Source organism: Agathobaculum massiliense (assembly GCF_900291975.1).
Classification (GTDB): Bacteria; Bacillota; Clostridia; order Oscillospirales; family Butyricicoccaceae; genus Agathobaculum; species Agathobaculum ammoniilyticum.
The window spans coordinates 3,159,203-3,212,687 of sequence record NZ_OMPN01000001.1; the positions used below are offsets into that span (position 1 = coordinate 3,159,203).

General features: G+C 53.0%; 54 protein-coding genes and 3 pseudogenes (1 of these 57 only partly in view). 38 read left to right on the forward strand and 19 right to left on the reverse strand.

Features of this window, described 5'->3' with window-relative positions:
* The 13 genes from ytfJ to gatB form a co-directional block, all read left to right on the forward strand.
* Positions 1–144, forward strand: partial view of a GerW family sporulation protein gene (gene ytfJ / locus DBQ51_RS16045; protein ID WP_107632069.1) — the final stretch only. 288 nt of this gene lie to the left of the window's left edge; 144 of the gene's 432 nt are visible here — the last part of the coding sequence; its start codon lies beyond the left edge, outside the window; the stop codon is at positions 142–144.
* A 72-nt stretch (positions 145–216) separates the two neighbouring features.
* Entirely contained in the window at positions 217–1,308 is a 1,092-nt protein-coding gene (locus tag DBQ51_RS16050) for a D-alanyl-D-alanine carboxypeptidase family protein (RefSeq protein WP_107632070.1), read from the forward strand.
* A gap of 18 nt (positions 1,309–1,326) precedes the next feature.
* Positions 1,327–2,052, forward strand: a complete 726-nt coding sequence (locus DBQ51_RS16055; RefSeq protein ID WP_107632071.1) for a pseudouridine synthase — start codon at positions 1,327–1,329, stop codon at positions 2,050–2,052.
* A gap of 80 nt (positions 2,053–2,132) precedes the next feature.
* A complete protein-coding gene (locus tag DBQ51_RS16060) occupies positions 2,133–3,002 on the forward strand; it encodes a MurR/RpiR family transcriptional regulator (protein WP_054327653.1) in 870 nt (289 codons plus the stop codon).
* Positions 2,999–4,219, forward strand: coding sequence for a BaiN/RdsA family NAD(P)/FAD-dependent oxidoreductase (locus DBQ51_RS16065; protein WP_082397230.1), 1,221 nt, complete (start codon positions 2,999–3,001; stop codon positions 4,217–4,219). Before DBQ51_RS16060 ends, DBQ51_RS16065 begins: the two co-directional genes overlap by 4 nt.
* A 9-nt stretch (positions 4,220–4,228) precedes the next feature.
* The gene (cmk, locus tag DBQ51_RS16070; RefSeq protein WP_107632072.1) at positions 4,229–4,903 is read left to right on the forward strand and encodes a (d)CMP kinase; all 675 of its coding nucleotides are present in this window, start codon (positions 4,229–4,231) and stop codon (positions 4,901–4,903) included.
* A 3-nt stretch (positions 4,904–4,906) separates the two neighbouring features.
* Positions 4,907–5,491 (forward strand): lysophospholipid acyltransferase family protein, encoded by a 585-nt coding sequence (locus DBQ51_RS16075; protein WP_054327652.1) that lies wholly within the window; start codon positions 4,907–4,909, stop codon positions 5,489–5,491.
* Positions 5,488–7,425, forward strand: coding sequence for a bifunctional 4-hydroxy-3-methylbut-2-enyl diphosphate reductase/30S ribosomal protein S1 (locus DBQ51_RS16080; protein WP_107632073.1), 1,938 nt, complete (start codon positions 5,488–5,490; stop codon positions 7,423–7,425). The genes DBQ51_RS16075 and DBQ51_RS16080 overlap by 4 nt, the downstream gene beginning before the upstream one ends.
* An 85-nt stretch (positions 7,426–7,510) precedes the next feature.
* Complete coding sequence (yunB, locus tag DBQ51_RS16085) at positions 7,511–8,242, forward strand: sporulation protein YunB (RefSeq protein ID WP_159068216.1); 732 nt, start codon at positions 7,511–7,513, stop codon at positions 8,240–8,242.
* A 65-nt stretch (positions 8,243–8,307) separates the two neighbouring features.
* Entirely contained in the window at positions 8,308–10,314 is a 2,007-nt protein-coding gene (gene ligA / locus DBQ51_RS16090) for an NAD-dependent DNA ligase LigA (RefSeq protein ID WP_054327650.1), read from the forward strand.
* A 1-nt stretch (position 10,315) separates the two neighbouring features.
* Positions 10,316–10,603: an Asp-tRNA(Asn)/Glu-tRNA(Gln) amidotransferase subunit GatC gene (gene gatC, locus DBQ51_RS16095; RefSeq protein WP_054327649.1), complete on the forward strand. Its 288-nt coding sequence runs from the start codon at positions 10,316–10,318 to the stop codon at positions 10,601–10,603.
* A gap of 18 nt (positions 10,604–10,621) precedes the next feature.
* On the forward strand, positions 10,622–12,091 hold the full coding sequence (gene gatA, locus DBQ51_RS16100) for an Asp-tRNA(Asn)/Glu-tRNA(Gln) amidotransferase subunit GatA (RefSeq protein WP_107632075.1): 1,470 nt from the start codon (positions 10,622–10,624) through the stop codon (positions 12,089–12,091).
* A gap of 15 nt (positions 12,092–12,106) precedes the next feature.
* A complete protein-coding gene (gene gatB, locus DBQ51_RS16105) occupies positions 12,107–13,531 on the forward strand; it encodes an Asp-tRNA(Asn)/Glu-tRNA(Gln) amidotransferase subunit GatB (protein WP_054327647.1) in 1,425 nt (474 codons plus the stop codon).
* Positions 13,532–13,962: 431 nt separating this feature from the next.
* Here gatB and DBQ51_RS16110 read toward each other — a convergent pair whose 3' ends face one another.
* Positions 13,963–14,091: a hypothetical protein gene (locus DBQ51_RS16110; RefSeq protein WP_407923273.1), complete on the reverse strand. Its 129-nt coding sequence runs from the start codon at positions 14,089–14,091 to the stop codon at positions 13,963–13,965.
* A 164-nt stretch (positions 14,092–14,255) separates the two neighbouring features.
* Here DBQ51_RS16110 and DBQ51_RS16115 point away from each other — a divergent pair, with 164 nt between their 5' ends.
* The 6 genes from DBQ51_RS16115 (at position 14,256) to DBQ51_RS16140 (ending at position 19,447) form a co-directional block, all read left to right on the forward strand.
* Positions 14,256–15,290 (forward strand): M42 family metallopeptidase, encoded by a 1,035-nt coding sequence (locus tag DBQ51_RS16115; RefSeq protein ID WP_054327646.1) that lies wholly within the window; start codon positions 14,256–14,258, stop codon positions 15,288–15,290.
* Entirely contained in the window at positions 15,287–16,309 is a 1,023-nt protein-coding gene (locus tag DBQ51_RS16120; RefSeq protein WP_107632077.1) for a M42 family metallopeptidase, read from the forward strand. Before DBQ51_RS16115 ends, DBQ51_RS16120 begins: the two co-directional genes overlap by 4 nt.
* A complete protein-coding gene (locus tag DBQ51_RS16125; protein ID WP_107632078.1) occupies positions 16,306–17,307 on the forward strand; it encodes a M42 family metallopeptidase in 1,002 nt (333 codons plus the stop codon). The genes DBQ51_RS16120 and DBQ51_RS16125 overlap by 4 nt, the downstream gene beginning before the upstream one ends.
* A gap of 209 nt (positions 17,308–17,516) precedes the next feature.
* Positions 17,517–18,356 carry a sigma-E processing peptidase SpoIIGA gene (locus DBQ51_RS16130; protein ID WP_054327643.1) on the forward strand — a complete coding sequence of 280 codons (840 nt, stop codon included), beginning with the start codon at positions 17,517–17,519 and terminating at the stop codon, positions 18,354–18,356.
* A 13-nt stretch (positions 18,357–18,369) separates the two neighbouring features.
* The gene (gene sigE / locus DBQ51_RS16135; RefSeq protein ID WP_107632079.1) at positions 18,370–19,068 is read left to right on the forward strand and encodes an RNA polymerase sporulation sigma factor SigE; all 699 of its coding nucleotides are present in this window, start codon (positions 18,370–18,372) and stop codon (positions 19,066–19,068) included.
* A gap of 115 nt (positions 19,069–19,183) precedes the next feature.
* Positions 19,184–19,447: a phage holin family protein gene (locus tag DBQ51_RS16140; protein ID WP_054327641.1), complete on the forward strand. Its 264-nt coding sequence runs from the start codon at positions 19,184–19,186 to the stop codon at positions 19,445–19,447.
* A gap of 48 nt (positions 19,448–19,495) precedes the next feature.
* Here the strand turns inward: DBQ51_RS16140 and DBQ51_RS16145 are convergent, their stop codons facing one another.
* Entirely contained in the window at positions 19,496–20,068 is a 573-nt protein-coding gene (locus DBQ51_RS16145) for an N-acetylmuramoyl-L-alanine amidase family protein (RefSeq protein WP_107632080.1), read from the reverse strand.
* A 232-nt stretch (positions 20,069–20,300) separates the two neighbouring features.
* Between DBQ51_RS16145 and DBQ51_RS16150 the strand changes: the two genes are divergently transcribed.
* From DBQ51_RS16150 to DBQ51_RS16170, 5 genes are all read left to right on the forward strand, one after another.
* A complete protein-coding gene (locus DBQ51_RS16150) occupies positions 20,301–21,170 on the forward strand; it encodes an NAD(P)H-hydrate dehydratase (RefSeq protein ID WP_159068217.1) in 870 nt (289 codons plus the stop codon).
* 82 nt (positions 21,171–21,252) lie between these two features.
* Positions 21,253–21,750 carry a hypothetical protein gene (locus DBQ51_RS16155; RefSeq protein WP_054325833.1) on the forward strand — a complete coding sequence of 166 codons (498 nt, stop codon included), beginning with the start codon at positions 21,253–21,255 and terminating at the stop codon, positions 21,748–21,750.
* Between the two features lie 19 nt (positions 21,751–21,769).
* On the forward strand, positions 21,770–22,891 hold the full coding sequence (gene alr, locus DBQ51_RS16160) for an alanine racemase (RefSeq protein ID WP_054325834.1): 1,122 nt from the start codon (positions 21,770–21,772) through the stop codon (positions 22,889–22,891).
* A gap of 151 nt (positions 22,892–23,042) precedes the next feature.
* A complete protein-coding gene (locus DBQ51_RS16165) occupies positions 23,043–23,405 on the forward strand; it encodes a type II toxin-antitoxin system PemK/MazF family toxin (protein ID WP_054325835.1) in 363 nt (120 codons plus the stop codon).
* A gap of 75 nt (positions 23,406–23,480) precedes the next feature.
* Positions 23,481–24,065, forward strand: coding sequence for a hypothetical protein (locus DBQ51_RS16170; protein ID WP_054325836.1), 585 nt, complete (start codon positions 23,481–23,483; stop codon positions 24,063–24,065).
* On the opposite strand, the gene DBQ51_RS16175 is transcribed toward DBQ51_RS16170, so the two are convergent.
* Positions 24,058–25,368 (reverse strand): DUF1015 domain-containing protein, encoded by a 1,311-nt coding sequence (locus tag DBQ51_RS16175; RefSeq protein WP_107632081.1) that lies wholly within the window; start codon positions 25,366–25,368, stop codon positions 24,058–24,060. The two genes, DBQ51_RS16170 and DBQ51_RS16175, sit on opposite strands and share 8 nt — an antisense overlap.
* A 323-nt stretch (positions 25,369–25,691) precedes the next feature.
* Here DBQ51_RS16175 and DBQ51_RS16180 point away from each other — a divergent pair, with 323 nt between their 5' ends.
* The gene (locus DBQ51_RS16180; protein ID WP_054325837.1) at positions 25,692–26,069 is read left to right on the forward strand and encodes a hypothetical protein; all 378 of its coding nucleotides are present in this window, start codon (positions 25,692–25,694) and stop codon (positions 26,067–26,069) included.
* Between the two features lie 164 nt (positions 26,070–26,233).
* A complete protein-coding gene (gene ptsP / locus DBQ51_RS16185; RefSeq protein WP_054325838.1) occupies positions 26,234–27,946 on the forward strand; it encodes a phosphoenolpyruvate--protein phosphotransferase in 1,713 nt (570 codons plus the stop codon).
* A gap of 64 nt (positions 27,947–28,010) precedes the next feature.
* Here the strand turns inward: ptsP and DBQ51_RS16190 are convergent.
* The 8 genes and pseudogenes from DBQ51_RS16190 to DBQ51_RS16720 form a co-directional block, all read right to left on the reverse strand.
* Positions 28,011–28,142, reverse strand: a pseudogene (locus tag DBQ51_RS16190) (alpha/beta-type small acid-soluble spore protein); the annotation flags it as partial.
* A 45-nt stretch (positions 28,143–28,187) separates the two neighbouring features.
* A complete protein-coding gene (locus DBQ51_RS16195) occupies positions 28,188–29,864 on the reverse strand; it encodes a recombinase family protein (protein WP_107632082.1) in 1,677 nt (558 codons plus the stop codon).
* A 35-nt stretch (positions 29,865–29,899) separates the two neighbouring features.
* Positions 29,900–30,217 carry a hypothetical protein gene (locus DBQ51_RS16200; RefSeq protein WP_107632083.1) on the reverse strand — a complete coding sequence of 106 codons (318 nt, stop codon included), beginning with the start codon at positions 30,215–30,217 and terminating at the stop codon, positions 29,900–29,902.
* The gene (locus tag DBQ51_RS16205) at positions 30,218–31,558 is read right to left on the reverse strand and encodes an FtsK/SpoIIIE domain-containing protein (RefSeq protein WP_107632084.1); all 1,341 of its coding nucleotides are present in this window, start codon (positions 31,556–31,558) and stop codon (positions 30,218–30,220) included.
* Positions 31,551–32,519, reverse strand: coding sequence for a viral replication protein (locus DBQ51_RS16210; RefSeq protein WP_107632085.1), 969 nt, complete (start codon positions 32,517–32,519; stop codon positions 31,551–31,553). Before DBQ51_RS16210 ends, DBQ51_RS16205 begins: the two co-directional genes overlap by 8 nt.
* A 153-nt stretch (positions 32,520–32,672) precedes the next feature.
* The gene (locus DBQ51_RS16215) at positions 32,673–32,993 is read right to left on the reverse strand and encodes a hypothetical protein (RefSeq protein WP_107632086.1); all 321 of its coding nucleotides are present in this window, start codon (positions 32,991–32,993) and stop codon (positions 32,673–32,675) included.
* A 295-nt stretch (positions 32,994–33,288) separates the two neighbouring features.
* Entirely contained in the window at positions 33,289–33,639 is a 351-nt protein-coding gene (locus tag DBQ51_RS16220; RefSeq protein WP_159068218.1) for a hypothetical protein, read from the reverse strand.
* 1,044 nt (positions 33,640–34,683) lie between these two features.
* Positions 34,684–34,851: a hypothetical protein gene (locus DBQ51_RS16720; RefSeq protein WP_159068219.1), complete on the reverse strand. Its 168-nt coding sequence runs from the start codon at positions 34,849–34,851 to the stop codon at positions 34,684–34,686.
* Between the two features lie 573 nt (positions 34,852–35,424).
* On the opposite strand from DBQ51_RS16720, the gene DBQ51_RS16230 reads away from it, so the two are divergent.
* Positions 35,425–36,699 (forward strand): restriction endonuclease subunit S, encoded by a 1,275-nt coding sequence (locus DBQ51_RS16230; protein ID WP_159068220.1) that lies wholly within the window; start codon positions 35,425–35,427, stop codon positions 36,697–36,699.
* Here DBQ51_RS16230 and DBQ51_RS16235 read toward each other — a convergent pair.
* A complete protein-coding gene (locus DBQ51_RS16235; RefSeq protein ID WP_107632090.1) occupies positions 36,692–37,291 on the reverse strand; it encodes a restriction endonuclease subunit S in 600 nt (199 codons plus the stop codon). The genes DBQ51_RS16230 and DBQ51_RS16235 overlap by 8 nt on opposite strands.
* A 62-nt stretch (positions 37,292–37,353) precedes the next feature.
* On the opposite strand from DBQ51_RS16235, the gene DBQ51_RS16240 reads away from it, so the two are divergent.
* The gene (locus DBQ51_RS16240) at positions 37,354–38,163 is read left to right on the forward strand and encodes a tyrosine-type recombinase/integrase (RefSeq protein ID WP_107632091.1); all 810 of its coding nucleotides are present in this window, start codon (positions 37,354–37,356) and stop codon (positions 38,161–38,163) included.
* A gap of 37 nt (positions 38,164–38,200) precedes the next feature.
* On the opposite strand, the gene DBQ51_RS16245 is transcribed toward DBQ51_RS16240, so the two are convergent.
* The 6 genes from DBQ51_RS16245 to DBQ51_RS16260 all read right to left on the reverse strand — a co-directional run bounded on the left by DBQ51_RS16245 (position 38,201) and on the right by DBQ51_RS16260 (position 45,432).
* Positions 38,201–39,787, reverse strand: a complete 1,587-nt coding sequence (locus DBQ51_RS16245; protein ID WP_107632092.1) for a restriction endonuclease subunit S — start codon at positions 39,785–39,787, stop codon at positions 38,201–38,203.
* The gene (locus tag DBQ51_RS16250; RefSeq protein WP_107632093.1) at positions 39,787–41,214 is read right to left on the reverse strand and encodes a class I SAM-dependent DNA methyltransferase; all 1,428 of its coding nucleotides are present in this window, start codon (positions 41,212–41,214) and stop codon (positions 39,787–39,789) included. Before DBQ51_RS16250 ends, DBQ51_RS16245 begins: the two co-directional genes overlap by 1 nt.
* Positions 41,211–44,471 (reverse strand): type I restriction-modification system endonuclease, encoded by a 3,261-nt coding sequence (hsdR, locus tag DBQ51_RS16255; protein ID WP_107632094.1) that lies wholly within the window; start codon positions 44,469–44,471, stop codon positions 41,211–41,213. The genes DBQ51_RS16250 and hsdR overlap by 4 nt, the downstream gene beginning before the upstream one ends.
* 263 nt (positions 44,472–44,734) lie before the next feature.
* Positions 44,735–44,803, reverse strand: a complete 69-nt coding sequence (locus tag DBQ51_RS17650) for a hypothetical protein (protein WP_407923283.1) — start codon at positions 44,801–44,803, stop codon at positions 44,735–44,737.
* A gap of 89 nt (positions 44,804–44,892) precedes the next feature.
* Positions 44,893–45,066, reverse strand: coding sequence for a hypothetical protein (locus tag DBQ51_RS16910; protein ID WP_199855203.1), 174 nt, complete (start codon positions 45,064–45,066; stop codon positions 44,893–44,895).
* Positions 45,067–45,189: 123 nt separating this feature from the next.
* Positions 45,190–45,432 carry a helix-turn-helix domain-containing protein gene (locus DBQ51_RS16260; protein WP_107632095.1) on the reverse strand — a complete coding sequence of 81 codons (243 nt, stop codon included), beginning with the start codon at positions 45,430–45,432 and terminating at the stop codon, positions 45,190–45,192.
* A 111-nt stretch (positions 45,433–45,543) separates the two neighbouring features.
* On the opposite strand from DBQ51_RS16260, the gene DBQ51_RS16265 reads away from it, so the two are divergent.
* Entirely contained in the window at positions 45,544–46,746 is a 1,203-nt protein-coding gene (locus DBQ51_RS16265; RefSeq protein ID WP_159068221.1) for a hypothetical protein, read from the forward strand.
* Positions 46,743–47,366: a hypothetical protein gene (locus DBQ51_RS16270; RefSeq protein WP_107632097.1), complete on the forward strand. Its 624-nt coding sequence runs from the start codon at positions 46,743–46,745 to the stop codon at positions 47,364–47,366. The genes DBQ51_RS16265 and DBQ51_RS16270 overlap by 4 nt, the downstream gene beginning before the upstream one ends.
* Before the next feature lie 456 nt (positions 47,367–47,822).
* Here the strand turns inward: DBQ51_RS16270 and DBQ51_RS16275 are convergent, their stop codons facing one another.
* Positions 47,823–47,936: a small, acid-soluble spore protein, alpha/beta type gene (locus tag DBQ51_RS16275; RefSeq protein ID WP_107632098.1), complete on the reverse strand. Its 114-nt coding sequence runs from the start codon at positions 47,934–47,936 to the stop codon at positions 47,823–47,825.
* 524 nt (positions 47,937–48,460) lie between these two features.
* On the opposite strand from DBQ51_RS16275, the gene DBQ51_RS16280 reads away from it, so the two are divergent.
* The 8 genes and pseudogenes from DBQ51_RS16280 to DBQ51_RS16915 form a co-directional block, all read left to right on the forward strand.
* Positions 48,461–49,420, forward strand: a complete 960-nt coding sequence (locus DBQ51_RS16280) for a DUF6017 domain-containing protein (protein WP_107632099.1) — start codon at positions 48,461–48,463, stop codon at positions 49,418–49,420.
* 24 nt (positions 49,421–49,444) lie between these two features.
* Positions 49,445–49,663 carry a DUF5348 domain-containing protein gene (locus DBQ51_RS16285; RefSeq protein WP_004611927.1) on the forward strand — a complete coding sequence of 73 codons (219 nt, stop codon included), beginning with the start codon at positions 49,445–49,447 and terminating at the stop codon, positions 49,661–49,663.
* A gap of 93 nt (positions 49,664–49,756) precedes the next feature.
* Positions 49,757–50,239 (forward strand): PcfB family protein, encoded by a 483-nt coding sequence (locus DBQ51_RS16290; RefSeq protein WP_044477106.1) that lies wholly within the window; start codon positions 49,757–49,759, stop codon positions 50,237–50,239.
* Positions 50,236–50,535: pseudogene (locus DBQ51_RS16295) on the forward strand (conjugal transfer protein TraG); the annotation flags it as partial. The gene DBQ51_RS16290 and the pseudogene DBQ51_RS16295, both read left to right, overlap by 4 nt.
* A 55-nt stretch (positions 50,536–50,590) precedes the next feature.
* Complete coding sequence (locus tag DBQ51_RS16300) at positions 50,591–52,441, forward strand: recombinase family protein (protein ID WP_199855204.1); 1,851 nt, start codon at positions 50,591–50,593, stop codon at positions 52,439–52,441.
* A gap of 79 nt (positions 52,442–52,520) precedes the next feature.
* Complete coding sequence (locus DBQ51_RS16305; protein WP_107632102.1) at positions 52,521–52,736, forward strand: transposon-encoded TnpW family protein; 216 nt, start codon at positions 52,521–52,523, stop codon at positions 52,734–52,736.
* A gap of 134 nt (positions 52,737–52,870) precedes the next feature.
* The gene (locus DBQ51_RS16310; RefSeq protein WP_107632103.1) at positions 52,871–53,167 is read left to right on the forward strand and encodes a hypothetical protein; all 297 of its coding nucleotides are present in this window, start codon (positions 52,871–52,873) and stop codon (positions 53,165–53,167) included.
* 130 nt (positions 53,168–53,297) lie between these two features.
* Positions 53,298–53,485: pseudogene (locus DBQ51_RS16915) on the forward strand (hypothetical protein); the annotation flags it as partial.

Here is a 53,485-nt window from a genome sequence, read left to right on the forward strand (position 1 = left end):
GGCGTGAACGCGCAGGCCTCGACAACGGTCGACCGCCTGGTCGAAATGATCCCGGGTGCGATTAACAAGGTTTCCAGCTTTGTGGAGGGCTACAAAGGAAAGGCAGGGCCAAATATGGACCGAACGGCCGAAGCTGACGAATAATGCCGCATTTCCCGCAAAACCTACTCACACGAATGCTGAGTAGGTTTTGTTTTGCAGGGGAGATGTGCGAACATGAAGAAACTGTGGTGCGGGATACTGCTCTGTTTGCTGCTGCTGCCCGATTCGCGGGCGCTCAGCGCGCAGAGCGCGGTTGTGATGGACGCGGATACCGGCGAGGTGCTGCTGGAACAGAATGGCGACGCACGCCTGCCAATGGCGTCCACAACAAAGATCATGACCGCCCTTGTCGCATTGGGCGAGGGCAATCTGGATCGGGAATACACGGTGAAAAAGGAATATACCCGAGTCGAAGGCTCGTCTATGTACCTGCAGGAAGGGGAAAAGCTGACCCTGCGGGATACGCTGTACGGGCTGATGCTGGAATCCGGCAATGACGCGGCGGTGGCAATCGCTGGCGAATGCGGCGGATTTGATGTGTTTATAGAAAAAATGAATGCAAAGGCGGCCGAGCTTGGCTTGACGGATACGCATTTCGACAATCCCAACGGCCTTTCCAGCGAAACGCATTATACAACCGCCCATGAGCTGGCACAGATCACGGCCGCCGCCCTGCGCGATCCTGTGTTCCGCCAGATCGTATCGACCCAGAGCTATACGGTGGGACAGCGCACGCTGAGCAACCATAACCGCCTGCTCAGCATGTATGAAGGCGCGATCGGCGTCAAAACAGGCTACACCAAGGCGGCGGGGCGCTGTCTGGTGTCCGCGGCGGAGCGCAACGGACGCACCCTGATCGCGGTTACCCTGAATGACCCAAACGACTGGAACGATCATATGGAGCTGCTCGACGCAGGCTTTGCCCAATATGAGGAGATCACGCTCCATGAGGCGGGGGAGGAGGTCGCGGTGCAGCGCGTTTTTGGCGGGGATGCGGATACGGTTCCGCTCGTTGCGCAGCATACGCTGACAGCCCATGTCACGTCGGAGGAAAAGGACCGGATTGAAACCGTGCGGTACGGTGATAAAATCTGCTATGCGCCGGTGGTCAAAAGCGCGGCGGCGGGACAGATAGAATACCGGATCGGCGACAAGGTGCTGGCAAAGGATACGCTGCTGTACGGCAGCGCCTCTATACTGGCGCCGGAGGAAAAGAGCCTGACCGAACGGATACTCGACCGGATATTCGGTGAAAAGGATCAATGACAGCATAGGAGGACAACTGTGGAGGAGAGACTGCAGAAAATTTTGGCGCAGGCCGGACTTTGCTCGCGCCGCGAAGCGGAAACATGGATACTGGACGGACGGGTGACGGTAAACGGCCGTGCGGCGTCGCTGGGCGATCGGGCGGATATCCGGCGCGACCGGATCCAGGCGGATGGCAAGCCGGTCGGCCTTTCGGAGGAGAAAAAATACCTGATGCTGTACAAGCCGCGCGGCTATGTAACAACGCTCAAGGACGAGCGGGGCCGCAGGACCGTGGCCGATCTGACCCAGGGCTGCGGCGTGCGCGTGGTACCGGTCGGCCGGCTGGATTACAATTCGGAGGGGCTGCTGCTGCTCACCAACGACGGGACGCTGGTCAACGCGCTGACGCATCCGCGGCACGAGATCGAAAAGCACTACGAGGTGCGCGTGCGCGGCCGGCTGGATAACATCCCGCGCCTGGAAGAGCCGATGGAGATAGACGGGTATGCAATCCGGCCCGCGCGGGTCGTCATTCTGGAGCAAGACAGCGAAAGCGCGAAGCTGCGGCTTACGATCCATGAGGGGCGCAACCGCCAGATCCGGAAAATGTGCGAGCAGTGCGGTCTGGAGGTGCGCAGGCTGAAACGGGTAGCGGTGGGCGAGCTGCCGCTCGATCCGGCGCTCAAGGCAGGGGCGTGGCGTGAACTGACGCCGGAGGAGGTCGCCTATTTGCGGGGGGTGGGTGCGATTTTGCAGGATTGATGCAAAATATCTTGCATTTCTGCGGCAAACCGCTTACAATAATAACGGCAAAAGCAGGCGATAATGCAGGAGTGAATGTCATGAACGATCTGATCAACAAGATTCAAAATGAATTACCGGATTTTTCCAAGGGGCAGAAGCAGATCGCGCGCTTCATCCTGGAGCACTATGACAAGGCCGCCTTTATGACAGCTAGCCGGCTCGGCGCTACCGTCGGTGTGAGCGAGTCCACCGTGGTGCGCTTCGCGACTGAGCTGGGATACGACGGCTATCCGCATCTGCAGCGCGCGCTACAGGAGATGATACGCAACAAGCTGACCTCGGTGCAGCGCATGGAGGTTTCCAGCGACCGCATGGGCGGCCGCGACGTGCTACAGACCGTTCTTCACGCGGATATGGATATGATTCGCATGACGCTGGACGAGATCGACCGCGATGCGTTCCAAGGGGCGGTCGACGCGCTGACCGGCGCGAAACGGATCTACATTTTAGGCGTGCGCTCCGCGAGCGCGCTTGCTAATTTTGTTGGGTTTTACTTTAACCTGCTGTTTGAAAATGTCACGCTGGTCCATACCAACAGCGTCAGCGAAATATTTGAGCAGATCCTGCGGGTCGGCCCGGGGGATGTGCTGCTGGGCATCAGCTTTCCGCGCTATTCCAAGCGCACGCTCAGCGCCATGCGGTACGCGGGCGACCGCGGCGCGCGGGTGGTCGCGCTGACGGACTCGCACCTGTCGCCGCTGGCGCGGGTGGCGGATCATGTGCTGCTGGCGCGCAGCGATATGGCAAGTTTTGTCGATTCCCTAGTCGCGCCGCTGTCGGTCATCAACGCGCTGATCGTCGCGGTCGGCATGAGCCGGCGGGGGGAGATCGAGCAGACGTTCAACAGGCTGGAACGCATCTGGGAAGAATACGACGTATATGAAAAGCCGGAGGACGACGCGAATTGAACATATTGGTAATCGGCGGCGGTGCGGCGGGTCTGATGGCAGCGGGTACGGCGGCTGAAAACGGCGCGCGGGTGACGCTGCTGGAAACAAATGAAAAGGTCGGCCGCAAGCTGTTCATCACGGGAAAGGGACGCTGCAATGTCTGCAATAACTGCGATATCCAGACGGTTTTGCAGAACGTTCCGGTCAACCCGCGCTTCCTGTATTCCGCGCTCGGCGGCTTTTCGCCAGAGGATGCGATGGCGTTTTTCACCTCCCACGGCGTGCCGCTCAAGACCGAACGAGGAAACCGCGTTTTTCCGGTGTCGGACAAGGCTGCGGATATTATTGACGCACTTTTTACATGGATTAAACGTGTGGGAGTTATAATAAAGCATACGGCCGCGGAGCGGCTTGTCATTGAGGGGGTCAGGCTCGCAGGCGTGCAGGCGGGCGGCGCGCTTTATCCGGCCGACCGTGTGATTGTCGCGACCGGAGGGGTATCCTATCCGCAGACCGGTTCGACCGGGGACGGTTACCGCTTTGCAAAGCAGGCAGGGCATACGGTCGTGCCGCCCAATCCCTCGCTGGTGCCGCTGGTGACGCCGGGCGGCTGTGAGGAGCTGATGGGGCTCAGCCTGCGCAATGTGCAGGTGACAGTGTTTGAGGACAGCAGAAGGATCTGGTCGGAATTCGGGGAGATGCTGTTTACACATTTCGGCCTGTCCGGCCCGCTGATCCTTTCCGCTTCCGCGCATATGCGGCACTTTGGCAGCAAGGGTTACCATATCGAGATCGACCTCAAGCCGGCGCTGGATGAAAAGACACTGGATAAGCGCCTGCTGTCCGATTTCGGGACACATAAAAACAGCGATTTCATCAACGCACTGGGCGGGCTGCTACCCCGCAAGCTGATTCCGGCGGTCGTGCGGCTGTCCCAGATCGACCCGCATGCCAAGGTAAACGGTATCACCAGGCAGCAGCGCGCTGCACTGCTGCATACATTGAAGCATTTTCTGGTTGTGGTGTCCGGCAAGCGGCCGGTCGCGGAGGCAATCGTGACCTCGGGCGGCGTCTCGGTCCGTGAGGTAGACCCCAAAACCATGGAATCCAAAAAGCTGCCCGGGCTGTATTTCGCGGGAGAGGTACTCGATGTGGACGCTTATACGGGCGGCTTCAATTTACAGATCGCGTGGTCGACCGGACGGCTGGCCGGCCTGTCGGCGGCGCGGCAGTAGGAGGGACATATGGAATACATTTCGGTTGCGATAGACGGGCCATCCGGCGCGGGGAAATCCACGGTCGCGCGGGCTGTGGCGGCGCGGATGGGATATGTCTATGTGGATACCGGCGCGATGTACCGTGCGATCGGCCTGGCCGTGTACCGCAGGGGAATCACGGGTGAGGATACGGCGGGGATCATCGCGTCCCTGCCGACGGTGGATATTTCGCTGGCTTATCAGGACGGTATGCAGCATGTGCTGCTCAACGGAGAGGACGTATCCGAAGCGATCCGCACGCCGGAAATCGCGCAATATGCGTCAAAGGTCTCGGCCGTGCCGGAGGTGCGGCGTTTTTTGCTGGATGTACAGCGGGATATGGCAAAAAACAGCAATATCCTGATGGACGGACGCGATATCGGCACGGTGATCCTGCCGGACGCACCAGTGAAAATATTCCTGACCGCCTCCGCGAAAACGCGGGCGGAGCGCCGCTACCGCGAGTTGAAGGAAAAAGGGCAGCAGGTGACGCTCGAGGGCGTACTGGCGGACATACAGGCGCGCGACCGGCAGGATACGACGCGCGCGGTCGCCCCGCTTCGTCAGGCGGACGACGCGGTCCTGCTCGACACGAGCGCGCTTGATTTGGAGCAGAGCATTGCCGCGGTTCTGCGGATAATTCGGGAAAAGACGGAGAGATAATACATGAAACAGAAATATCACCGCTGGTTCCAATGGTTCGCGGTTCCCTTTGTGGCGCTGGCGTTCCATATTTATTTCGGCTTTAAGGTCATCGGGCGGGAAAACATTCCGGAGGGCGGTTGTGTCGTCTGCCCGAACCATGTGCAGCTTTCCGACCCGCCATTCGCGGCGGTGGCCCTGGGGCATAGGATACCGCTGCGACTGATGGCGAAAAAGGAGCTGTTCCGCAAGCCGCTTTTTGCTTGGCTGATTGCGGCGCTCGGCGCTTTCCCGATCGACCGCGGCGGCGTAGATATCGATTCGATCAAGACCGCGCTCGGCTCGGTCCGCGCAGGGCAGAAGCTGATCATCTTCCCACAGGGTACGCGCGGCGCGTCAGAGGGAGACGCCAAAAAGGGCGCGGCAATGCTGGCGGTCAAAACGCGCGCGCCGATCCTGCCCATGTATATCTCGGAAAACAAAGGCTTCCGCTGCCGGGCAACGGTCATAATCGGCAAGCCGTTCCTGCCGGACGGAAAGGAAAAGGATTACGGCGCGATTGCGGACGATATCCTGCACCGTATCTATGCCCTGAAAAAGCAGATATGAGCATTACAGTAGCAAAAACAGCCGGGTTCTGCTTCGGCGTGCGGCGCGCGGTCGAGCTGGCCGAGCGGCAGGCGCAGGCAAACGGCGTTATTTACGCGTATGGCGAAATCATCCACAATATGCATGAGATCGCGCGGCTGGAGCGCCAGGGGGTACGCACCGCCCACACGCTGCAGGAAATACCGGATGGGGCAAAGGTCCTGATCCGCGCGCATGGTGTGCCGCGGTGGGTATATCAAATGCTGCAGGAGAAAAACTGCGAGGTGTTTGACGCGACCTGTCCGTTCGTGCAGAAAATACACCGTATTGTGGACGAACAGAGCCGCGAGGGACGTCATATCCTCATCCTAGGAAGCGCAGGCCATCCCGAGGTTGTTGGCATCCAGGGATGGTGCGGCGGCTCGGACGTACTCGAGAACGAAGCACAGGTGAGAGCCTATTTGGATCGGCCGGATTCGACGGAAAGAACGCTGGCTGTTGTCGCGCAAACGACCGTCAATCGGAATCTTTGGAATATTTCAGTCGGTTTGATAAAAAAAAGGTGTACAAACCTCAAAATTTTTGATACAATATGTAAAGCGACGGATGAGCGTCAGTCGGAGGCTCGTCTGCTTGCCGGTGCGTCGGATCAGATGATCGTGATCGGCGATAAAAAAAGTTCCAACACAAAGCGGCTGTACGAGATCAGCCGCACGCTGTGCAACAATGTGCTTTATATCGAGGATGCCGCGGAGCTTACAACGCAGGGGCTCCGAAGGAATGGGCGCGTCGGGATCACGGCTGGGGCATCGACACCGGCATGGATAATTAAGGAGGTCAGTAACATGATGAGCGAAGAAACGAAAATCGAAAATGGTGAGGACTTTGCGGCAATGCTCGAAGAGTCCTTCAAAACCTTGAATACAGGAGAGAAAGTCACCGGTACCGTAGTCGCTGTATCCTCGACCGACGTACAGGTCGACCTTGGCGTAAAGCATACTGCGTATATCCCGCTGAGCGAGCTGTCGGACGACCCGAACTACGACGCGGCCGCAAACATCCATCCCGGCGATGAGATCGAGGCGGTGGTCGTGCGCGTCAACGACGGCGAAGGCACCGTGACCCTGTCCAAGAAGCGCGTTGACCAGCTTAAGGGCTGGGAGACCGTGGAAAAGGCGTATGAAGAGCATTCGGTCGTTGAGGGCATCATCGTTGAGGAGAACCGCGGCGGCGTGGTTGCGACCGCTTACGGCGTGCGTGTGTTCATTCCGGCCAGCCAGACCGGCATCCCGAAGGATCAGCCGATGAGCCAGTTGGTGAAGACCAAGCAGTCTTTCTATATCACGGAGATCAACCGCCAGCGCAAGCGCGTGGTCGGCTCGATCCGCCAGATCCAGCAGGAAGCCCGCAAGGCGGCGGCCGAGCAGATCTGGAGTACCATCGAGGTCGGCAACGAGTATGAGGGTACGGTCAAGAGCCTGACCTCTTACGGCGCGTTTGTCGATATCGGGGGCGTGGACGGTATGGTTCATATTTCCGAGCTGTCCTGGGGCCGCATCAAGCACCCGTCCGAGGTAGTCAATGTGGGCGATAAGGTCAAGGTGTTCGTGATCGGCTTGGACAAGGACAACAAGAAGATCTCTCTCGGCTACAAGCGCGAAGAGGATAATCCGTGGAATGTATTCAAGTCCAAGTACGGTGTGGGCGATGTAGCGGAAGTCAAGATCCTCAAGTTTATGCCGTTCGGTGCGTTCGCGGAAATCGTTCCGGGCGTTGACGGGCTGATCCACATCTCCCAGATCGCTGACCACCGCATCGCAAAGCCGGAGGATGTGCTTGAGGTCGGCCAGCAGGTCGAGGCCAAGATCATCGATATCAACGATGAGAAGAAAAAGGTTTCTCTGTCCATCCGCGCGCTGCTCACAGGCGAGGACGAGGGCGAAGACGAGGAATAATTCCCTCCAGATACAAAGAAGCACCCACAGGGTGCTTCTTTTTTTCGTGCCGGCCTCGTATGATTTTCCGAAAGGGGGCGTGCGGATGCACCGGCGCAGATACCGGAAGAAAGGAAGAAGAACTGCGCTGCTGTTGCTGTTGGCGGCTGCGGCGGGGCTTGGCGTGCTGGTAACCATGCGGATGCATCGGGTGTTCATGGAATACGCCACCAATGTATGCGAGGACAGTGCGCTGCAGGAAATCAACAACCTGATGCAGGATGAAGTGTTTGACGACCCCGAGACGTATGAAAATATGGTCGTGCTGGAACGGGACAGCGAAAACCATGTCACGGCGCTTCGGACGGATGTAATCGCGATCGGCCAGATCAAGGCGCGGCTTGTCAACGGCCTGTTTGAACGGCTGGAGGATCTGGAACAGACAACCATCGAGGTGCCGCTGGGTACGGTGTTCGCCCCCAATTATTTCACTGGCATGGGGCCGAGCGTGGATATCGGCATGGCGGGGCTGACGCAGATGTCGGCGGAGTTCATCAGTGCGTTTTCCTCGGCGGGTATTAACCAGACGCGGCATAATATTATCATTGAAATTCATGCGGGATTCCGCATCCTGACTCCGTTCGGCGGCGAGGACCGCGAGATTGTGACCAGCTATCCGGTGACGGATACGGTGATTGTCGGCACCGTACCCGAACGCTATGCCTATATTGATGATTTGGGCGGCAACCTGCTCGGGCAGGTGAGCGATTACAGCGGCGCGGCAGAGAGCGGAAGCGGGCCGCAGCTTTCGGATAATTCGTCGGAAAACGGAAAATAATACTTCCGAAACCGCGCAAAATTTGGTATACTATATTCTGTATTGGATCAAGAAGGGATGTTGGCATGGACGCGGGTAAACAGATCGCCGCGCTGCGCGAAAAGCTGCGGTATCACAATGAAAAATATTACGATCAGGACGCGCCCGAAATATCGGACTATGAGTACGATATGCTGCAGCGCGAGCTGCGCGCGCTTGAGGCCGCGCATCCGGAATATGTGGACGCGGATTCCCCGACCCAGCGGGTCGGCGGCACGGCCTCCGGCCGGTTCGCCAAGGTGACGCATGCCTACCCGCTCGAGAGCCTGCAGGATGTATTCTCGTTCGACGAGCTTTCCGAATTCTATGACCGCGTCGAGGGCGCGGTGGGGCAGGCGGAATATGTGGTCGAGTATAAGATCGACGGCCTTTCAGTCGCGCTCGAGTATGTGGACGGGGTGTTCGTCCGCGGCGCGACGCGCGGCGACGGGCAGGTCGGCGAGGACGTGACCGCCAACCTGAAAACAGTCAGGGATATCCCGCGCAAGCTGAAAAACGCGCCGCCGCACCTGATCGTGCGCGGTGAGGTATATATGAAAAAGTCCGTGTTTGACGCACTCAACCGCGAGCTCGAGCTGCATGAAAAGCCGCTGCTCGCCAACCCGCGCAACGCGGCGGCGGGTTCGCTGCGGCAAAAGGACAGCGGTGTCACCAGGCAGCGCAAGCTCTCCATTTTCTGTTTTAACATCCAGAACAGCGACGAGTTGCCGCTCGCGAGCCATACGGAGTCATTGGACTACCTGAAACGGCTTGGTTTTCCGGTCAGCCCGCGCTATCCGGTCTATACCGATCCGGAGGATGTGCGGAGCGAGATCGAAAGCATGGGTGAAACGCGCGGCGAGCTGGATTTTGATATCGACGGCGCGGTGGTCAAGGTTAATGCGTTCGTACAGCGCGAAACGTTGGGTTCGACCGCCAAATTCCCACGCTGGGCGGCGGCGTATAAGTATCCGCCTGAGGTCAAGCAGACGCTTCTCAAGGATATCATCATCTCGGTCGGACGGACGGGCGTTTTAACGCCTAACGCGGTGCTCGAACCGGTGCGGCTTGCGGGGACGACGGTTTCCCGCGCAACGTTGCACAACCGCGATTTTATTCGCCAGCTTGACGTGCGGGTAGGAGACACGGTATCCGTGCGCAAGGCGGGCGAGATCATCCCCGAGATTGTCGGCGTGGACACGGACAAGCGCCCCGCGGACGCGCAGCCCTACGAAATGCCGCGCTTCTGTCCGGTGTGCGGCGCGCCGGTGTTCGACGACGAGGAGGAGGCCGCGATCCGTTGCACGGGCGCGTCCTGCCCAGCGCAGCTTTTGCGCAACCTGATGCACTTTGCCTCGCGCGACGCGATGGATATCGACGGCTGCGGCGAGGGCAACCTGCAAAAGCTGATCGACGCGGGACTGGTACGCTCCGCCGCCGACCTGTATGACCTGACGGTCGAGCAGCTCCTGCCGCTCGGCAAAAAGGTGGATACCTGGGCCAATAATCTGATTAGCGGTATCGAAGCCAGCAAGACGCGCGATCTGTCGCGGCTGCTGTTTGCGTTTGGCATAAGGCATGTGGGCCAGAAAGCGGGCAAAGTGCTCAGCGACCATTTCGGCAGCTTGGACGCGCTGCTCGCGGCTCCGGTCGAGGAGATGACCGAGATCCGTGACATTGGCCAGGCCACCGCGGAGAGCATCGCGGCATGGCGCGAGCTTGACCAGTCCAAGGAGCTGATCGAAAAGCTGCGTGTGCATGGGGTCAACTTCACCGGAGAAAAGACCGCGAAAAGCGATCTGCTTGCGGGCAAGACCATCGTCGCGACCGGCAGCCTGACGCTCTACACCCGCAAGGAGATCAACGACCTGATCGAAGCCCTCGGCGGCAAGGCGGCGGGTTCGGTCTCCAAAAAGACGAGCTATGTCGTTGCGGGGGAGAACGCGGGCAGCAAGCTGCAGAAAGCAGCCGAACTGGGCATTCCCGTGCTGACCGAGCAGGAATTCAAGCAAATGATAGAAAATGAAAATACAACACAGCAGGAGGAACTTTGACATGGCAATTTCGCGAAAAGAAATTGAACACATCGCATCCCTTGCGCGTCTGGACTCGTCGGAGGGCATTTTTGACCGGCTGGCGGACGACATGCAGGGCATCGTCGGCATGGTGGACAAGTTGGCTGAGCTTGACCTCGGCGATATTACCGACGTGATCGACACCGAGCGCAAGAACGCGTTCCACGAGGATGCAGTCATTCAGGAGTATACACCGGACGAGCTGATCGAGCCGAACGCGCCGGATTTCCAGGCAGGCGGCGTAGCCGTACCGCGTGTGGTCGAGTAAAGGGAGGGACAGGAAAATATGGCACTTTATGAGAAAACAGCGGCCGAGCTGTCCGAACTGCTCGCGAAAAAGGAGGTTTCGGCGGTCGAGCTGGCGAAGGATGTGTTCGCCCGCACCGCAGCGGTTGAGGACAGGGTACAGGGCTATGTGACCGTCACTGAGGAGACCGCGCTCGCGCAGGCCGAGGCAGTGGATAAGAAGCGCGCCGCCGGCGAGGAACTGTCCGCTTTGGCGGGCATTCCGGTCGCGGTCAAGGACAACATCTGCACCAAGGGTACGCTGACCACCTGCGCTTCCAAGATCCTGTATAACTTCAAGCCGCCGTATAACGCAACCGTGGTAGAAAAGCTGGCCGCGCATGATGTGGTTGTGACCGGCAAGGCGAATATGGACGAATTTGCGATGGGCTCCTCGTGCGAGAACTCCGCCACGCACCCGACGCACAACCCGCACGACCTGACCCGCGTGCCGGGCGGCTCGTCCGGCGGCTCGGCGGCGGTGGTCGCCGCAGGCGAGGCCCCGCTGTCGCTCGGTTCGGATACCGGCGGCTCGATCCGCCAGCCCGCGTCGTTCTGCGGCGTGGTCGGCCTCAAGCCGACCTATGGCGCGGTATCCCGTTACGGCCTGATCGCGTTCGCGTCCTCGCTCGACCAGATCGGCCCGTTCGCCCGTTCTGTCGAGGACGCGGCGATGCTGCTCGACGCGGTCACCGGCCATGACCCGCTGCATGACTCGACCTCGGTCAAGGCTCCGTTCGAGGGCAGCGTACGCGCAAACCTGAACGCGGATATCAAGGGCATGAAGATCGGTCTGCCCAAGGAATACTTCGGCGCGGGCATTTCGGACGAGGTGCGCGCGAGCGTACTCGCCGCGGCTGAAGCCTATAAGGGCCTCGGCGCAGAAGTGTTTGAAATTTCCCTGCCGCTGGTCGAGTACGCGCTGCCGGTGTACTACATCCTGTCGTCCGCGGAGGCGTCCTCCAACCTGGCGCGCTTTGACGGTGTCAAGTACGGTTACCGTACCCCGAACGCGGGCGACGACCTGATCGCGCTGTACACCAAATCCCGCTCCGAGGGCTTTGGCGCGGAGGTGCAGCGCCGCATCATGCTTGGCACCTATGTGCTTTCGTCCGGCTATTACGACGCATACTACAAAAAGGCGCGCGCTGCGCAGCGCAAGATCAAAGAGGAATTCGCAAATGCGTTTGAGAAGTGCGATGTCATCCTGACTCCGGTCGCGCCGACCACGGCCTACGGCTTGGGCGCCAAGACCAGCAATCCGCTGGAGATGTATGCGGGGGATGTTTGTACGGTATCGGTCAACATCGCGGGTCTGCCGGGACTTGTGCAGCCCTGCGGATTTGACGCGAACAAGCTGCCGATCGGAATGCAGCTCATCGGCCCGCGTTTTGGCGAGCAGAAGCTACTGAACGCCGGCCTTGCGTTTGAGCAGGCGTCGGGGCTTAGAAATATCATCGCGGCGCTGTAAGGGAGGAAACGACAAATGAAATATCAAGCTGTCATCGGCCTTGAGGTGCATGCGGAACTTTCCACTAAGAGCAAGATCTACTGCTCCTGCTCGACCTCGTTCGGCGCGCCGATCAATACTCACACCTGTCCGGTCTGCACCGGTATGCCGGGCGCGCTGCCTGTGCTCAACAAGCAGGTTGTGCACTATGCGGCCAAGATGGGCAAGGCGACCGGCTGCACGGTCAACCAGCTCTGCAAGGCCGACCGCAAGAATTATTTTTATCCTGACCTGCCCAAGGCCTACCAGATTTCGCAGTTCGATGTGCCGATCTGCGAAAACGGCGAGGTGTTCTTCTATGTGGACGGAGAAAAGAAGTCCTGCCGCCTTGAGCGCATCCATTTTGAGGAGGACGCGGGCAAGCTGCTGCATGACGAGATCGACGGTACGGTTGTGGACTTCAACCGCTGCGGTGTGCCGCTGATCGAGATGGTCACAAAGCCCGACCTGCATTCCTCGGCCGAGGCCAAGGAGTTCCTCGAAATGATCAAAACCACGCTGTCCTACCTTGATATCTGCGACTGCAAGATGGAGGAAGGCTCGATCCGTTGCGACGTGAACGTGTCCATCCGGCCGGAGGGCTCGGAGGAGCTGGGGACGCGCGTGGAGATGAAGAACATCAACACCTTCTCGGGCGCGGTGCGCGCGATCGATTATGAAATTGCCCGCCAGATCGAGGTCGTGGAAAATGGCGGCGAGATCCAGCAGGAAACCCGCCGGTGGGACGACGTCAAGCTCAAAAACACGGTCATGCGCACCAAGGAGGACGCGCAGGACTACCGCTACTTCCCAGACCCCGACCTGATCGCGGTCGAAATTTCGGACGAATGGATGCGCCAGATCGAAAGCGAGATTCCCGAATTGCCGATTTCGCGCTATGAGCGTTACCTGAACGAATATGGCATGACCGCGATGGAGGCGCGCCTGATCTCGGACAGCTTTGCCAAGGCAGAGCTGCTCGACGCGGCGGCCAGGCAGGTCAAGCCCAAGGCTGCGGCAAACTGGATTTTGTCCGACATTTCCAAATACCTTAACGACAAGGGCGTGGAGTTGCCGGACACCAAGCTGACCGCGGATAAGCTGGTCGATCTGGTAAAGCTGATCGAAGCGGGGACGATTTCGGGCAACGCGGGCAAAAAGGTGCTGCCGAGCATGTTTGAAACCGACGAAACAGTGGAAGCCATCGTCGGGCGCATGGGACTCAAGCAGGTATCGGACGAGGGCGCTATCCTCGCCATCGTGCAGGACGTGATCGCCAAAAATGAAAAAGCGGTCGCGGACTTCAAAGCAGGCAAGAACGTCACCGGCTTTCTTGTAGGCCAGTGCATGAAAGCCTCCAAGGGTCAGGGCAACCCGCAGATCATCAATAAACTGATCGCGCAGGAGCTGGCGAAGCTTTGATAAAAAAGATGTTTGTGTAGCTCCCTCAAATAAAATAGGCTAAATCCCTCAGAAAAAACAGACAAGATCTGGGGCAATGATTCAATTTGGATTGTTGCCTCAGGTCTTTTTTATTGTTCTTGCTATGCGGGAAAGTCATCAATCAAGACGATATTTGTTTAAAATATTTGTTGGTGAAAACAGGAATATAAAATGAAAATATGAAAAATAAAGATGTTTTTTTGAGAAAAATGTTGCGTAAGAAAAAGGTGTTTCTCACCTCCCCAAAATGTGGTTAAATGCCTTTCTTCTCTTATGGGGGATGGATAAAAACGGCTTCTTGGAAGACGGGGTAATGTGGGTGGTTGTCTGTTTTACTTGGGGTAAATGGTCAGTTTGATAAATAGGAAGAACAGATGCTGCGATTTACAGCATTCTTTTTGCGCCTGTCGTCAGAAATAGAACAGGTTCTCGAATTTTTTGTACAGCGCGATGAACTGGATCAGGGTGAGCTTAGGTGTTGGGTTGAACGGGCCTGTCCCGATCAGGCTGATCGTGTTTCGGGATACGCCGGCACGCACGGTCAACGCGGCCTGTAACAGGCCCCATAAAACAACGCACTCCCGTCAGGATAGCTCAGCTATACTGTTTTTCACGGCCTTTGTCAACCGCGCTATTGTATCGGACGGGGGAAGCGGTTATAATAGAGACAGGTCATATTCTACAGAAAAAGGAGGAATTGTCTTTGCGTTTGGAGGAAACCCTGCGGACGCTGTGCGCAATGCCGGCGGTCAGTGGGTTTGAAATGCAGGCTGCGCAGGCTGTGGCGGCGTTGTTCCAACCATACTGTGATACGGTAGAAACAGACCGCAGCGGCAATGTGCTGGCTTATAGAAAATGCGGGAAAAAGCATGCAAAAACCGTTTTGCTGGATGCGCATCTGGATCAAATCGGCTTTGTAGTGACCGAAGTGCTGGAGGGCGGCTTTCTGCGGTTCGCTCCGGTCGGTGGCGTCGACCCGCGGATGCTGCTCGCGGGGGAGGTGACGGTCCTCGCGGACGAACCGCTGTACGGCGTGGTGGCCTGTATGCCGCCGCATTTGCTCAAGGCGGGTGAACAGGATAAGGCGGTGACGGTCGATCAAATGCTAATCGACACGGGCCTGACGGATGCGAAAGACCGGATCAGGATCGGTACGCCGATCGCATTCGCCCAGAAGCCGGTGCGGCTGCTCGGCGGGCAGCTTTGCAGCAAATGCCTGGACGACCGCGCGGGTGTAGCCGCAATCCTGCTGGCCGTGGAGAAGCTGAAAAAGGTGAAAAAGCTGGGCTGCAATATCGCGGTGCTGATCAGCACGCAGGAGGAGGTCACCGGACTCGGCGCGCAGACCGGCGCGTTTGCCGTACAGCCGGAATATGCGATCGCGGTGGATGTGACGCATGGCAAAACGCCGGACGGCCCCGCAGACGGTGTGTTTGAGCTGGGCAGCGGCGTGGCGGTCGGCATGGGCCCGAACCTGCACCGAGGGCTGACAAAGCGGCTGATCAAGGCGGCCAAGGCCAATGACATCGGCTATTCGCTTGAGGTGATGGAGGGCAACACCGGAACGAACGCCTGGACCATGCAGACCGTGGCGTGCGGGATTGCGACCGCGCTGCTCTCGATTCCGGAGAAATATATGCATACGCCGGTCGAAGTTGTGAAGCTGTCCGATGTAGAGGCGGCAGCTGATTTGATCGCCGCGTTTCTGCGTGAGTTTGATGGGGAGGCCGAGGAATGACCGAGCTGCTGAAAACGCTGTGCGCGCTGCCGGGGCCGTCCGGCTGTGAGGACGCTGTGCGCGCGTTCGTGCTGAAAAAGGCAAAGCCGTACGCGGACGCGCTGCGGACGGATGCGATCGGTAATGTGATGGTATTCCGCAAAGGGAGAAAAACCCTTGAACGTCCGGTTGTCGTGTGCGCGCACATGGACGAGGTCGGCGTGATCGTCAAAAAGATCACGGACGATGGTATGATTAAATTCGGCTTTGTCGGCGGGGTGGACCCGCGCGTCGTGATCGGGCGTCCGGTGCGCTTCGGGGAAGTGACAGGCGTCATCGGTATCAAGGCGGTGCATCTGACGACCGCTGCCGAGCGCCGGACCATGCCCAAGGCCAAGGATCTGTATATCGACATTGGTGCGTCCAGCCGCGCGGCGGCGGAGGAGCGGGTGTCGCTGGGGGACTATGGTGTGTTCGACTCCCCAGTGGTCGAGTTTGGCGATGGGCTGATCAAGGCAAAGGCGATCGATGACCGCGTGGGTTGCGCGGCCCTGCTCAAGCTGCTGGAGGAGCAGCCGCCTATCGATACCTGGTTCTGCTTTACCGTGCAGGAGGAGGTAGGACTGCGCGGCGCGGCAAGCATGGCCTATGCACTGGATCCGGACTTTGCGCTGGTGCTGGAAGGCACGACCGCCGCCGACTTGGCGGAGGTGACGGATGGGAAAGCGGTCTGCCATGTGCGCGGCGGCGTCGTGCTGCCGTTCATGGATGGCGCGACGATTTACGATGCGGGCCTGTTTGAGCTGCTGCGCGATGCGTGTGCAAAGCGCGGCATCGCCTGGCAGACCAAGACGCGTGTTTCCGGCGGGACGGATGCCGGACGCATTCACAAAAGCAAGGCAGGGGTGCGCGTCTGCGCGGCCGCCGCGCCGGTGCGGTATATCCATTCGCCGTCCTCTGTGGCGGCGGTATCGGACTGCGAGGCGGTGCTGGCCGCTGCGCGGGCATTTCTGGAAGACCTGAGAGGGGACGACGAATGAGCAAGGTTTTTGATTTATGGAATACGGTCGGCGGCGCGTTCGGCCCGTCAGGCCGCGAGGACGCGGTGCGCGAAGCCATCGCCGCCATCGCGGGGGAATATATTGACGATATCACCACGGATGCGCTCGGCAATCTGATCTGCCGCAAAAAAGGCGCGGGCAAAAAGCTGCTGTTTGCCGCGCATATGGATTCGATCGGTGTGGTGGCGACCTATATCGACGAAAAAGGATTTATCCGGTTTGCACAGGTCGGCGGGCTGTTCAAGGGCGACCTGATCAATATTCAGGTCCGGTTTGCGGGCGGCACGCGCGGCGTGATTTCCTATGAGGAAAAAACGCCGTTCAAGGATATTACACTGGACAACCTCTTCATTGATATTGGTGCGGCGGATCGGGCGGATGCAGAGAGACAGGTGCAGATCGGCGACTTCGCGGTGTTCGACGCGCCGCGCTTTGAACAGAACGGGGTGCTGTGCGGTCCGTACTTGGATAATCGCATCGGCTGCGTGACCCTGTTGCTCGTGATGGAGCGTCTGGCCCAGCAGGAAATCGAAAACGACCTGTATTTTGCGTTCACCGCGCAGGAGGAGGTCGGCCTGCGCGGCGCGGGCGCGGCGGCGTTCGCGGTGGAACCAGATATCGCCGTTGCAGTCGATGTGACGGACACAGGCGACCTGCCCGAGCGGAAAACGCCCATGGCGGTCGATATGGGCAGGGGACCGGCGGTCAAGGTCATGGACCGGTCGGTGATCTGCACGCCGGAGGTCTGCGCGGCGCTCGAACGGGCGGCCGCAGCCTGCGGTATCGACGTCCAGCGGGAGATACTGCAGTTCGGCGGCACGGACACGGCCGCGCTGCAAAAGACGCGTGCCGGCGTGCAGGCGGGCGCGGTATCCATCCCGACGCGGTATATCCACTCGCCGAGCGAGATGTGCGCGGTGTCCGACGTAGAGGCGGCTGCAAGACTGCTGGAAAAATTTGTGCTGCAGCAAAAATAAACGGCAATTCCGCCGTGTAAAAGGAACCGCAGGGGATCCGGCTGTATCGAGCCGGATCCCCTGCTTTTTCGCCCATCGTTCGGTTATTAGGCTGCGCTCTGCCCATAACCGGCAGGGCGGATCGGGTTTTCGACAGGAAACAGCAGCCCTCCATTCGGCAAATATTGTACAGGGTATGTGATAAGATAGACCCCGAACGGAGGTGGAGCATGGTCGTCTATCTGGATGTCCTGTTTGGGGTCAACGCACTGATGGATTATACGACGCTGCTCGCCGCGGCCAGGCTGGGCGGGGTATCCGTCAAACGGAGGCGGCTACTGGGGGCGGCAGCGGTAGGCGGCACCTATTCGGCTGCGGCGATGCTGTTCCCCGCACTGGCGCTGGCTCCGTTGCGGATTTTGTCCGGAATCGGCCTGTGCGCCGCGGCCTTTGCTGGACAGCGCGCTTTCGCGCGCCTGTGCGCGCTGTACTTTGTCGTCGCGGCCTCTTTTGCGGGGCTTGCGGCGGCGCTTGGCGCGGCGTCCGGCCGGCAGCTTTTGACAGGGGCGGGATACTATGCCGCTGTTCCGCTGCGCGTTCTGGTTTTAGCCGCCGCAGCCGGTTACGCGGTCAGCGGGATATTTCTGCGTGGAGATGCGCTGCATGGGCCGGTTCGGCGGGAGGTGGAGACGCTGCGGATCTGCTTTGGGGGAAAGGCGTGCGAGTTGCGCGTCCTGCATGATACCGGAAACGGGCTGTTTGAACCGGTTTCGGGAAAACCGGTGGTCGTGATGGATCGAGCGGCCGCTGTGGAACTGCTGGGAGAGGCAGGGCGGCCGCTACGGGATGGCACAATGGCTGCCTCGGAGGCGCTTGCCAGACTCCCGCCCAGGCTGGCAGGCCGGTTTGGGCTGCTGCCGTACCGCGCGGTGGGCACGGAGAGCGGCCTGCTGCTGTATTTCCGTCCAGACAGCGTGTACCGTGCAGATGGGAAACCGCTGGACTGCGTCTGTGCGGTTGGGCCGGATCAGATCGGACAGGGCGCGTATGACGGATTGATCGGTGTATGAAAGGGAGAGAAGCATGATATTCCAATGGATCATCAGAAAGCTGAAGAGCCTGTTTGCAAAGCAGCCGGTTTACTACATCGGCGGCAGCGAGGTGTTGCCCCCGCCGCTTTCTGCAGAGGAGGAGGCCGATGCGGTGGTGGCCTGCCAATCCGGAGACGAGCAGGCCAGAAATATGCTGATCGAACACAACCTGCGGCTTGTCGTGTTTTTGGCGCGCAAATTTGAATCCAGCGGCGTGGGGACGGAGGATCTGATCTCGATCGGGACAATCGGGCTGATCAAGGCGGTCAGCACCTACCGGAGCGATAAAAACGTCAAGCTGGCAACCTATGCGTCCCGCTGCATTGAGAATGAGATATTGATGTATCTCCGCAAAATCGCGGGCCGCCGGACAGAGGTTTCGTTTGATGAGCCGCTTTCCTCGGACTGGGATGGAAACGAGTTGCTGCTGTCGGATATTCTGGGTACCGAGCCGGACAGCGTGATGCGGCCGCTGGAGGACGATGTAGACCGCACGCTGCTGCTGCGCGCGCTGGAACGCCTGCCAGCGCGGGAGCGACAGATCATCTCCATGCGGTTTGGCATCAATATGCCGGAAGCCATGACGCAGAAGGAGGTCGCGGACCTGCTCGGCATTTCGCAGAGCTACATATCAAGACTGGAAAAACGGATTATCGCGCGGATGCGGAAAGACATTCTGAAATGGGTCTGATGCGGGTACTCGACTTCCCATTTATTCGAAATTGGACAATGCGTGGCGCATATAAATAAAAGCGGGAGGGTCGCCGCAGGGCGGCGTCTCAATATATACGGATGGGAGGCGGCATATGAATCTGAAAGTGCGGCTCAGGAACCCGATATTCTGGATACAGCTTCTGCTGGGAATATTCGCCACGGCGTTGGCCTATGCAGGGCTGACAGCCTCGGATATGACGACATGGGGCGCGGTATGGGAGGTGCTGAAAGGAGCGTTCACCAATCCCTACTGCCTGTTTCTGATGGCGTCCAATATTTGGGCGGCGCTCAACGACCCGACAACCGCGGGGATAACGGACAGCGCGCGGGCGAAAAGCTATGAAAAACCGTCATAGGGCGGTGGTAAAAAAGCAGGCGGTCGTTGGACCGCCTGCTTTTTCCTGTCAAAGTGGGGCAAAGCCGAAATAGCTGAGCAGGCCGTTGTAGATCCCCTGGGCAAAGCCGTAAGGGTCGTCGCGCAGCTTTTGGGCGTCCTCGGCGTTGCTGAGGTAGGCAAGCTCGACCAGGATCGCGGGCATGGAGGTGCGCCGCAGTACGAACAGGCTGGGATTCAGCCGGACGCCATTATCCTTGGTACCGACGCGCTCGACAATGCCGATCAGGACATGCTGTGCAAGCCAATAGGGCTGCGTATTTTGCTGAAAAACATAGACCTCCGTACCGTTGATGGCCGGATTGACGTTGGAATTGCAGTGGATGCTGATAAAATAATCGGCAGGCCAGCTGTTTGCCATGCGCACGCGCGCGGCAAGGCTGCTGGCATTACTGGTGCCAAGTATTTCGTCAGGGGAATTGCGGCTCAGGCGCACCTCGAAGCGAGGATCAGCGCGGAGCAGGTCGGCCAGATATACGCCAACGATAAAATTGACGTCCTGCTCGCGCAGGCCGTTGCCCTCCGCTCCGGTATTGGGGCCGCTGGGATTATGCCCCTGGTCTATAAAAATGCGAATAGCCAATTGATCACACTCCTTCGGTTCAGTTTATTCCGGTACAGTGGCCGCCGGTGCCGGAAAAGAAAGAATGCCGCCGGATTCCTTGACGGGGATCCGGTAAAAATGCTATGCTGTAGAGGGCAGGAAAGGTTTGGATAGCAGGGAGTCCGTTTTTTCATAAACAAAGGGATATTGCGGATCCGGAAGACAAAATTATGACCATACCCGCAGGAGCGGGATGAAGGAGCCTTACAAAATGATGACAGAACTTGATCAGAGCTATGTGGACCGCATCATACCGGAGCGGGCTGCGGAGGCGAACAAGAATGACTTTGGCCGCGTGCTGTGCGTCTGCGGCTGTGCGGGATATACCGGAGCGGCTTATTTTGCCGCGCAGGGAGCGGTGCGCATGGGAAGCGGCGTGGTGACGCTGGCGACACCGGAGCGCGCTTGGCCCGTGCTCGCGGTGAAGCTCAATGAACCGGTCGTCCGGCCGATGCCGTGCGGTGCGGATGGGATGCTGTCGCGCGAGGCGCTGCCGGCGTTGCTGTCGCTCGCGGAAAAGGCAGACGCGTTGCTGATCGGCTGCGGTCTGGGGCGGTCTTACGCGGTCGCGGAAATTGTCGTGACATTGATCGAAAATGCAAAATGTCAGATTGTTTTGGACGCGGATGGTATAAATGCGCTGACCGCGCATAAGGATATACTGCGGCAGGCGGCACAGCCGGTCATCCTTACGCCGCACGCGGGGGAATTCGCCCGTCTGTCCGGCCTGGAAAATCCGCAGCAGGGCGAGCTGACGCTGTTCGCCCGTAAGATGGGCTGCATACTGCTGTACAAGGGACACCGCACGCTGATCGCGGCGCCGGATGGCAGACTGTACCGGAACCATTCGGGGAATCCCGGCATGGCGAAAGGGGGCAGCGGGGATGTGCTTGCGGGTATGCTGGTCTCCCTGTGCGGACAAGGGCTGGATCCTGTGGACGCCGCCTGTGCGGCGGCTTGGCTGCATGGACGCGCCGGGGACATGGCGGCCAACGCGCGCTCTGAGTACGGCATGACGCCGGGCGATTTGCTGCACTTCCTGCCCGATTTGCTCAAACGGTATAATACGAGGGAGTGGTGATCTGAAACAAAGGCTATGTGCGGCCGCGCTGGCCCTGTGCCTGCTTTCCGGCTGCGGCGCGCCCGCGGCGGATGGGGAAAGTGTGCGCGAATATTTCAGCGCGCTGACGGGATTTGAGGCGCATATCAAAGTTTTATCCGATTTAGAGGATTCTGTGCTGGAATATGAGATGGATTATAATTATAATAAAGAAGATGCGGACACATTCACGATCACCGCGCCGGAATCCCTGGCGGGGATCGGAGGGCGCATTGCCGGAACGGACAACGGGGCGTTTTCTCTGCAGTACGATGGCATGGTGCTGGACGACGCGATGCCGCAGCGCACCGGGCTGACGCCTGCGGACGGGCTGTTCTGCCTGCTGTCCGATCTGCGTAACAGCGAGCCGGAGCAGCAATGGACAGAACAGGCTTCGGGGACCGAGTTGCTTGTTCTCCGGTATGCGGAGGACGGTACGGATGGCAAAATAGAAAAACAGGTATGGCTGACCGAAAACGGACGGCAGCTCGTCTGCGCGGAGCTGTATGCGGACGGAAAACGGGTGCTGACAATCCAGGTCATGTCGTATCAGGAAACATAAATTAGGGGATGAGCAAAGAATGGAACCGAGCAAGCACCGCACCTGGGCGGAAGTAGACTTGGGTGCGATCGAACATAATTACCGTGTAATCTGTGCGCAGGCAAAATCGCCGGTGCTGTGTGTGGTAAAAGCGGATGCGTATGGGCATGGCGCGGTGCAGATCGCGACGCGTTTACAGGAGATCGGCGCGCCGTATTTCGCCGCCGCGACCGTGCCGGAGGCGGTGGAGCTGCGCGAAAACGGTATCCACAAGCCAATTTTGATTCTGGGATATGTGGATGAGGCCGATATGGATACCATTGCCCGCTGCCATATCACGGCGCCGGTCTATGATACCGAAACCGCGCGCCTGTTGTCAGAGGCCGCCGTGCGCACGGGGGAGAGGATCGCGGTACACTACAAGCTGGATACCGGCATGACGCGCCTGGGTTTTTCAGCATGGGACACGGAGCGGACAATAGAGCAGATTTTGTGGTGTTCCGATCTGGCTGGGCTGGATTCCGAGGGGATTTTTACACACTTTGCGGTTTCCGACGTACCGGAAGGCAGAGCGTACACGGCGCTCCAATATCAGCGGTTTGAGGCGGTGTGCGACGGCCTGCGGCAGGCCGGACTCGACCTGCCTCTGCGGCATTGCGCCAACAGCGGCGCAATCCAGAGTTATGAGCAGATGCACTGCAGCATGACGCGGGCGGGCATCATCCTGTATGGATACCGGCCGGATGTCTCTGTGCCGCCGGTGCTCGATCTCAGGCCGGCCATGACGGTCAAGGCACGCGTGGTGCAGGTTCGCGATATCCCCGCGCATACGACGGTCAGCTATGGCCGCACCTTTGAAACAGATGGTCCGGCACGCATTGCGGTCGTTTCGATCGGCTATGCGGATGGATTCCTGCGCACCGGCTCCGGAAAGGCGCGGGTGGTCATCAATGGACGGAGTACGCCCGTGCTTGGACGCATCTGCATGGATATGTGTATGGCATGCGTCCCAGAGGGAGAAAGCGTGCAGCGCGGGGACGAGGTTATCGTATGGGGCGCAGATACCTGGACGGCGGAGAACGCAGCGGCGGCTGCTGGCACGATCTCCTACGAGGTGGTGTGCAGCATCAGCCGACGGGTACCGCGTTTTTACAGGGGCTGACAATCCGCCTGTGGTTCGCATAGGATGAATCGGGGAAAATTCCCTGACCTTATGCCATAGTTTTTTACACGACTGTTATATTTTCTTGTGGCGTGGGGAAAATAGGTTTGCGGACAAACCGCAAATCTATTTCATCGGAGAGTGAACCAAAGTGGATACCAGCATCAAACGGGGAGATATTTACTATGCCGATCTCAGCCCGGTGGTCGGCAGCGAACAGGGGGGCATCCGTCCAGTACTTATTGTCCAGAATAATGTGGGCAATCGGTACAGCCCGACGGTGATTGCCGCCGCTATCACATCGCAGGTCAACAAGGCCAAGATGCCGACCCACATCACGCTTGGTGCGCCCAACTACGGACTGACCAAGGATTCCATCATCCTGACCGAACAGATCCGGACGCTGGATAAAAAGCGCCTGCGCGAAAAGATGGGCTCGCTCGATGAAAATGCGATGCGCCATGTGGATGAGGCTCTGGCCGTCAGCTTCGGCTTGGGATCTGTACAGGGCTGAACGTCATATTTGCAGGCAAAAGCGCGTATCCTATTATTGGATACGCGCTTTTTTACGGGAGGAGGGGGAGCGGCGGTGCAGGCAGAGGTTCGGTTCCGCGGCAGTGCGGTAGGCAGGCTGGAATGGCTGCCCGACGCTTACGGAGTACGGATTGATTTGGACTGTGCGATTCCCTGCGACCTGCTGCTGCGCTGCTATGCAGCGGCGGATGGGGCAAGGCCGCTGCTGGTCGGCCTACCGGAACCGGTCGGAGGACGGCTGCGGCTGACGCGGCATTTATCCAGAGAAACACTGAAAACGGCCGGGTATGCGAACCAGCAGCCATCCGACTTTTATCTCTCTGCCGGAGAGGAAGAGGAGGTCGGCCGGCAGTCCGTGTCTCAACAGGACGCTTCAGAACAGGCGCCGCCTCCGGACGCACGGCAGACAGAAAGGCAGTTATGGACAGGGGATGTGGTGTTGGATAGCCTGGTGGAGCGCGGCGAGCTGAAAGCGGAGGCTGCGGAGGGGACGCTCTGCCTGCGTTGTCCCTTTGCGCCGGACCGGCCGTTCCTGCTGGCGCCGGCATTCGTGCTTTGCACGGTGGAAAACGGGGAAGCGGTGCTTCGCTGGACGAAAAAGGACGCAGCCGGAAAGGCTGCGTCCGAAGAGATCACTTGACGATCGTTTTGGCTTCCATGTAGTAGCGCTTTTCGTGCGCCTCTCCCATGGAGAAAGTTTTGCGGGGAAGCACACCGTCGAAAATAACGCCGCGGAACAAATCGTTTTTGGCAATATCGGGCAGGATAAAGCCAAGATTGCCGGGCTTTTCGGCGAGGGCGGCCACAACATCCGCGCCGTGGATGTAGTCAATCTTGGCCGAGGGATGCGCGCCCAGATATGCGTCAAGGCCGGTCTGGATGGTCGCGACAGGGATGGACCATTTGGGATTCTCGACAACGAATACGCCGGAGCGGTTTTCCGCGCGGAAAGGATAATAATGTGCGGCGGCATCTGCCGGCGCCTGCTCGGCGACATAGGCCTTGCAGCCTTGGGATTCGTAAAATGCCGTGAGACTGCCGAACAGTTCGTTAGTCTCCACACCGAACAGGATGCGGTGGATCGGTTCGATAATCAGGCTTTCGTCGTGGATATTGACCACTTCGACCAGGGCGTAACGCGCGGGGTGGTTCTGCTGCTCCTCGGCGGACAGGCTTTTTTTTGTTTCCTCCCAGTATGCCTTCGCGGTCGCCATGGAGTGGTTGCCGTCGCCGACCGCATAGGGAAGGAGGGCTTGGGCGTCCGTGCAGCCATACTTTTGGTTGAATGCGGCTCGGTCGCAGAGTGCTTCAAGCCCAGCCTCGACCGTGTCGGTTTCCACGCCCTTGGGAATGAACCAGCCGGTGATATGGCCGCCGTTCTGCATCAGATCGGTGTCGTAAATTCTGTCAAAAGAAGCGGTTTTCTCAAAGAGCGGTTCGATAATCGTGCGGTCGGGATCGTCGATCAGGATCATGATGTGCGGCAGCTCCATGCAGGCTCCCTGGCGCACCTTGAGACGCGGCGGGATGCGCTCGACAACGGTTTTTTCCGTGGGACGGATCAGGGAAGCAGAGCCGGGCGTGTATTCATACGCCTCAAGATCCATGGCAAGCACGATTCCGCGCCGCGGGCAGGCGCCGCCAGACCAGCGTTCGGTCAGGATAATGCCGGCGGGAAGCGTTTGCAGCGTTCCCTCCTCAATGTAGCGGCGCATAGTCTTATGAATGGTTTCGGTGCGCGCTGCAACGTCCACCTCTTCCAGATAGACTTCCGGCAGGGTCAGACGCAGCGTGGAGGGGGCGTCTCCAACGATGCGGTCGGTCTCCGCCCAATATTCGGGCTGCGAGGTATATTGATCACAGGCGATGACCGCCCATTTGGAAAGGTCGGTCCCTTTTGGGGGCAGCATGATTTCGGGAATACGGGTGCAACGGTTTGCCATGTTTTGTCGTTCCTCCTCACAAAATGTTGGAATGATTCCAGTATAGCAGAAAAACGGTGCGCAAGCACGTTTTTTTGCAAATTTATTCCGGAGTTTTGCAAATCGATAAAGAAGGTTTCGCATAATGGATAAATCCGTGTGGATCTGGAAAGCAAAACAGGATAAACTGTACAAACAGCCGGCACGGCGGATACCCTGTTGACAAGGTAGGGATATGTGGTAAACTAAAATAAATAAGCAAAGGCTAACTGCAAAAGGGAGGCCTGCGGCAAATGCAAATGGACGGGGCGGAAGCCCCGATTGTAAGATAGGATGATCGAAAGATGAGTTGTCATACGGGAAACTGCAAAGGATGCCAGGGCTGCGGCGGCTGCGGAAACGGTTTATCCCTGTTTCGGGAGGAACTGGAACTGCTGCGCTGCTTTGCGCAGAGCCCGTTTCTACCGGTCGCGTGCGCGGCAGGGGCGGCAGAGCCGGTCTACCTGGAAAACGGGCGGGACAAGGCGGGGAACTATGCGGCGGCGATCGCATTGCTGCAGCGAAAGGGGCTGATACGGGTGGATTATGACATCCCCTTAAAAAATTTTGCTTATGACGGGTATGAGACATATCCCTGCAAGGGCAGCATGGCGCTGACGGCAAACGGGATACGGGTGCTGGAGGTACTCGAAACACAGGGGGTTACGGGGGAAGCGCTGTGAAAATAAACGCTGACAGACGCGCTTTGACCACGATACCGGACTGCGGGGCGCGCTTGCGGAAAATGGAGGAAAGACAAGGATTTGCTTGACGAAAGCACCAAGATACCGTACAATGGTGTTGAAATATTTGTTAGGATTTACAATCCACAGGAGGAAAACGGCTCATGTTGAAATTCAAAGCGATTGGTGTCTCTGAAGGCCTTGCACACGCGAAAGCGCTCGTGATCAAAGAGGCGGATTTAACGGTCGTAAAAAACAGTATTACGGATGCTGCCGCTGAGCAGAAACGGGTAATCGATGCCGTGGAGCATGCGAAAAAGCAGATAGAGCTTCTGCGGGATGAGGCGGAGAAGAATATCGGCGCGGCCGAGGCGGAAATCTTTGACGCGCATCTGCTCATGCTGGACGACCCTGATTTTGTGGAAGGCATCACCAATCTGATCGCAGATGAAATGGTTTGCGCAGAATATGCCTGCTTTGTCAACTGCGAGAATTTCCAGGCCATGTTCAGGGCGATGGACGATGAATATATGCAGGCGCGCGCGGCGGATATCGGCGATATCTCCCAGCGCATCCTGAAAAACCTGAAGGGGATCGCAGACAACGCGATCGACTCGATCTCCGAGCCGTGCATCATTATTGCCAACGATCTGACTCCGTCGGATACGGCAAAGATCGGCTCCAAGCCCGTGGTGGGCTTCGTTACGCGTATCGGCGGACGGACCAGCCATTCCGCGATTATGGCGCGCTCCATGGGCATCCCTGCCGTAGCCGGTGCCGGCGAGAAGGCGGATGAAATAAAGGATGGAGAGGAGCTTTTGCTGGACGGCGCGACGGGCGAGATCGTCGTGTCGCCCGATGCGGAAACACTGTCCCAGTTTGAACAGAAGAAAACGGCGGAGGATGAGCGCCGGGCAATGCTGGTGCAGTTTAAGAACCGACCGGGCGAAACGAGCGATGGCCGCCGTGTGATCGTGGAAGGGAATATCGGCACACCGGAGGATGCGGTGCGCGTTGCCGAGCTGGGCGGCGAGGGCGTCGGCCTGTTCCGTTCGGAGTTCCTGTTTATGGACCGCGACGACTTGCCGAGCGAGGAGGAGCAGTTTGAAGCCTACAAAAAGGCTTGCGAGACGATGGCGGGCAAGCCGGTCATCATCCGCACTTTGGATATTGGCGGCGATAAGGAAGTTCCCGCGCTGAACCTGGAAAAAGAGCAGAATCCGTTTTTGGGCTACCGCGCGATTCGCATCTGCCTGAACCAGACCGATCTGTTTGTGACCCAGCTCCGCGCACTGTTGCGCGCCGCGCAATACGGCGACCTGCGCATCATGTTCCCTATGATCTCCTCCATTGAGGAGATACGCAACGCCAAGCAGGTACTCCAGCAGGCCAAGGACCTGTTGGATGCGGAGGGCGTCGCCTATAATCCGAATGTCAAGGTCGGCATCATGGTTGAAATTCCGGTAGCGGCCGTTTGTGCGGATATGCTAGCAAAAGAAGTGGATTTCTTCTCCATCGGCACAAACGACCTGATCCAGTATTCCTGCGCGGTGGACCGCATAAATGAAAAAATATCCTACCTGTACCGCCCCCTGCATCCGGGCGTGCTGCGGCTGATTCATATGACTGCGAAAGCGGCAAATGAAAACGGCATCGAGGTGGGTGTCTGCGGCGAGATGGCCGGTACGCCGGGGATGGCGCCCGTTCTCTGCGGACTCGGCGTGACCAACCTTTCGATGTCGGCATCGGCGATGCTGGCGGCGAAAGCCGATCTTGCGGCGCATTCCTTTGCGGAATGCAAGGAATTTGCCGAGCGTCTGCTGTGCGCCGCGAGCGCTACGGAAGCGGAGCAACTGTTTGCCGAGTGGCGCGCTTGATAAAATAAACAAAGAGCGCTGTTTCCTTCACCAAAGGAAACAGCGCTCTTATTATTTTCAGGACTTAGCCCTGGTTAGCCAGATTCTGCTCGTAGGATTCGATCATCTTCTTGACCATCTGGCCGCCGATCGAGCCCGCCTGGCGGGAGGTCAGGTCGCCGTTGTAGCCCTGCTTCAGGTTGACGCCAACCTCCCTTGGTGTGCCTGCACCATCTTAAAAGGGATATTTGCGCAGGCGATTTTAAAAATTACTGGATGCTGGAAGCTGTTGATTTTCTTCCGTATCAAGCTCGCCAATGAAACGGTAAAAGATGCGGATGCACTGCCGATAGGGCGTGTTTCGATGCGTTGCTTTGCTCAGGCCGTTTTCAAATTCCTTCGGCCCGACCTCAATGCGTTCGATAAAAGTCAGCAGCGTCTCGCGATCGAGTACATCAATTTGGCTGTATTGCTTGGCCAGCGTGAAAAAACGTTGATAGCGTTTGGCCGTGTTCTCAGCGTCAGGGCTGACTTGCGCAAGAGCGGCGATAGTGGCCTGATGTGCGGCGGACTCCTGCTCGAGCGCAGCAACCATACGCGTCAGACGGTCATCGTCCAGCCTGCCTTCGGCATTGTCTGTGTACAGCTTGGCGACGACTTTATCGATCGTAAGCAAACGGGCTTGTGCCTGCTGCAAACGAGCCTGCCGTGCGGTTGCTTCGGATATCCCTTTCTCTTTTTCCACTGCTGATAGGGCGAGCGCTTCAGCCTGTGTGTCGTCCAGCGCGAGCAGCTCGTTGAGATCGCGTCGGACAACTTCGGCCAGATCGGCGTACTTGACGCGCACGCCGGCACAACGATTGGCTATATCGCTTCGCTGGTGCGTACAGGAGAGATACCAGTACTTCTCCCGCTCACCTTTGTAGACCGTACCACAGGAACAGAGCGCGTGTCCGCACCGAGCACAGAACACCAACCCCGCAAAGATGCTTTTGCGTATTGCGCTGTCGGTCTGATTGAGCCGTCGTCCGCGGCCCAGATTGCGCTGTGCCTGCTCAAAGAGCGGCAGCGTGATTAAGGCAGGGTGGGTATCGTGTGTGACCGCCCAGTCTTGCTTTGGAACAGCAATTTTCTTTTTGGATTTGACACTTACCTTGCGGCTTTTCCCCAGCATGGTATGTCCGAGGTAGACCGGATTTTTCAGGATGCGCTTGACTGTGGTATAGTTCCATAAATCGGAAGCCCGCGCTGCACCCTCAGGACTGAAATCGTCACGGAACAATACGCGGTACTTTAGTGGCGGGATTACACCGTCTGCATTCAGGTCAAGTGCAATTTTTCGAGAAGAATCCCCAGAGGCTGCACGATCGAAAATACGCTGCACGACAGGCGCAGTCTGTTCGTCAGGGGAAAGGCGATTTTTGTTCATTGGATCCTTGCGATAGCCGTAGGGTGGGCAGGCGCAATACTGTCCGTTTTCCCGCTTGCTGCGCAACACGTCCTTGACCTTACGCGAACCGTCGCGCAGGTAAACCTCGTTCATTGCAAACTGGAACGGCGCCATTACATTTTCATGTGCCGTATCAAAATTGTCCGCAATCGTTAAATAACGGATACCGCGCTCAGGGAAAAATTGCTCGGCATAGTAACTAGCTTCGCGCATGTCACGCCCAAGACGGGACAGGTCTTTTGTGATGACCATGTTGGCTTCGCTGGCATCGAGCTGGCGCAGCATATCTTGAAATGCAGGACGGTCGAAATTGCCGCCGGAATAACCATCATCCACAAATTCGCGCACCAGTGCGATCCCTTGACGTTGACAATAATCGCGAATCATTTGCCGCTGGTTGGCAATACTGGACGATTCGCCGTTTCGCGCTTCTTCGTTGGAGAGACGCAAATAAGCAAATGCAAGTTTTAAGTTGTTACCGGTTCTCATATGTGAACTCCTTTCGGAACCGGCTCACAAATGGATTATACAACTGTGCCGGTAGGTTCGTCAATATACTGTGCCATGTCAATCTCCTTCAATATGCGTTCCTGAAGCAGGGCGTGGGCAGAATGATTTCCGATATACTGACGGCTTATTTGAAAGGTCGCTGGCCCAAGATGGACGGATGATTCCCGTATCTGGTACGGTGTATGGTGAGCGTGTGTGTTCATTTTTATACCTCCTTGCAGCCAGTTTGCGGTATTACCGAAAAAATTATTCAGGAATTCATACAATAGCAATGTAGTTAATCCTCTGGGCAATAACGCCGGCTCAGGTGCATTATAGGTCAGTTTATCCATTCAAAACATCTCCTTAGCGTCGTCGAACCAGTAGGCTTGAAATACTGTGCCGTCACCCGTGAGGAAACGGCCTTGGGCGTCGTGCGGAATCCGGTTGCTGGCATCCGTGTTGTCCAGGATGATCATGGACAGCACGTTGTCTGCACGGCCGCAAATGCGGTAACCGATATTATTCCTGATCTGTCCGGACAGGATATTCGCGTCCGGCCGCTGGGTGGAGAGGAACAGGTGGATGCCGAACGCACGCCCTTGTCGGGCGATAGTGGACAGGCGGTTTTCAATGCGGGCGACCTGTTCCTTTTCTGCCTTGGTGAGTCCCGTCTTGTCCAGGATCTCCGCGACCTCGTCTACTGCGAATACGATGCGGTCCATCGGGATCGACTCATGGCTGTTGTACTCATAAATATTTGTACACTCTGCCTTCCCGAGCAGGTCTTTGCGCTGTCCCAGTTTTTCAGCTACACTGTCCAGATAGGCTATCAAAGTGTCGCGGTCGAGGATCAGCTTGCAGTTTGGGTGTTTGCGCCAGCTGCCGCCAAAATCCACACCGCCCTTGAAATCTGCGATCGTGACGTTGATATTGGGCTGCTTGAGGCATTGCATCAGCATCAGCTTGAGGAGAACGGATTTGCCCGAACCAGTCCCGCCGCCCAACAGCACATGCGGGATCAGGTTGAGGTCGAGCGAGACTGTCCCCAGCAGGCTTTCGCCGAGCACCAGTCGGCAGGAAGGGAAATCGCTTTGCAGATATTCGTCTTTCCACCGCAGCATCTTGGGCAGGCCGCTTTTGGCAGGAACGGTAAACAGCCGGATGCGGCGCTTGCCGTCGCTCTCCTGAATATCTGCGATATGGACATTCAGCGCGGTTTCGATATCCGCGCTTTTCTGTTCCCATACGGATTTGGGGACGCCGCAGGCGAGAAATTCGAGAACCGTGATCTTGCTGTGTGCATCATCCGTTTCATCTTGACGGACAGTAACCAGCAGCGGTACTTCACCGGCGTGGTTGACCAGCCCAATGCGTTGCAGGTTGTTCTGGATGCTTTTCGCCCTGGATGGCGTGCCGGCCCACATGATGAGCACTGCCAGCCCGCCAAACACAAGGATCGGGAAGCAAAGGCTGAACGCGATCCGGCTGGCTGCATCGAAAATATCCGGCCCGCTGTACGCAAGATCCCATGGGCGGATGATGCTGAACAGCAGCGCGGTGAGCAGATAGAGTACCAGCACTTTCAGACGGTATTGGTCTGTCCAGATCTCCTTGAGACCGGTTTGAAACAGAAGTAGCATATACTTACGCTGCGTTTCCTGTTCCAGCAGATTGCGTTTTCGGTTATCCATCTTCCAGCATCCACCTCCATTCGCTGACGGGTCGGGTGATCGGTGCGCCGTTCTCGCGGTACTCGGTGAAGGTGCGAATGCGGCGCAGAAAGGCTTTCCACGTTTCCGGGTGATACTGCTGTACCGCCTGATACTGGCGGCTGAGCGGCAGGTTAGAGGTGATATACACCTTGGTGTAGCACGCGACCTTGTCGCTGTACCGCGCGGGCAGCATGAGCGGATAAACATCCAGCAAATTGAGCATTTCCTCGATTGGGAGCTGCGAGGCGAATTCCTCAAACACGATCACATCCTGCCCGTGATAATCGTCGAAAGAGACGCCTTTGCCGCTCCGGTAATTGGTCACGCGGTAAATGTCGCGTGCGCCGTGCCTACGGTAGATACCGCGGGTCTTACCCGTACCTGTCGCGCCGTAGATGTACTGCACTTCTACCGCACGGTTCTGCTCGGCATATTTCTCGGACAACAACGTCTGCCGAAGCACATCAATTTCTTTCACCCTGAACGCCAGCTTGGGGTTCTCACGGATGATCTGCGTGGTTGTCTTACCGGCTGTAATATCTTCGAGCAGGGCGGACATTTCCGGGGCTTTTTCGTTTTGTGGTTCAGGCATATGCCCGTATTCCTCAAAGCTGCCCGCTACCGCAGTTTCTGCCTTGTCGGTCTCCGCCCATTTCCCGCCCTTTTGAATGTAGTCACGGTTTTCCTGTGCGCTCCCGTATGCCTTGTCGATGTGCGCGGTCGGAAACAGGTTCTTAACAGTCTGCCAACGTACCGGTGAGGGACGGTACAGAAAAACATGCGTGTGATACGTTCCGGTTGTCGCGGTCTCGTCCGCCATGCAGTAATACGCGGGAGACAAGGCTTTCAGGAGTGTCTTAATTTTCTTGTGCGTCAGTCCACAGTCCAGAGGGCTGTTGATTGTGAGCAGGTATTTTCGGCTCTGTTCGTTCTTTGCCATGTTCACCACCTTGCGTGTTCACAAATTGCTACATGCTACAGCTATGCCCTAAGGTAATACTAACTTAGGGCATAGGCGGCGCGGCCGCCGGCCGCAGGGGGACTTTTCACGGAAGGAAAAGCCCTCGCCCCTGACGGCCCGCGGCCTGCGCCGTCAGCCCTTGCCAGCGTTTACCGCAGCGATACCCTTGGCGTGTGCGCCCAGCTGGTACTCGCCGCTTGACCAGTACAGATACGGTTCAAGGCCATCAAAGCGGACTTCGATGAATCCGTCCGGTGCGTCCATCTGCTGATTGCCATCAATGCGCACGTTGATTTTGTCCAGCCCCTTGTCCGGCAGGGCAACCGTATAGCGGTAGCCCGTGACCGTATCCGTGCGCTGGCCGTTCTGATACGCATACGACGGGATAACGTCCACCAGCCAGAAACGCTTGCCCAGGCTCGCGGGATCGATAATTAAATCGGAAAGCTTCATGGTAAAACTGCTCCTCCATTCTGAAAAGATAAAATGTTGATATTCTTCCAAACCGGTTTGTTACTGTAAGGATAGCAAAACCGGATGCGGAAATCGTCTCTGAAAGTAAGACAAAAACAGCCTTTTTGGAGGCGTGGAAGAAGATGATTTGAATGTTTTATGGAGATAAAACGTGAAAAGCGAATAATCTGCACAAAACCGGAAACAATCCGGCGTATTAAATTTAGATTTTTATTTTTGAAAATAAAAAGCGGCCGCATACCATGTAAAATCGGTATGCGGCCGCTTTTCGGCTTTAAGCCGAACCTAAAAGATACTTTGAGATATCCTCCAGATCGCTTAGCAATACGGCAAGAAACTGGTTGGCATCCTCTATGGATATGCCGGAGTGCCTGCTGATAAGATAAGCATAGGCGAAATGTATCCGGTCCGTAGGGTCGAGCGCTCGGCCTTTTGCGCGCAGGAAGGCCGTTGACTGCTCCAGATCCAGACCGAACGCCACGCAGACCGTGACGAGGATGCGCAAGGAAAACCGCTCATCCGGCTTTTTCAGCCTGTAGTAGATATTTTTGTCAAGGCCTGTCTTATCGCAGAAAGCAGCACAGTTCCAGCCTTTTGCTTTCCGGTAAGTCTCAAATTGCTCCACGAAATTTTTGTTCATGTCTAAAGATAAAGCATATTGGCGCCGATAGGCGTCCAAAAGCTTTTCTCTATCCACTTACTATATCCTGATCTCGTTACTGGTTCTGGAGCCGGAGGGAAGAAACAGGGCGGTTGGTTTGATATCTGACAAACAGGGAAAATACAAAACCCATAATGTCCCCTCCTCTCTTGTGAAATGTCGAAGGTGTTGCAGCAACTCCTCCGGCACCAGAACGAAGTTTGTTGTCCGTATGCAGAAAAGGACATAAAACTATCCTTGCAGTTTCATGTCCTTGATTGCTCTGTGTTTATTGTTTTACAACCCATAAGGCATATTGCAACCAAGACAAATTATCCGGACTGCACCTCGCTTTGAACGGATGGGCTATAACAACAAAAATTGAAATATCAGTAAAAAGCTGCTTTATAATCTTGAACAACCCAGACAGGCATACTACCCCCTGGGCGGCTTACTCTGACACATATTACTCTGACCTGATTTCATTTTATCCTTTTATCCATGCTTTGTAAAGTGGAGGTTTCCTCCACAAAAGAAGTCAATAGAAATGAATAGTATCTTCTCCATATGTAAGCATTTTTAAAATCTCAGCTTCTCTGTTGGTCAGTGAATAATTTTTAACTAATGCGTCAATCTTGGCGCTGTTTTCTGTCGTATATTTGTCTTTCTCGTCTGCACCGTAAATCTCGCGGTACATTTTAAGCGCCAGATGATCCTTTAACAGGTCCAGAACATATTTATCCCTTTGTGAAAAATCTCCGCTTTCTTTCGCTCGAAAAAGAGACAGGGTGCCAAAAGCCTATTTTTATAGGATATGAAAAGTATCAGAGAATACTCAATACTCTTAGGCCGCAGGCCCCATCTCTATCATAAATATTGTTTTTATATCATCTTTGGACAAAAGTTCCGACATGATAAAAACTTTATTTTGAGAAGTGGAATATATCCATGTAATAAAGTCATATTTTTCGAACATTTCATGATAGTCGTCAAGAGCGCCGGGGGCGAATCCATAGGATACGGGTTCTTTCACATAAGAGGCGTTTCCGCTGTCGTCTGCCAGGTAAAAACTGGCTTTGTCATAAGAAATTTGACATCTTTTAGCATTTTGCTGCGCAGATCAAAATCTCCGCGGGTACTATGGATATTATAGATGATTTGGTTCAGAAGCAGCCACTCATTTTCAGAAAGATACATACCGTTTCTCCCCCATGATGTTTACAGAACATATAATGAATGGTGAGAAGTTCGCCGCACAATTTTTCGCAATTATTAATGTGTTTATCTGCCTGGGAGGGAGCTTTGGCGCGACTTTTGTAGGTTTATTTACGACAGCACTGGTTCTTATAACATTGCATGGGTAATAATGCTGTCTATAATGGCTTTGGGCGGTATCGCCAGAGGTTGGTGTTCTTCGGATAAACGCAAATATAATCAATACTATTTTAAAGGAAAAAAGCAATAGTGCGTAAAAACACTTTCCGCATTAAGTTGCGGAAAGTGTTTTTCTTGTGGACGTGTATAAGGCGTGATGCCTTGCTTGGGAACAGGCTGCGCTAAAGAACGGCAGCTATTACCGGGGGAAAGAAATGCCTGTATCGGACGGAGATGCACTTTGCTACGATTGACTTTTCACGCTTTTAACAGAGAATTATTCAATATGTTTTTGCTTGCAATAGTTTGCATTATGAGAAGTTAGCTGACGGTAGCATAAAATGTATTGAGGATGAGATCCCGTTTGACCTGCCGGAGGGCTGGGCGTGGAGTAGGATGGGCTCCATTTGTGAATATATTACAAGTGGTTCCCGTGGTTGGGCGCAATACTATTCCGATACTGGAAGATTATTTCTTCGCATGGGCAACCTCTCCAGAGACTCGTTTGAACTACGGATGGATAATCTCCAAAGGGTTGATTTACCCGACAATGCAGAGGGAACCAGAACTCGTGTAGCAGAAAATGATTTGTTGTTTTCAATAACAGCAGAGATTGGTATGTTGGGACTGATTCCTGCTAATTTCGAGGAGGCGTATATCAACCAACATGTCGGTTTGATTCGCTTTCTTAAAGAAGCACAAACCAAATACTTCCCATATATTCTTATGTCTGCGTTTTGCCGAGATCAGTATTATACGGTTCAACGCGGAATGAAGAATAGCTTTAGATTGGACAATATTCAGAATATTTTAACTCCTGTACCCCCTTTGGGCGAACAGATTAGAATCGCAGAAAAGCTCAGTAGCATCTGGCTACATATTCAGCAGATTGATGACGAAAGCGAAACGGCAACTGACATCATTTCCAAAGCTAAATCCAAGATTCTCGACCTTGCTATCCGAGGCCAGCTTATTCCGCAGGATCCGAATGACGAGCCTGCTTCTGTGCTGTTGGAACGCATCCGGGCAGAGAAAGAAGCGCTTATCAAGGCAGGCAAAATCAAACGGGACAAGAAGGAATCTGTCATCTTCCGTGGTGAGGATAACTCTTATTATGAGAAGATTGGAAATAAGGTCAAAAATATTGATGATGAGATACCTTTTGAACTGCCAGATGGATGGGCTTTCGTAAGACTGAAAGAACTGTGGGAACTTATTTCCGGACGAGATCTTGCTCTTTCCGAATACAATGTTGACCGTGTAGGTGTTCCTTATATCACAGGAGCCAGTAATTTCGTGGGTGGTAAGGTGGAATCGGTAAGATGGACAACTTCACCACAAGTGATGACGGAAACTGGCGATTTGCTCCTCACTTGTAAAGGAACTATTGGGAGAATAGCATTCAATGATTTTGGTAGTGCGCATATCGCACGCCAAATCATGGCTATCCGAAACAAATTTGCGTTGAATTCGGAGTATCTTGCACTTTGCATGGTTTTCTATATCAATGCTATAAAAAACGTAGCAAAAGGTCTTATTCCTGGTATTTCAAGAGAAGATATCCTGAACTTACTTCTGCCTGTTCCATCGTTGAGTTACCAAGCAAGAATTGTTAAGCGAGTAGCAGCATTGACCGCCAGTATTAGTTCGATAGAAAAGAGCCTCAATTGAGGCTCTTTTCTATCGCAGTTATAATTTCAAATAGTTGTGATACCTTCTCAAAAACCCGTTTTTGTTCTTTGATCGGAGGTAGAGGAATTATCGTTTCTGCCATTTCAGAACCGGAGATTTCTTTGAATGTAGTACCGGTTGCCCGTTGAACAATATCATCTGTTCGGGCTTTAAGACTATAATACAAATAAGGACTCATAGCAAAGTCATAAGGGACTACAGACTTAAAGCCTTGGTTTGTGGAAATAGGGTTAGCGGCAATTGCAATATAACCTATTGGCGCACGGCTTGAATACAAGACCGAATTGGCTGGTAGAATTTGAGCAGAAGAAAACTTTAAGCCAATCTCTGTGATAGCTCTGGCACCGGCAGAAACATACATATCTTCATAGCCCCTAAAATCAGCAGGTGTCAACCATGGAATATTTCCGTCCCAGTATTCAGTAATATTAGTTTTCGGTGTTCCTCCACCAACAATTTCACCAATATGCTTTAACCTTACGAATATCCATGAATCAGGCAAATCAAACGGCAGTTTACTATCAATACATCGAATTTCATCACCAATCTTCTCATAATAAGAGATAGTCACATATTTCCCTTATAATATTTGTGCGATAAACTCGCAAAAATATTATTAGGAGGCATCTTTTTATGAAGACAAACGAAACGTTTGAGCAACACCTGAGAAAGAGTAATCTTTCGGAGAACACCATCCATTCCTATCTCTGGACGGTCAACTTCTACTATGCCCACTACGATGAAATCAGCAAGGAAAACCTACTGGCCTACAAGGGGTATCTGATGGAGTTCTTCAAATCCAAGACCGTCAATCTACGCATTCAAGCGATGAACAAGTATCTGGAGTTCCTGCACAAGGACCGTTTTCGGTTAAAAGCTGTGAAGGTACAGCAGAAGAACTTTTTGGAGAATGTAGTCAGCAATGCTGACTACAACTTCTTGAAAAAGCAACTCAAGAAGGACGGAAACATGGAATGGTACTTCGTGGTCTGGTATTTGGCTGCGACTGGGGCGCGCGTGAGCGAACTGATCCAAATCAAAATCGAGCATGTGGAGCTCGGCTATTTTGATCTGTACACCAAAGGCGGAAAGTTACGCAGGCTGTACATACCCAGAAAGTTAAGGACGGAAACTCTTGAATGGCTGGAGGAATCAAACCGTGCCTCCGGCTATTTGTTTTTGAATCGCTATGGGAAGCGTATTACCACCCGTGGCATCTCCCAGCAACTCAAAAACTATGCCGACAAATACGGACTGGATAAAAAGGTGGTATACCCGCACTCCTTCCGTCACCGGTATGCCAAGAACTTCTTGGAGAAATACAATGATATTGCTCTGTTGGCAGATCTGATGGGCCACGAGAGCATTGAAACGACTCGCATTTACCTTCGCAGAACAGCCAGTGAACAGCAGGCACTGGTTGATAAGATCGTCACATGGTAAAAGGAACAGCCGCCTTCTTCCGAGGGCGGCTGCTCAATCAATCACATAGAATACTATCAAGCAGGCTAAATATCTGGTTCAGCCTATCTACAATGCGATTTTGTTCTTCTATTGGCGGTAATGCAAATGGGATAAGAGAAAGGACGTTTCCAGTAAGATGTTTGATTGTTACACCTTTGCAAAGCGACTTGATAATTCCGCGACTCTCGTAGTACATCATATAGTACATGAAATAGAATGGATTACATTCTCCGTAGAATCTAACTCTATGCAGCGCATTCTGGTAGAGGATTTTCTGCTCATTAGACCATACACAGCTACGGCCAACATCACCGCCCTCACAGATGAGAAGATCATTTTGTTCTACCGTATACCGCTCAATTTCCTCTGGCTCGAAACGCATTTCTTTCAAGTCTGTCAAATCCACTCCATTCCATCGCACATTAACGCTGCGAAGATACGGATGGTTTGCTCCGGTATTTTTTGCGCTATCGAGGGTTTTCCCTAACTCTATTTTTGCAATATTGAATAAGGAACACCATTCCCAGTTGTCCAAAAGTTCAAAAATAAACTGGTTATCAATGGCTTCAGTGTGCATATCTTGACGGATATAATAAGAGTTATCCTCACCACGGAAGATGACAGATTCCTTCTTGTCCCGTTTGATTTTGCCTGCCTTGATAAGCGCTTCTTTCTCTGCCCGGATGCGTTCCAACAGCACAGAAGCAGGCTCGTCGTTCGGATCCTGCGGGACAAGCTGGCCTCGGATAGCAAGGTCGAGAATCTTGGATTTAGCCATTGCAACATAAGCCGCTAACTGATCTTGTTGATTCGTAATTTCGGCAAAGTAGACATCAGCGGAGTATATACTATTGATAATTCGATTTTGTTCATCACATGGAGGCACAGGTAACAATATGCTTTTGAGAATCGCCTGATTTAGATTCAACATTGTGTTACCGATTGAGTTGCCAGAAAGATATGTAGCTGAGTAAGAAGAGCGTAAACAGACCGCAAAATACTCGGGAAACAAGGCCGATGGGAAGCGCAAGACGAAGCTGCCTGTGCCGCATAACCAGCCATCCTGTTCAGGACAAACGACTGCACATCTACCCATGTCACCTCTACGCGCAATTATTATATCGTTTGGAACAACTTTGAACGAAGCGAGGCGTTCAACTGTCTCACTCGACACCTGCATTTTATCGATGGGAATTATCTTACCATCAACAATATTCATAGGGTTAATTAGTGGAATTCCGTCTGTAACATAATCGGACTTATGCAGTGAGCTACCAAAAGGTCCTGTGATAAACGACTTTATCAAAGAACCTAATCTACTCCACGCCCAGCCCTCCGGCAGGTCAAACGGGATCTCATCCTCAATACATTTTATGCTACCGTCAGCTAACTTCTCATAATGCAAATTATCCTCACTAACGAAGATAATGGTATCATTTTTAATATCCTTTGGTTTGAGCTTTCCATCTTTGACCATCTGCTGTTTCTGCTGGCGAATACGCTCCAAAAGAATTGATGCCGGTTCATCGTTTGGGTCCTGCGGAACCAGCTTGCCGCGGATAGCAAGGTCAAGCACCTTCTGCCGCAATGCTTTTGTATCCATTATTCATCCACCTCGCCAATCAATTTCTCCAGCTCAGCCACGGCCTTGGCAATGTTGGTGGACTTTTCTTTGATTTGTTCCAGTAGTTCGGCAAGCGTATAATCTTCCGTCCCGCTATCCGTCTTCATCCAGGTAATATCCAGACTGGTCTTATCCCGTGCCAGAATTTCCTCATAGGTAAACTTACGCCATCTGCCGTTTGGATTGTCCTTACTGTAGGTTTCGGTACGGGCGGATAGATCGCTGTCCTTATAGCATTCAACAAACTCATTAAAGTGGCTCTCCTTTAGAGGATTGGTCTTGCCAAAAGAGGGCATATCGGAACGGAGATCATAGAACCAGATTTCACGGGTGTTGCCTTTATCCTCGCGGCCGCGGGTAAAGAACAGTACATTGGTCTTGACACCTTGGGCATAGAAAATACCGGTGGGCAGGCGCAAGATAGTATGGAGGTTACACTTCTCCATCAAGTCTTGACGGATGCGCTCACCATCACAGTCAGCAAACAGAACATTATCCGGCAGAACGACAGCCGCACGGGCTTTGCCTGTTTTGTTCAAGCTGCGGTAGATGTGCTGGAGAAAGTTCAGCTGTTTATTGCTGGTGGGAAATGTAAAATCATCACGGGCAGCCCGTTCTCCGCCCTTCTTAGTGCCAAAAGGCGGATTGGTCAAGACAACATCATAGCCTTTCAGTTCCTTGCCAAAGTTGGAAAGAGTGTCGCCGAGATAAATGGGACCGCTGATATCGTGTAGCATGGCGTTCATCAAGGCCAGACGGTGGGTATCATGCACCAGCTCACAGCCGGAAAAAGCCTGGGTGCGCTGGAATTCCTGCTGGTCCACAGGCAGTTCAAACAGGTCATCGGTGCGATCTTTCACATAGCGGTCGGCTGCAATCATGAAACCAAATGTGCCGCAGGCAGGGTCATTGCACCGCTCACCAGGCTGAGGTGCAATAAGCCGGGTCATGATATTGATGAGGACGCGGGGCGTAAAATATTGTCCGGCACCGGACTTCTTCTCGTTTGCATTTTTCTCTAAGAGGCCTTCGTACAGATTGCCCAGCCCCTCTTCCTTAGCAGTATACCAGTCAAACTGGTCGATGGTCTGGATAATCTTCTCCAGGTTCTTAGGCTCGTGGATGTTGCTTTGTGCGCCCTGATAGATCTCGCGAACACGACCGGTGCAGCCACCCAGATGCTCCAGCAATTCCTTATAGAACTTCTTCAGTTCCACGCCTTGCTTGGCAAGAAGTTTGTCCCAGCGGTACTGCTCCGGGATAGCACCTTCGGTACCAGTTTCCTTACACATCTTCAGGAATAGGATGTAAGTCAGTTCCGTAACATATTGATGATAAGTAATGCCGTCATCCCGCAGCACATTGCAAAGATTCCAGAGTTTTGCTACGATTTCCTGATTGTTCACGCTATGTGTCCTCCATCTTCATAGAGATACTCGTTCAGTTCCGTCATAATCTCACGGAGTTTGCCACCGAAGCGGCGGTCAATAATGGTAAAGCCGCCAGCATTTCTAAATGCGCCGACCTCAAAGATTTGTTCATCTAGGACACTTTCTTCCAGCAACACCTTCTCAATACGTTTCAGCCAGTCAAGTTGGGTCTTGTTGAAATCATGGTTGACCCGCAGCTTTGCAAAGGCATGATTCACTCTCTGTTCATGACTGACGAGAATAGAACCAAGAGCCTGCTGACGAATAAAAGCAATGATGTCGGCCACAATGTCTTGATTGGTCATCTCGTTCCACGCAGAATTCAACTGCTTCTCCGTAAAGTCGTGGCGGTCAAGTTCCAGCTTCAGGCTCTTAAGGGCCTCCCTGGTGAGTTCAGAAGGCTTAGTGCAGACTGTACGCAGAGCTGCAATGGCATTCATATTGTTGTTGATAAACTCCTTAAAGGCTTCCAGATAGTCCTCCGGCTTCTGACCTTCGCCATAACCACGGGTATGGTCAATCAGTTCGTCCTTGTGGTTATCGATAACTACTGGGCGCTTGCGGTGAGGCTTGTCTTTATCCAGTGCAGAAAAGGCTTCCCGATGACGGATCAGTTCTGCGGCTGCTTCTTTAATAGTGCTATTGTTGAGATACTCCGCAAAGGCAGTGAGATCCTTGCCGCCGGTGAGGTGGGCAAACTGCTCCAATGCCTTCTTACTCACATTGCGGCGTTTGCGCTGCAGTTTGGCAACGATAAGGTCAATTTGATAGGCAAGCTGTTCATCAGTCTTCGCTACTTCCAGTCCCTTCATCAGATCCTCGAAGCTGGCAGAGGGATTGGTGACAACGGGCTTCATATTGCTGACATCCTGCAAGGATTCATAAACGCCCACGGGATCGTAAATTTCGAAATGGGTTTTGCCGATAGTAGGACACAGCCTGGTGGCACGGCCCAGCATCTGTTCGAACAAAATACGGGATTTGATGCGGCGCATGAAGACCAGCGTAGTGATTTCCGGCACATCAATGCCAGTGGTTAGAAGATCAACTGTGACCACGACCTTAGGCAAGGATTCATTCTTGAAGCGTTTGATTGCTTCGGAGATTTTCTTCTTGTTGCCACCCGCGATACTTCCGGTGATTTTCATAACCGTATCGTTGTCAACGCCGCCTTCAGCATAGATTTCTTTCAAAATCTTTACGATGAGGTCAGCGTGGTTATCATCGACCGCGTAGATAAGGGTTTTGCCTTGACCGTCCGGATTGAAATCCCAAGCAATTTCCTCAAAAACAGCCCGGTTGAAGTTTTCGGTAATGATCTGCCGGTTGAAGCTTTCAATTTCAAACTTCATGTCGTCTTCCAGTTCAGCACTGTTGAGAACATCTCCGGTAACGGGATCATAGATAACAAGCTGTTCGCCTTTCTTGTAATTGATACCCTCCACACGCAGTTTGGTGCGAATATTGTGAGGCGCATCGTGGTCGACCAGATAACCGTCAATAACGGCTTCGCGGTAAGAATAATTGAAAACAGGCTTTCCGAAGATCTCAGTAGTGTGCAGTGCAGGAGTTGCGGTCAGTGCAATTTTTACGGCGTCAAAGTATTCGATGACGGTGCGGTATTTGCTGATATAGTCATCCTGGTTACGGTAGAGCATCTCGGTTTCGCTCATTTCCTTGTCCAGAATGTATCCACGGTGTGCCTCATCAACTACGATCAAATCGTAGTCAGTCACAGAGAGCATCGTGTCGCCTTCGGGATATAGGATGCGCTTGACGAGACTCTGAACCGTTGCGATATGTATTTTCGTTTCTTTGTCAATTTCCTTTTCATCCAGCCCCTTGATGTTATAGATGGAATCCAAGGTCATCAATTCTTCGATTTTGACTTCCTTGAAAACATCTTCGGCCTGCTCACCAAGAGCGGTACGGTCGACCAGGAACAGAACTCGCTTGAAACGGTCGTTCTTAATGAAGCGATAGATCATACCAAGGATGGTACGGGTTTTGCCTGTTCCGGTAGCCATAGACAACAGAACAGTCTGTTTTCCATCGATAACAGCCTGCTCTGCGGCTTCAATGGCAGCAATCTGATATTTATGCAGATTCAGGCCGTCCGGGTCGCGGAGCAAATCGAACGGCGTATTCTGAAGCGCAGCATTTGCGGCAGCAATATCCTTTTCAAGTTGCTCCATCAGTCCCTGAGGGCTGATCCAGCCTTGCAGGGCTTTAGGTGCATTGGCTCCGCTGCGCAGGTCCAAATACCAGATGCCAGATTTGGTTTCGATCTGCTTGAGATACTTCCGGCCATTGGTTGCAAAAACGAAGGGGACTTTATATGCTCCCCACTGATTGATGATGTACTCTCGGTGTTCAGCTTTGATTCCCTTAGCATATTCCTTACACTGATAGTCGATCACAGAGGGAATATCGACAGCCGCTTTTTTGGCTTCCACAATGCCAACAAGCTTCAACTCGACAAACAGAGCGTAATCTGCGTAACCGTTCTTACCTATAGCGGAATCTGTAGGCCACTCGGCAATGGCAAGATTTCTGCCCTTTTGAGGGCGGATTCCCTTGGAATAACGCAGATGATTGGTGTCAGCTTCCCAACCATATTTGCGAAGCTGCTCGTCAATCAGATAGCGAGTTTCTGCCTCGGAAAGCTTTATGCTCTCAGACGCAGTTTCACCCTTTTCCGCTCGTTCCTTGGAAGTTTTGGACGATACCGCGGTAGAGACCGACTCGACCTGCTTGGAGAGCGCGGCAATCTTTTCCTCCTGCTCTTTGATAATGGCCTCGTAGTTCGGCTGCATTACCTTTTCAGGCATGACAAAAGCAGGGGCGATATATCCCCAATCTCCATATACTTCCATAAACCAAACTGCGAGGTTGTAGGTCATAGTGAGGAGAATTTTGGCGTCCTCCACAGAGTCGGCGCCCGCATGGACAGCGTCATTTCGGGTCTTACGAAGTGCATACAGAATATCGTCGATTTTCTTAGGAATCAGGCCCTCCTGCTTCAGCAGACGAATTCGGTTTGCGTGGGTATTATCGAGGGCGGGTTCCTTGATATGCTCAAAAGCAAAGATTTCAAGAATCAGACGCTCACCAAACATGCCTAGCTTATACAGACAGGCGTTAGCATCAGAATAGACATATTTCTCCGCTGCTGCACCAATTTGTGCCAACGCAGGCCAGTATCTGTTGAGAAATCCAAAGTTGGATTTCATATGCGCCCTCCTAACTTTAGTAATGCTTTTGATAATTTGGTATTATCGAAAGTTCATATGATTAATTTTACCAGAATCTTGTCGTAAATTCAATTTGAGAATATGCATTATATGTATGGGTTTTGTCCTGCTGGCTTTTATCACAACTTGTTTCCCTTGTTTACTGCTACACAAAATCTGAACTAAACGCAAAAGCTATCTATGAATGTTGCGGAAAGTTGTAGTAGATATCCCTTTTTCGTGCTGCGTGTAGCAATAAAAGACTACACCTGTCGGTGCGTTAAATCGGTCAACTTCACCTTTCTCAGTGCGGGGAGAATATGGTTATCCAAGGTCTGTCAACAGAGAAGTATAAAATAAACAGCGATATCCGACATTTTCGTCGTGGATACCGCTGTTTTATATCACAAAATATCTATAATTATTTTTTCGGTCGTATCGCCCCTTGCTCCTGCTCGATTTCATTCAGATGCTTCAGCAGGACATACTCGATATAGTTTGTCATAGAACGATGCTCATTGCTGGCCAATATCCCTATTTTATCAAATACTTCGTCAGAGAGCCGCAATGTAAAAACACGCTTGTTTGTTGCCATGATAACCTCCGACTGATGGAATAATTTTATTGTAGAGCAATAAGGGAAGTATTAATACGGTCTCTTGACAACTAAGTGATATCACTTTATATTATAAATATAAAGAAAAACATGATATACGGGTTATTTGATTTCCTGCTCTAAACCGCGAAATAACTCTGAGTGAAAGAAATCCTCCACAGTGATATTTAGCCCGTCGCAGATTTTTTTTATAGTAGAAATCGTGGTGCTGTTATTTCGACCGTTGACGATGTTGTTTACCGTAGATTGCGTTATACCACTCATGGTACATAGCCTATTGATCGAGATATCATAAGTTCTGCATAGCTCCAAAATTCGTAATTTTACCGCCTCACCGATATTCATGGGTAACACCTCAAAATGAGGATACCCATTTTTATTATTTAAGTTTAACTCTTTAGAGTTAATAAACTAAAAAGAGTTAAACTCATGTTGCACTTGAAAAAGAGGGATAAGATGGCAGTCTGTACTTTTATTGGGAATAAAAAGGTTTATGACCGAGGTCTCTATAAACGACTTGTGGAAACTATTATTGGATTAGCGCAGCAGGATGAAGAAGTAGAAATATTATTTGGTGCGCATATTTGGCCCAGCGATGCTTTTGATTCTTTCTATAATTTATCCCTCATAGCCGCGTTGGACGCGAAAACGCTTTTATCAAAAAAAAACAAGGATAAAAAAGTCATAATAACATGGCTTGTAACCCAGCCAGCATATGCGGACTTTATACAGCAATTGAAACAGGGTAAAACCGATATGCCAGCCTGCATGATTGATAAGGTTGCTATAATGCCTGCTCCACTTTCAAGTAAAAGGCAGGGAAGGGGCGGCGTAAAAGTCGATCCCCTTGATCGGTGGAGGATACAGCAATGCACGCATATCATAAGCTATCTATATCGTGATCTGTTTAGTAACAACGAGCTGTATGAGTATGCGCAGAAGTTGGGGGTGCCAGTGCTTGATATTACGACTGCGGCAACTGCAGAGATCATACAGGCAGGTTATTCAGCCTTAACGACGCAGGAGCGTACCATTCTTGAGGAACGGAAAGCAGGGCATTCATGGCGTCGGATTAGTGACCTGATCGGGAAATCTGTGTCGGGTGTACAGTGGACAGGGCAGCAGGCTTTGAAAAAAATTCGTGCCGAAGCAATAAAGAATACGCGGACGGCTGAAAAAAGCAGGGATGCTTCTGAGAAAGAGCCTGTATGCAGTATCTTTTTGCTTGAGCCAGCCAACTATGAACGGATGTGCCTGTTTAAGCATTGCGTGAGATTCCTGATAGATAAGTATGGTGTCAGTCAGTTTCGCATTATGGAAAATATCTGTGTTTCTGCTTATATGTATGTGCTGAAAGAATTTTTCGGAAGAACTGAGATTACAGTGGTTACCAACTACCCTGAAATGTCGGGGGAGGATTGGGAAAAAGTCAAAGCACAGTATATCCCGCCGTGTCATGCTGTGGAAAACATAATGACAGAAAAGAAAAGTATCTATCAGGAAGTGACGGGTATTCTGGAATATATGATACAGGATGCGGAATTTTACATTTGTGACCTGTCAGGGAATTCAGATGCAGACGGGTTTATCAAAGGCTGCATTGCCAATACATCAGCAGTAATGTTGTTTAATATTGGAGAAAGGTATCGGGAGGCATGAATTATAACGCTCTACAAAGGCTGATATTTCATACTCGTATGGGCTTGCAGGAGTTTTTATACAAATGCGGCTGGCGAAAACCTTTAGATATGGAATTGGAGGACTGCAGAGAAGTCGAAGCGCTGACAGATCAGCCTTTTTCAATCAATGAAGCGAAAGACGGCGATCTCCCTATATTAGATTCGCGTCGGACAGCGCTTTATTGTGGTAATGGCAAGCTCAGAGAATGTAATTTTATAAATGCAGTTATCAAACGAAAAAACATTATCAGGGCATACCGCTGGATGAAAGAACGGGGGTTTCACACATATATTGTTGATTACGCAACACCGTTTGGCTGGCTTGCCCTGGAAACCTTGGTTGATTTACGAGGAATGGGGGAACGGTTCGACCTGTATGTATACAGGGGATTGGTGCATCAGCGCCGAAAAAGTTACAGACTGATACCTGAAACGGGGATAGAACGGATTTTTACCATCGCAAAGGCAGATTATCGGTATGATTTGTACGGAAATGAATTTGTAAAAGTGATATTACCGCATGTTGGGGCAATATGTAATTGGCGTGGTATCAGGATAGCGCGTTGTTTTGCCGTATCCGAACCGCTCCAAAAGTCTTAGAAAGCGCACTGGTTTGCACCCATTTAGGGCGACAAGGAGAGAGAGACAGTTTGGTTCGAGCGTAATATCCTTGTGATAAAAGCGGCTGGTACCGGTATACGCATTGCGCGTTTCCTATAGCTTATGCTGCATTTTAGGTTTTCGGAGTTGATCATTGATGCGCCAAACACCAAATTTTAATAAAAGTCCGTGTCTTGCGCTGACGGCTTCTGGAAATAGAAATCGTGCAGATGGAAAAACTGCCCTGCATACGAAGTTTCGTGTACAGGGCAGTTTTTCATTTTCTCTTTGTCATACGGCAAATAAAAGGCAGGTAATTACTTTTTGCGTAGCACCATAATAATTTTTGTGATTAATTACGAAGGAATCTGATAGTATTCATCGTAGAATTTTACGCTTACGTTGATCCTACCGCAGTTTTTGTTGTGAGCCGGTATGTAGTGGTTTAAAGTTTTTTTAAGATGGGATAGGGACAGCGACCTCTGCTGCCGCTTCCATCTTAAAGCGGTCCATTGCAGCGCGGGCTTCCGGTACCATACCCTGATTAGAACCATTTTTTGTGTTAGTCATGATTGTTCTCTCCTTTTCGATTTCGTTTTTTTGTTTAGTGGGTTTTGCTGATAGTATCTTGTGCGGTAAAACGCATGATATGACTTGAAATTGCTGCTCTTCATGGAAAAAGCTGAGTGATTTGAACGAAATTAGTTGATTGTCTTGAAAAATGCTTGATTTACGGGCATATTCGCAGGGTTGCAGATTGATTTTACTACTCATTTACTACTTTTAACGAATTGAGCCTTGATATGCAAAAAACACCTGCGGGCTGCCGGATAGACCGCTGCACCACCTTACGCGGCACGTCGAAAAGAAAAAATAAAATAAGCACCACCTATAAGGCGGCGTTTCTCACTCCTACACAGGAGAACAGGAACGCTGCTTTTTTTATGCCCTCATGTTACGCAGTAAGGGCAAACAAAGCCTTGATTTATGCGGCTCTTAGCGCGCGGAAATGAGAAGGACAAGGGTTGATACCTTTTCCCTCAAAACCGCGTTTCTACTGCGTAACAAATCCAACGAAAAGGAGTGACGAAGCTATGGCAGTTTTCCGCGTGGAAAAGAACAAAGGTTATACGGTTATGAGCAACCACCATTTACGCAACAAGGAACTTTCCCTAAAGGCAAAGGGCTTGTTGTCGCAAATGCTCTCACTTCCCGAAGATTGGGACTACACCCTTGCAGGACTGTCCCTTATCAACCGGGAAAAAATTGACGCTATCCGGGAAGCAGTACGGGAACTGGAAAATGCCGGATATATACAGCGTTCAAGGGAACGTGATGAGAAAGGACGCTTACGCGGTACAACGTATGTTATCTATGAGCAGCCGCCTAAGTTGGATTTACCTACATTGGAAAAACCAACATTGGATAATCCAACATTGGAAAAACCTACGTTGGAAAATCCAACGCAATTAAATAAAGAACTATTAAAGACTAACTTACCAAAAAAAGAAAAATTAAATGCAGATATATCAAGTACCCATTCCATTCCTTTCCGTTCCCTAAATCCCTCTCCCTTAAAGGACGCGGCACAGCCGCCGGAACGGAAGCGAAAGGAAACGGAACCGAGCGCATTTGATATTTATGAGGAAATCATCAAGGACAATATCGAGTATGACATACTCATGCAGGATAACCGCCTTGATAAAGACCTCATCAATGAGATTGTGACCCTCATACTTGAAACGGTCTGCACTAAACGAAAAACTATCCGTATCGCCGGGGACGATTATCCGGCAGGGCTTGTCAAGGCAAGGTTTATGAAACTTGACAGCAGCCACATTGAATTTGTCCTTGCCTGCATGAGCGAGAACACCACCAAAATCCGCAACATCAAACAATACCTGCGGGCGGTGCTTTTCAATGCCCCGTCCACTATGAACAGCTACTATACGTCCCTTGTAGCGCACGACATGGCAAGCGGCGCACTGGCACCGAAGAAGCCGCAGTTTGGCGACCCGGACTATTATTCTTGCAACGAGGGCGAAAGCCTGTAAACCAACCCAAAGGAGGATTTGATTATGACGCAGAAAACAGGAGCTTTGATTTTTGATGAAACCGCTGACCGCTACGACATTCGCTTTGACGTAAACGACTATTACGGGGGCTTGCATTGCGGCGACTGCATGGAGGTTTTTGTACGCGGCAAATGGAAGCCAACCCGCATGGAGTACGGGGACAACTGGTATCTTGTGGGTATTCGGGCGGCAGACCTTTCCGGGCTGCGGGTACGGATTTAACAGGGCGGCGTGAAAGCGGACGCTCTTTTTTCATGCCCGCCCCGCTTCCCGACGGCGGGCATACCACCATAGAAAGCGAAAGGAGGACATCCATTGCAGGAGGAAACCAACGAAAAGACCATAGCCCTTTACATCAAGACCGGGAAACTGACCGCGCAGCAGCTCCAAAAGGCTATGAAAGCCCTGCTTGCACAGATGAAAAAGCAGCATGACAAACAGAAAATCCCGCATGGAAAGCAGACACTAAAGCAGCTTATGAAGCAGAACGCGGGCGTTTCCAACATTGAAATCACAAAGGACAATATCAAAGCCTTTGAGAGTACGGCGAAAAAATACGGGATTGATTTTGCCCTAAAGAAAGACAGCACCGAAACCCCGCCCCGCTATCTTGTGTTTTTCAAGGGACGGGACGCAGACGCACTGACCGCAGCTTTCAAGGAGTTTTCCGCAAAGAAGCTGACACAGGAACAAAAGCCCTCTATCCGCAAGCTGATTGTTTCCCTCAAAGAAAAGGCGGCGGCTCTGAACGCACAGCGGGACAAAGTAAAAAACAAAGACAGGGGGATTGTAAGATGAACGCTATCAACTGGAAAAAGCTGTTACTTCCCAACATTCCCTATCTGCTCTTTGTGTATCTCTTTGATAAAGTCGGACAGGCGGTATGCCTTGCGCCGGGGGCTGACCTATCCGGCAAGGTGCTGTCGCTTGGGGAGGGCTTTTCTATGGCTTTTGCAACCCCACTTCCGAGCCTTGCCCCTATGGATTTACTGATAGGGATTTTCGGCGCGGTGCTTATCCGGCTGATTGTCTATGTAAAAGGCAAGAACGCGAAGAAATACCGCAAAGGTGTGGAATACGGCTCTGCCCGCTGGAGTGCATAATCTTAACTGTAAACAACACCTTTATAGACGCAGGAGGGATATGCACATGAGCAATTACAATAAAATCACAGCCCTTTATTCCCGCCTATCCGTAGGCGACGAGGACAGGGACGGCGGCGAGAGCAACAGCATACAGAACCAAAAAATCTTTTTGGAGAACTACGCCAAAGGGCAGCACCTAACCAATATCCGGCACTACATTGACGACGACGAAAGCGGCAGGTTTTTTGACCGTTCTGCTTACTCCCGCATGATTGAAGATGTGGAAAGCGGAAAAATCGGCGTGTGTATTATGAAAGACCTTACCCGCTGGGGGCGCGACTATCTCCAAGTCGGCAACGCTATGGAGATTTTCAGACGGAACAATGTGCGCTTTATCGCAGTCAACAACGGCATAGACAGCGAAAACCCCGACACATTAGAGTTTGCCCCCTTTATCAATATCATGTCGGAGTGGTACGCAAAGGACATCAGCAAAAAAGTGAAAACGGGCATTAAGACCAAAGGCATGAGCGGAAAGCCAGTTGCCACCGAAGCCCCTTACGGCTATATCAAAGACCCGGACAACAGGGATTTTTGGATAATCGACGAGGAAGCCGCCGAGGTTGTACGCCTTATTTTCCGTCTGTTTTTGGACGGGAAAAACCGAAACCAAATCACCGTATATCTGACGCAGGAGCAAATCCCAACCCCCACTTTCTACATGAAAGACCGCGGGCGAGGAACTTGTAAAAATAAGACGCTCAACGAGGATAACCGTTACAAGTGGAACAAAGCCACGCTGACCCATATCCTCACGCGGCAGGAGTATTGCGGCGATGTAGTCAATTTCAAGACTACAAAGCATTTCCGAGATAAGAGAAACCACTATGTAGACAGAAGCCAGTGGCACATCACAGAAAATGTGCATGAGCCGATTATCGACCGCACCGACTTTGAAAATGTGCAGCGGATTTTGGAAAACGCACCTGTCAAACGCCCCAACGGGGACGGAGAAATCCACCCTCTGTCCGGCTTGCTTTTCTGTAAAGACTGCGGCGCAAAAATGCACATTCGCATAGATTACAGGAACGGCGGCAAGCGCCATGTTGCCTATTGCAGCGAGTACCACAAGGGAAAAGCCAAAAATCCCAAGTGCAGCTCTCCGCACATCATGGACGCGGATCTGCTTATGCAGACCGTCGCAGATGTGCTGAAAAAAATCGCGGAATACTCTATCAGCAACCGGGCAGAGTTTGAAGCCTTAGTGAAAAAGAGCCTTGCCATGCAGCAGACCGACAAGACAAAGAAACAGCAAAAGCGTATCCCGCAAATCACGACGCGCCTTGAACAGATTGACAAGGTGCTGAATAAACTTTATGAGGACAACGCGCTGGGTACTATCCCACAAGACCGCTATGAGCAGATGTCGCAGAAGTATTCCGAAGAATACTACTCACTGAAAGCCGAGCTTGAACAGCTTAGGGAGCAGCTATCCGCTTTTGAAAACGCGGGAGGACGGGCGCAGAAGTTTGTAAAGCTGATAGACCGTTACGCTGACTTTACCGACCTTACCCCGACTATCCTCAACGAGTTTATCAGTCGGATTGAAGTGCATGAGCGCGACAAGAAAAGGGCAAAACAGGCTATTCAGCATATCGGGATATATTTTAACCATATCGGCAGATTTGAAAATGAACTGACACAGCTTGCAGAGCCGACAGAGCAGGAAATCCGGCAAATGCGTGAGGAAATCGAAGAAGCAAGAAAGGAAAAGAACCGAGCCTACCACCGCAACTATTCAAGAGAATACCGGGCGAGAAATCTTGAAAAGCAACGGGAGTATGACCGTATCAAAGCGCGGGAATATCGAGCGAAGAAAAAGGCGCAGGCTGCCGCCGCACTGTCCGCACCATAAAACAGAATAGCAACATCAGAGAGGGATTTTCCGAACTACGGGAAGTCCCTTTTTTACGCCCGGAGAAAGGAGCAACCTATTGACAGAAAAGAAAGGAACACCCACCCCGCCGACCAAGCCGGACGGAATTATCACGACACAGAGGAACGGGCAGACCATTGTTGCGGAGCTGTTTTTCAATCCCAACGGCACAGAAACATTCTCCGACAAGTTGCTGAAAACGATACTTGCCGACAGTCTGCGTTTTTCTGCGTCTGACGGTCAAGAGCCGGAAAAAACAGAAATCTTGCGATAACAGCCGCCCCGACGATACATTCCCCGTTTGGGCGGTTTTTATCGTCAAAAACGCCGTTTTACCCAAGTCAAGAGTCGAGGAAAACACCCGAAAAATGCCCCTATTGCGTAACAGGGGCGCAGAAAGGAGCTTGCATGAGAACAGGGCTTACCAAACAGGAAAAGACCACTGATATATGGTTTGACGAGAAAGACCTCCTTATCCATATCCGCACCCACAACACCAACCTCAAAAAGCGGCTTGCCGCTTATGCCGAGCAGTACCCCGACGAGTGCTGCAAGACTGACACAGACCCCGAAACAGGTTGCATGGAGTTTGATATTGCAAAGGGGCGTTTCTCTTTCCGTCTGACCGCCCCATACAGCGAGGAACGCCGGGAAGCAGCGCGGCGGTACGCCAGAGAGAACAACGCCGCCGACAGGCTAAAATAATGTAGATACAAGCACAGGTATTCAGGTAAATTGAAGAAAAACTTAATAATATGCGACTTTAATTTTGGCTCACGATTATGTATAATATACTTGAAAACAATTTTTGATAGCAAGTAAAGGAGTGAAAAAAATGCTACCAATTTCTGACATTATTATCCGTTCGATTAGCGGGTATGTGTTTATAGTTCCAATTCTCATATTGTATTTTTTATATCTTAGAAAATCGGGAAGAGAGCAAAGCCTTCTTCATATTGCTGCTGTATTTGTGTTTTGCTATTATCTATTTGGAATTTTAACCGTAGCAGGTATTGGCTATAC

What these genes read in the sequence shown, in the direction of transcription:
- DBQ51_RS16240 (WP_107632091.1), top strand. Translation starts at nt 37,354, where the DNA reads ATGAAGACAAACGAAACGTTTGAGCAACACCTGAGAAAGAGTAATCTT.
- DBQ51_RS16130 (WP_054327643.1), top strand. Translation starts at nt 17,517, where the DNA reads ATGGTCGTCTATCTGGATGTCCTGTTTGGGGTCAACGCACTGATGGAT.
- DBQ51_RS16285 (WP_004611927.1), top strand. Translation starts at nt 49,445, where the DNA reads ATGACGCAGAAAACAGGAGCTTTGATTTTTGATGAAACCGCTGACCGC.
- DBQ51_RS16175 (WP_107632081.1), bottom strand. Translation starts at nt 25,368, where the DNA reads ATGGCAAACCGTTGCACCCGTATTCCCGAAATCATGCTGCCCCCAAAA.
- DBQ51_RS16060 (WP_054327653.1), top strand. Translation starts at nt 2,133, where the DNA reads ATGAACGATCTGATCAACAAGATTCAAAATGAATTACCGGATTTTTCC.
- DBQ51_RS16720 (WP_159068219.1), bottom strand. Translation starts at nt 34,851, where the DNA reads ATGTATCTTTCTGAAAATGAGTGGCTGCTTCTGAACCAAATCATCTAT.
- sigE (WP_107632079.1), top strand. Translation starts at nt 18,370, where the DNA reads ATGATATTCCAATGGATCATCAGAAAGCTGAAGAGCCTGTTTGCAAAG.
- ptsP (WP_054325838.1), top strand. Translation starts at nt 26,234, where the DNA reads ATGTTGAAATTCAAAGCGATTGGTGTCTCTGAAGGCCTTGCACACGCG.
- yunB (WP_159068216.1), top strand. Translation starts at nt 7,511, where the DNA reads ATGCACCGGCGCAGATACCGGAAGAAAGGAAGAAGAACTGCGCTGCTG.
- gatB (WP_054327647.1), top strand. Translation starts at nt 12,107, where the DNA reads ATGAAATATCAAGCTGTCATCGGCCTTGAGGTGCATGCGGAACTTTCC.
- ligA (WP_054327650.1), top strand. Translation starts at nt 8,308, where the DNA reads ATGGACGCGGGTAAACAGATCGCCGCGCTGCGCGAAAAGCTGCGGTAT.
- DBQ51_RS16270 (WP_107632097.1), top strand. Translation starts at nt 46,743, where the DNA reads ATGAATTATAACGCTCTACAAAGGCTGATATTTCATACTCGTATGGGC.
- DBQ51_RS16245 (WP_107632092.1), bottom strand. Translation starts at nt 39,787, where the DNA reads ATGGATACAAAAGCATTGCGGCAGAAGGTGCTTGACCTTGCTATCCGC.
- DBQ51_RS16275 (WP_107632098.1), bottom strand. Translation starts at nt 47,936, where the DNA reads ATGACTAACACAAAAAATGGTTCTAATCAGGGTATGGTACCGGAAGCC.
- DBQ51_RS16120 (WP_107632077.1), top strand. Translation starts at nt 15,287, where the DNA reads ATGACCGAGCTGCTGAAAACGCTGTGCGCGCTGCCGGGGCCGTCCGGC.
- DBQ51_RS16230 (WP_159068220.1), top strand. Translation starts at nt 35,425, where the DNA reads ATGGGCTCCATTTGTGAATATATTACAAGTGGTTCCCGTGGTTGGGCG.
- DBQ51_RS16080 (WP_107632073.1), top strand. Translation starts at nt 5,488, where the DNA reads ATGAGCATTACAGTAGCAAAAACAGCCGGGTTCTGCTTCGGCGTGCGG.
- DBQ51_RS16910 (WP_199855203.1), bottom strand. Translation starts at nt 45,066, where the DNA reads ATGGCAACAAACAAGCGTGTTTTTACATTGCGGCTCTCTGACGAAGTA.
- DBQ51_RS16215 (WP_107632086.1), bottom strand. Translation starts at nt 32,993, where the DNA reads ATGAAGCTTTCCGATTTAATTATCGATCCCGCGAGCCTGGGCAAGCGT.
- DBQ51_RS16200 (WP_107632083.1), bottom strand. Translation starts at nt 30,217, where the DNA reads ATGGATAAACTGACCTATAATGCACCTGAGCCGGCGTTATTGCCCAGA.
- DBQ51_RS16140 (WP_054327641.1), top strand. Translation starts at nt 19,184, where the DNA reads ATGAATCTGAAAGTGCGGCTCAGGAACCCGATATTCTGGATACAGCTT.
- DBQ51_RS16265 (WP_159068221.1), top strand. Translation starts at nt 45,544, where the DNA reads ATGGCAGTCTGTACTTTTATTGGGAATAAAAAGGTTTATGACCGAGGT.
- DBQ51_RS16280 (WP_107632099.1), top strand. Translation starts at nt 48,461, where the DNA reads ATGGCAGTTTTCCGCGTGGAAAAGAACAAAGGTTATACGGTTATGAGC.
- hsdR (WP_107632094.1), bottom strand. Translation starts at nt 44,471, where the DNA reads ATGAAATCCAACTTTGGATTTCTCAACAGATACTGGCCTGCGTTGGCA.
- DBQ51_RS16205 (WP_107632084.1), bottom strand. Translation starts at nt 31,558, where the DNA reads ATGGATAACCGAAAACGCAATCTGCTGGAACAGGAAACGCAGCGTAAG.
- DBQ51_RS16075 (WP_054327652.1), top strand. Translation starts at nt 4,907, where the DNA reads ATGAAACAGAAATATCACCGCTGGTTCCAATGGTTCGCGGTTCCCTTT.
- DBQ51_RS16180 (WP_054325837.1), top strand. Translation starts at nt 25,692, where the DNA reads ATGAGTTGTCATACGGGAAACTGCAAAGGATGCCAGGGCTGCGGCGGC.
- gatC (WP_054327649.1), top strand. Translation starts at nt 10,316, where the DNA reads ATGGCAATTTCGCGAAAAGAAATTGAACACATCGCATCCCTTGCGCGT.
- DBQ51_RS16310 (WP_107632103.1), top strand. Translation starts at nt 52,871, where the DNA reads ATGAGAACAGGGCTTACCAAACAGGAAAAGACCACTGATATATGGTTT.
- DBQ51_RS16150 (WP_159068217.1), top strand. Translation starts at nt 20,301, where the DNA reads ATGATGACAGAACTTGATCAGAGCTATGTGGACCGCATCATACCGGAG.
- alr (WP_054325834.1), top strand. Translation starts at nt 21,770, where the DNA reads ATGGAACCGAGCAAGCACCGCACCTGGGCGGAAGTAGACTTGGGTGCG.
- DBQ51_RS16125 (WP_107632078.1), top strand. Translation starts at nt 16,306, where the DNA reads ATGAGCAAGGTTTTTGATTTATGGAATACGGTCGGCGGCGCGTTCGGC.
- DBQ51_RS16300 (WP_199855204.1), top strand. Translation starts at nt 50,591, where the DNA reads ATGAGCAATTACAATAAAATCACAGCCCTTTATTCCCGCCTATCCGTA.
- DBQ51_RS16195 (WP_107632082.1), bottom strand. Translation starts at nt 29,864, where the DNA reads ATGAGAACCGGTAACAACTTAAAACTTGCATTTGCTTATTTGCGTCTC.
- cmk (WP_107632072.1), top strand. Translation starts at nt 4,229, where the DNA reads ATGGAATACATTTCGGTTGCGATAGACGGGCCATCCGGCGCGGGGAAA.
- DBQ51_RS16210 (WP_107632085.1), bottom strand. Translation starts at nt 32,519, where the DNA reads ATGGCAAAGAACGAACAGAGCCGAAAATACCTGCTCACAATCAACAGC.
- gatA (WP_107632075.1), top strand. Translation starts at nt 10,622, where the DNA reads ATGGCACTTTATGAGAAAACAGCGGCCGAGCTGTCCGAACTGCTCGCG.
- DBQ51_RS16260 (WP_107632095.1), bottom strand. Translation starts at nt 45,432, where the DNA reads ATGAATATCGGTGAGGCGGTAAAATTACGAATTTTGGAGCTATGCAGA.
- DBQ51_RS16050 (WP_107632070.1), top strand. Translation starts at nt 217, where the DNA reads ATGAAGAAACTGTGGTGCGGGATACTGCTCTGTTTGCTGCTGCTGCCC.